Here is a 57,671-nt window from a genome sequence, read left to right as displayed (position 1 = left end):
CTAAATACGGTTAAACTGCCTGAAGCATTACACGATCTTGTTGAACAGCCGTGTCCAGAGATGGCGGATTTGGCTAAAGATAGTGAGTATATTGTGTTAGATCTTGAAACGACGGGCTTAGACAGTGAACAAGATCTGATTTTATCGATGGGGTGGGTTGATGTGGTTAAGGGGCGAATTGATTTGGCATCTGCCAAACACATCTATCTTAACAACGACTCTCAGATCAACGCAGAAACCGCGGTTATTAATCACATTACGCCGCAAATGTTGGAAGAGGGCGCGTCAATTCATGATGCCATGCTGACCTTTTTTGAAGCCGCAAAAGGTAAAATCATTGTTGCGCATGCTTGTGTTGTAGAAGAGAAGTTCATTAGTCAATATCTACTTCGATGTTACGGATTGAGAACGGTGCCTTTGCTTTGGTTAGATACATTGTGTATTGAAAAATCTATGGAGAAAGCGATCAGTAATCATGAAGAGGTAGATTTAACTTTGGCAGGCACACGTGACAGGTATGGTCTTCCTGAGTATAACAGCCACAATGCGTTAGCTGATGCAGTTTCAACAGCGGAGCTATTTTTGGCTCAACAGAAACGAGTGGTCCCGAATGATGAAGTGACACTATCATTTTTATATAGGATCAGTCACTAGGGAAGCCATTTGTTCCCTTATTTGAATCATTGTTGACTGAACTGATTTGAAAGCATAAAAGCCAGCGATTATGCTGGCTTTTGTTTGGGTCTTAGAAAATTAGGCAGTTATCATCTTAGACTTTTCATATAGGGAACAGCTTAAAAGCTGTAAGTAATACCTACACGGCTACGTAGTTGACGGCTTGAGTCACACACCGTATCACTTGTACATTGAACGTTGCCTAATTCTACGTATGGGCGCCAGCTCCAATCTGCTTCTTTGTAGCCGATCTTCATGTTGTAGTCCCACTCGTACTCGCCGTTGTTACCCATTTTCCATTCGTCATTAAAGAAATCTTCTTTGTAGTTTGCTTCAAAGCCAAACTGCCAAGCGTTCCAGTTGTAATCGATATTACCCGTAATTTTACCGGCATTTAATGAGTCGTGTTGCTTACCATCAAGGCCTGTTGAAGTTTTACCTGATGCATAATTGCGGAACTCATGGCGGTAACGAAGTTTCGTTGTTACACCTGAATCAAATTTGTATTGAACACGTACTTGCGGTTTGTAAGTTACCGCTTCATCACCGAAAGTAATCGGCATTGAAGTTGTTACACGCCAGTTGTTATCGAATTTGAAGTGGTAGCCGTATTCAAATTCGTTATCACCACGTTGAAGTTCGCTTAGGTTACCCTTGTGCTTCATTTCTACGCCGTAGTAATGATTACCTGTGCTACCACCAATTTTCACTCGACCAGCCCATTCTTCCGAATCGTGCTTGTACTCTTCACGAAAATCTAGTGATGCCGCAGACACGCTGCCTGCAAAAAGAGTTGCTAATACTGCAAGCGTTACTTTATTCGTTTTTATCATTTTATTGTTTCCACTGTATCTAAATAAAAAATGGTTAATAAAGGACCAACGTTGAGCCCTTTGTTGTATTGGGATTAAAGTTTTGGGTAAAGTCGTTCTACGTCGCGCTGAGCCCATATTTCCGCTAAGTTCTTTTTCATTGTGAACTTGCTAAAGTCTGTCTCAGTTGCCAGTTTCACCATTCAGGGTTTTCCCTAGCAACGCCGGCTTTTAGGTAAAGCGGAGTTATACGCTCAATGCGATGACGTTTGTTTTCGTGTGTAGGGTTTCTCTTTCTTTTGAATTAAAATACTACAAATATGCTAGCGATTAGAATGGTGAGGTTCTGTGAATTAGATCGTGTTGTCATGATAAAACCACTATTTACAAAGGGTTACAAAGTTAGGGTTTAAATTAAACCTTTGTTTTTTAATGGTTATTTTTCAGGTTATGTTGATTTTCTGAGTTTTTGTCTATCAATAAATGTGCGCTACAGCAAAAAATTGAATCTTTAGTTGTCATTTTTATTTGTAATACATTATTATTTACTAACTTTATGTAGTAACACATATCGTCAGAACGTTAAATAGATGCACATGCATCTGTATGGTTTTAGGTAGTGATTCTGTCGGTTAGTTTTAAGTGACTACCGACGTGAATGGATGAACTTATGGTTCATAGCTGCATTGGGATGATGGTTTTAAGGCTAAGGCTTTGTTTAAAAGCGAAGATAGTTTAAAAGCGAAGATAGTCTAAAAGTTAACATACCTAAAAGTACGATGTATTTGCCGTGAGGGGATAAAAAGCCTCAATCAAAAAAGTTTGAAGTGTAGTAGGCAAGGCAGTTACACAGCCTGCTATAGAGATCGGAGTTAGAACGATTGGATATAGTCGCTCTAAACTGATGAAAAAGAAGAAATCGTTGAAGTGCTTGTAAGAGCATTTTGATTATTGCTCCCAACTATTCTAATTATAACTTCTGCTTTCCTTTAGAAAGGTAGGAGATGGTAGTGAAGATCTACCTTTGCGCTCATGTTGATACAGGCAACATGAGCGTTTTTTTTGCCTAAAATTTGTATTGATCGTTTGATCTACAGATACAGACTATCGATAAGAAGGGCACCCACTGATTCATTCAGTAACCGTGAATGATGTATAGAGCGATTAAGTTTTGAGGTTTATGACCGCACGTTCAAGAGATGCGGTCTGTTCTACAACCGATGTTGCGGAGGCGGCATTCTTTGAAGCGACCGTTACGTTAGCGAGTGTAAGGTGTTTAATCGAACTTACGTTGTCAATGATTTCTGATGTAACATCGCTTTGTTCTTGCATTGCATTGGCCACTTCTAAACTGTTGTTTAGAATCGTTTCCATATCCTTGATTACTGATGTGAGTCTTGAGTGCGCTTTTTCACAAGAGTTGACACTGCTATCGCCTTTTTCACAACAGTTTTGAATTGTATTAACCACCGTTTGGGTTTGGTCTTGAACCCCTTGAATAATATTGGAGATCTCTTCAGTAGAAAGCTGTGTTCTCCCTGCTAAGGTTCTCACTTCATCAGCCACTACTGCAAAACCGCGCCCTTGTTCTCCAGCACGAGCTGCTTCGATTGCTGCATTGAGAGCGAGGAGGTTAGTTTGCTCTGCAATGTCTTTAATGACTTCTAATACGGTATTGATTTTTTCTGAATGAACAGAGAGGCGATTTACTTCTTCGCTGGCGCTTACTAGGTCAGTCGAAAGAGTATTGATGGTGTCTCTGGTAAATGCGACGTCATTCAAGCCTTCATTAGCCGTTGCGAAACTGGTTTGTGCATTGGATGATGCGTTGTCACTATTTATCGCAACACTTTGGATATTACTGCCCATCTGGTTTATCGCGGTCGCAATGTTTTCTGTTTGTAGCTGTTGTTTGTTTAAGGCGCTTTCAACGAGCCTTCCGTCGTGTTGTAGCTGATTTGAAATATTACCTAGTTGTTGGATAGATCCTTGTACTTGCCCAACAAGCTGACGAATATCTGACAGTACAATATTAAAAGCTTTCGCAATATCAGCAATTTCATCTGAACCGCTCTCTTCTGCCTTTACGGTAAAGTCGCGTTGTTGGGAGACCACAAGCATCACCGAGTTCAATGATGCAATTTTTTTCGCTACACGTGATGAAATACCAAATGAAAGTGCGAGAAGCATTACTGCTACGGTTATTAGGGAGCTAATAATGAAAGTGGTAATGGTTTGTTGAATCGACTCTACTTGTTCTTCCAGGCGGCGTTCAACAGCCGTGAATATCGAAATGATGTCTTCAAACAATGTTTTCATTTCTGATTTTAGCCCCGCCACTTGTGTTGGGTCTCGATCAATGGCGTTTATCATCAAAGAAAAATCTTTATTGTATTGTTTAACTTCCATTTTCAGTTTGTCTAACTCTGAAACGACAATGTCTGATTCATCAAGTAGAACAGAAAAACTTCCCATCAATTTCTGAAAGTTTGAGTATTCCTTGGTGAATACTGGCTGAAGTGATTGATCGTGGCTGATCAAAAATTCTAATTCTGTTCGATTAAGTTGCAGCATAGAGACTTCAAGCGACTTAACTTTGATCAGCGTTTTCTCTAACTTAATCAGTTTGAGGTTTGCCATTTCAGTGAATGATACAACAATCATCAGTGACAATATGGACAAACAAGTAAGGCTAAATAGGGAGGTTTTAATTTTCATGGACGGGCACCAAAGCAATATGACTCAATAACGTATTTGAAATCGCGTTTCTCTCGTCTACGAGCTGCATAATGAGATCTGACTCGCAAGGTAAACGTTTGCTTACAATATTTTAACAAAAGGCTATTCGCAAGTTAAATATTATTTATTTTCAATATCTATTGATGATGCTTTTATTACTAGTGGTGACTTTTAGTGATGAGTGAAATGAACAGTCGCGTGTTTGAAGGTACAACTTGTATTGGTCAGCGACGAAAATAATGCGTTTAAGAGGGTTTCGAAAGCAATAGGCGCTCACGCGTAGTGACATGAATGCCCATTGCTGTGGGTATCGTTGCGATAGCGCTAACTTTGTGTAGGCATCCATACCTGTTTAGATGTGATTTTGTGGCCTTTAAAGGTCAATTCTTCAACCTTATCTCCGTTTTGATTCCAACGAGTTAATGTCCCATTTGCAATTTCACCATCATCAAATTTGGCTTGACTTGCCTTGTTACCATTTGGATAGTAATCCGTTACTAGCCCGTCTTGTTGTCCGTTACTGTATTTCGCAGTAAGGCTTTGTTCGCCATTTGGATACCATCGAGAGACATCACCCGATAATTTGTTATCGATATAATTGAGCTCTGCTTTTTTCTGCCCATTCGGGTACCAGGCCTCAGCTTTGCCCTGTAATTCACCCTTTTCGTAATTCACTTTAGAAGCGATCTGGCCATTTGGATACCAGTTGGTTTCTAACCCAAGCTCTAAGCCATCAGCAAACTGAGCTTGAGTGGCTATTTGGCCGTTATCGAATTTCTCTTCAAATTGCCCAGTAAATGGCTTTGAGTGGTTAACTTGATAAGCAGCGCCTTTTCGCATCTGAAGATAATCAACAGCATCTTCTCGGGTGGCTGCGTAACTCATAGAAGACATCGTACTAAGAGCAATCAATATTGGGATGTATTTCTTCATAATGACACCTTTTTTATTGGACGGGGGAAAGTGTAATCAGTGTGTTAAAAGCATTTCACTTCCATGGATGACTGTCAGCAGCTATTACTGGTTTTCAAGTTTTCATTATTGACTGTCTATTGAAGGGAACTTTTTCATACGTATTTGGACGTAGGTATTGTATTATTTGTAATACAAATGTGTTGGATTTAATGATTTTTAAAAATTATATTGAGTGTTTTTTCTTCGTTAGATTTGTTATTTTTCTTGTAACGATTGAATTCTTTTAATGACTGATTTTCATTTTTGTGTGATTTTATTCACATTTAATTGGGGTTTTATAGAGTTTTAGCCTGTCATATGGGGGGAGAGTGCCAGACTTTGCACTATGTTGATGAATTTCGCTCTTGTTCGATGCAACTTTGAACTCGATCACTTGTATGATTATTTGATGGTAATAGTCTAAGATCGCTGTCACGCATTTAAGTTATTGTAGTACAAATGTGGCTATCATCTATCTATAGTGCACCTAACAGAAAAACATAAATAAAAGGTCTAAAGATGGAACTCAATACCCTGATAGTAGGCATCTACTTCCTATTCTTAATTGCGATAGGGTGGATGTTCAGAACATTTACAAGTACAACTAGCGATTACTTCCGTGGGGGAGGTAACATGCTGTGGTGGATGGTAGGTGCAACAGCATTTATGACCCAGTTCAGTGCGTGGACATTTACTGGTGCGGCAGGTAAAGCCTTTACTGATGGTTTTGCAGTAGCGATTATCTTCATTGCTAACGCCTTCGGTTACCTAATGAACTACCTTTACTTCGCTCCGAAGTTCCGCCAACTGCGTGTGGTTACGGTAATTGAAGCAATTCGTATGCGATTTGGTAAAGTGAACGAGCAAGTGTTTACTTGGTCGGGCATGCCAAACAGTGTTATCTCTGCTGGTATCTGGTTGAACGGTCTTGCGATCATCGCATCTGGCATCTTTGGCTTTGATATGACAACGACAATCATCCTAACTGGTCTGGTTGTACTGGTGATGTCAGTAACGGGTGGCTCATGGGCAGTAATCGCATCTGATTTCATGCAGATGGTTATTATCATGGCGGTAACGGTGACGTGTGCCGTGGTTGCGATTTACCACGGTGGCGGCGTTACGCAGATCATTAGTGATTTCCCAACAGATTCATTCATCACAGGTGACAACCTTAACTACCTAAGCATCTTTAGTATCTGGGCAGTCTTCATCTTCTTGAAGCAATTCAGCATTACCAACAACATGTTGAACTCTTACCGTTACCTTGCGGCTAAAGACTCTAACAATGCACGTAAAGCCGCACTGCTTGCTTGTATCCTTATGACGCTTGGTCCAATCATTTGGTTTATGCCATCTTGGTTTATGGCGGGTCAAGGTGTTGATTTAGCGGCTGCTTACCCAGAAGCAGGCAGCAAATCTGCTGATTTCGCTTACCTATACTTCGTTCAAGAGTACATGCCTGCCGGTATGGTTGGTCTTCTGATCGCCGCTATGTTTGCTGCGACCATGTCTTCAATGGATTCTGGTCTAAACCGTAACTCAGGTATCTTTGTTAAGAACTTCTACGAGCCGATTCTTCGTCCTCAAGCGACAGAGAAAGAGCTGATGGTTGTTTCTAAGCTAACGTCTACGTTCTTCGGTATCGCTATCATCTTGGTTGCACTGTTCATCAACTCTCTTAAAGGATTGAGCCTTTTCGATACGATGATGTATGTGGGCGCACTGATCGGCTTCCCTATGACAATTCCTGCATTCTGTGGCTTCTTTATCCGTAAAACACCGGATTGGGCTGGTTGGGGTACGCTAGTTGTTGGTGGTGTGGTTTCTTACTTCGTAGGTTTTGTTATCACAGCGGATATGGTTCAAAACTGGTTCGGTCTGAACGAGCTAACTGGCCGTGAGTGGGCTGACCTTAAAGTGGCTATCGGCCTTATTGGCCACATCGTATTTACTGCTGGCTTCTTCGTTCTATCAACACTGTTCTACAAGCCTCTTGCTGAGCACCGTGAGAAAGACGTAGACAAGTTCTTCAACAACCTAGCGACACCATTAGTTGCTGAAAGTAACGAGCAGAAGAAACTGGATAATAAGCAACGTCGTATGTTGGGTTCACTTATCGCAGTGGCGGGTGTGGGCGTAATGACAATGTTCGTACTGCCGAACCCTATGTGGGGACGCATGGTGTTTGTTCTGTGTGGTGCGATTGTATTCTCTGTTGGTTTGCTTCTGGTGAAAGCGGTTGATGACAAAGTCGAGCAACAAAACGACGAAGTTACCTCTGCTGAAAGCTAACGCCTATAAGATTCTAAAAAATAGATACTCAAACATAGAGTGTTAATACATCGGCCACCTACTTGGGTGGCCGTTAATTTGATAATCCAAGATTCAATGTGAGATGTACGATGAAAAAAAAATTAATTTCGGTAAGTATTATTAGCGCGTTCACGTTAGCTTTCGCAACGGGCTGTACAAGCCAAGATACAGCGGCACCAGTGATCGACGTGGCTGAACAAGCAGCGCCTGCTATTAGCGAAATCGATCGTAGTTACTTATTGAGTAGTGACCGCTTAAACGAGGTTGATGGGAATACGTTGGCCGTTGCTTCAGACGAACAAGTGGCTGCGCTTAAAGCACAATTTGAAAATTTAAAAGATGGCGACGAAGTCGTTATCCCTAGTGGTAAATACGCGAATTTAGGTCAAGTGACTATTACCGCGAACGATATCACTATTAGAGCTGAGCAAGCGGGTTCGGCTTGGATTACTGGCCTTATTCAGTTTGAACTTAAAGGTGATGACGTCACACTAGATGGTTTAGTGTTTACTGAAGGTGGTCCAAACGAACGATTTGGTGCTGTGCGTATGATGGGTAATGGCAACACGCTTAAGAACTCAACGTTCTACTACTTCAACCACGATTACACATACGAACCAGACGATCGCCGCTCTGAATATCCAAAATACCTTTGGGTTTCGTTATGGGGCAAAGATGGCAAGGTAATCAATAACCGTTTCGAAGGTAAACAAAAACGCGGGACGCTGATTGGTGTACAAAAAGATGACACATCAGATAATCACCTGATCGCGAATAACATCTTCATGGATCAGAAACCGAACCAATTTAATGAGTTCGACATCAAAGAAGCGATTCGTTATAACGGCAACAGCTGGGAAGCCATCCGCATCGGTGATTCTAAGGCTTCACAATGGGATTCGAGCTCTAAGTTTGTTAACAACCTAATGATTGATATGGATGGCGAGCGTGAACTTATTTCTATTAAGTCGGGTGACAACACGATTTCAGGCAACACGATTTTTCAAAGTACTGCTCTAATTTCACTTCGTCACGGTAAAGGAAATAAAGTTGAAAACAACATGATCCTTGGTAACGGAAAGCGTCTAACTGGCGGTGTTCGTATTTATGATGAAGACCATGTTATCCGCAACAACTACATTGCTAACACGCGTGGTCGTGATGGTCTAATTGAAGGTAATGCTGACTTACGCGGCGGTATTGTTATCAATACTGGCATCATCGATGTTGCAAATGGCGAACAGTTAGATCAGTCGGTCAAAGGAAAAGAGCTTAACAAGCAATGGACACCTAAAAATATCACGATCGAGAATAACTCTCTTGTGGATACAGAGTGGGGCATTGTGTATGGCAACCAAAGCCATCGTGTAAGCCTGTTCAATAACGCAGAAGTGGAAAACATCTATGCAGGTGTTGATGTCGCGTTTAGCAACAACGTGGTTGATAATTCATTATCACCTGACTTTGTAAGTGTACGCGCAACAAACGACTTCCCATTAGTTGATGCTACATACACTGATGAAACGTACGTAGGTCAAGTGACGGATTCTGAGCAGATCTCAAGCTACTCAGTCGAGTTGCCGGCAGTGACTATTACTAACGGCATGAATGCTTACCAAGGCGAAGGTGCCGATGTGTCGAAACTTTCCGTTGTGACGGCTGAAACGGCGGGTCCGGACTACGTGCTTGAGAATACAACGAAGTAGCTTATTGCTTAACGTTTTAATGCTTAACGGTCTGGGCTATCAAATAAATTCAAGATAGCTGTATTAGCCGTTAACATCTAAAAAGCCTCAACGGGTAATATCTGTTGAGGCTTTATCGATCTTAGGTCGTGACCATCTCAATCTTACGTCGTGACTACTGTGATTTATACTTATGCAGCAGATCCCAAGGGATGTGACACAAATGATGATCTTCTGGGAATTGACTTAGGTGGTTTTGGTGGATGTCGTCACTGGCGACATAATGTATTAAAGGCAGTATCTCTAGAGCGATTCGGTCTGCATCATCACGCGACGCAATATAGCGCTTGGCTTCGGCAAGATGTCCATCGTTGAGACTGTAAATGCCAGTACGATACTTTTCTCCTACATCGATGCCTTGTTTGTTCACGCTGTATGGGTCAATAATCTCAAACAGGTGCTTCATCAGAATCGTTACCGACGTGATACTCGGGTCAAAATCGATTTGTACGCATTCAGCGTAACCATCATAGGTATTTGGGGTATTATCATTTTGCGTTATTCGAGAAGTGCCATTGGCACGGCCAGCTTCGGTGCTGATGACTCCAGGAACGTACTTAATAAACTCTTGTACACCCCATAAGCAGCCACCCGCTAAATAAATTTGTTCCATACTTACCTTTTACTTCTCTGTATTTGTTGTTCGTTCGATACGTGAATCAATGTGGTGATACACGTTCTTGAAAAAGCGCACACATAAAAACAAGTGTTTAGGTATTGTAAACCAGTGCGACTGAACAAACATAAGTCTAATAGGATTTGTGATTATATAAGTCAGTATTGCATTGTCATCAACTCGAATTTCATTATCAAGTGAGCGTTAGCTTAACCATGTTTGATCAAATAAAAGATTTCATCAATCCCAGTAAGAATCCAGATCTCACTCAGGCTCAGGAGTATCAGCGTAAACATCTACCGACGCTGTGGCTTTTGGGCAAAACGGGGGCTGGAAAATCATCGTTCATTCAAGCCGTGACTGGCAATTCTTCCGTTGAGGTGGGTAACGGTTTTGCTCCTTGCACGATGACTGCAATGTCATATGAATTTCCTCAAGACAAGCCAGTAATGCGGTTTCTTGATACTCGTGGTTTGGGAGAGGCCGATTATGATCCTAAAGACGATTTAGAAGAGATTGGTCAAGCGGGCAATGCGCTAGTCGTAGTGATGAAAGCCGATGAACCCGAACAATCATCTGTGCTGTCTGCCCTGAAACAGGTTAAAAAGCAGAAGAAGATTGAGCATTTACTTCTCGTTCATACTGCTGTGCTGTCCTCTAAAGAGACCGATCGCACAAGGCAAATTCGATTCAACACCAATCAAGTTGAAAAGGTTTGGGGCAAGGACTGTTCTTCGGTGGCCGTCGATTTTGAAACTGATGACGGCTCTACTTATAACAGCAGTCCCATCTATAACTATGACACCCTGATAGAACAGTTGACGACAATACTCCCTGTGATAGGGATGATGGTGATAGACAAAGAACACTCGACTCAAGAAGAAGCGAATTTTGATCAAGTCGAAAACGAAGTGCTTTGGTATGCAGGAAGCGCTGCCGCGAGTGACCTGATTCCAGGTGTTGGTTTGGTGTCTGTGCCTGCGATTCAAGCGAAAATGCTTCATAGCTTGGCCAATCAATATGGGGTCGAATGGAATAAGAGAGTCTTTAGTGAATTGATAGGAACTCTGGGAAGCAGCTTCGCTTTGCAATACGGAATGAAACTGGGCACTCGACAGTTGATAAAGCTGATTCCAGTTTATGGTCAAACTGTGGGCGCGGTTGCTGCAGCGGCAATGAGTTTCGGCACTTCTTATGGTTTAGGTCGCGCGGCGTGTTTTTACTTCTATCATAAGAACAAAGGTGAAGAAGTCTCTGAACAAGAGATGCAGAAGATCTACAAAGAATCCCTGAAAAAAGGAAAGGCGGCGTCGGGCTATGAAGAAAATTAGAAACCTATTTCGATTACTGGCGGTGCTATCGAGTGGCCGCTGGGGCATTACCCTGATTTCGGCTATCTTCCCAAGCATTATCATGATGGGTTTTGGTCTCTTCTTGGCGATTAAATATGGTTACCTACTGGAAATGTCCATTGCGATTGCGGTGAGTACTTTACTATTCTCTGTTCCTCTATACATTTCTAGTCGCTCTTCGCACAAATCGACCTATAGCGATTCTTCTTTGAATAAAGAGAGCGATGATGAACCTCAAGTAGAATCATTGCTTAAGAAGACTGACATCGACGATGCGCTTGTTAAAGCTTCTATTGATTGGTCTCAAAAAGAGCTGTCGATCTGGAATGAATCGAAACTTCACGTGCGGCAACAATTAATGATCGACATAGAGTGGGGCAATCTAGACCAAACCGGTTTAGAAGTTCTTGAGTTTGTCGCCACGAAGTTTGACAAGAAATCACTCGACTTCTCTATTCCAGAAGGACTGAAGCTGTTCGAAGAGGTGAGCCGACGCTATAAGTTGGTGGTGCGAGAACATATACCAGGTATTGAATATCTCAAGGTTTCCTATATCAAAGCGGGCTACGAAGCCTATGACAAATATGGCGAGCTAGGACATAAGATCATTAAAGCTGCCATTTGGGGTAATCATCTTAAAAACCTGTATTTGAACCCCCTGAAAGTCATTTCGGATTTAGGCCGTGAACAGGCGACTTCTTCAATGACAAGAGGTGTGGTTGAGGACATGCAATATGCTGCCAAGCAAGCCTTGTTAGATGAGGTGGCCGCTGTGGCGATTGATCTCTATAGTGGACGTTTTAGCATTGAAGATGAAGCACTAAGAGCGTCGGATGTTTCTGAAATAGATGAACAGCGCTTTGCACCAGAATTAGAGCCAGTAAGAATTGTTCTAGTAGGGCAAACAAGCTCTGGGAAATCCTCACTGATTAATGCGCTTAAGCAAGAGTTGGTAGCTGAAGTGGATGTACTGCCATCAACCGACACTTCAACCGTATACAACGCGTTTGTCGATGACAATGATGTTAGAGTTGTTGATCTTCAAGGGCTGGATGGCAATGCCAAAACCGAAGCTCTGATGCTTAAAGAGATGACCCAAGCCGATGTTGTACTTTGGGTTCTTAAAGCCAATCAATCGGCTCGTGAACTGGATAAGCAATTGAAGGGCAAGTTTGATGCTTTCTATGACGATCCTAAAAACATCTCACGTAAGAAGCCAATCGTTGTATCGGTTGTGAATCAGGTCGATCGATTAAAGCCTGTTGATGAGTGGCAGCCGCCTTATGATTTGGGTAATCCAACATCGCCCAAAGCGAAGAGCATTGCTCAAGCACTCGAATACAACCATATATTGCTGCAGTCTGATATCGTGTTACCGCTCGCTATTGCGCCAGAAAAGACGATTTTTGGGTTAGAAGCACTCAAGCAGATGGTAATCGAAGGCATAGCTGATGCTAATAATGTGCAAAGAAACCGCCAACGTTTGGAGGCAATGAAACGGGGAACGTCGGTTAAAGGCCAACTGAACAAAGTAGTGAACGCTGGTAAGAAGGTCACACCAAGTGTTTTGAAAGCGGCGACACCAAAGCTCGCTGAAATGGCCATTAAGCAAGCTGTTAAGAAAAAGTAGTCCTCGATAGTTTCTATAATGTTGTTCTGGTGAGGTTTAGTTCTCATCAGAACTTAGTGTTCTAGATCTTCGTTCTATATTAGCGAAGCATTAAATTTAAAAAATAGCTGCTATTATTAAATATCTCGTTGAACTAGTTTAATAGTCTATGAACCTCTGGTATTCGAAGTTTACATAACACGCTATCAGATTTAATTGTCATTCTAAATATTGATCACATTTATACTTATCCAAGCTTTATTTATAAAACCATTGCACTATATTTAAATTTCGTTTCATCTTGATTTCAACGTAGGGATATATTGTGAACTTGTATCTGAAATGGCAATCAACAACATGGCTGACCTTGTTAGCTTGGTATACTTTAGACCACCAGCTCTCTTTTTACCTTTCTTCAGAGTAGTACCCTCTAGGCGTCACGCGCCAGCAGAGCCCTTGAGTTTTGCCAATCCTGTTAATTTTTTCTTTAAGAAATGTCGTAGTTTATGCGTCAGCTATTTTTGCTTTTGTGCATACAACTCTTTATCTCTAGTTAATTATTAATTGGAACCTAATCAATACGTATTGATTAAATAATCTATTTATAGCTATTAATTATTATTGTAATTATCACGAGAATGGTTGTGCGTGAAATTAAATTAATAGTGATGACTCGTGACATCTAAAAATAATGAATTTGGCTTTCTTCTTATAAGTTGAATTTGTTGAATGGGACTATTATGGAAAACTTCAAACATCTACCAGAACCGTTTCGTATTCGCGTTGTAGAGCCAGTAAAAAGAACAACTCGCGCCTATCGTGAACAAGCCATTGTCGAAGCGGGCATGAACCCATTTCTACTTGACAGTGACGATGTATTTATCGATTTGCTGACCGACAGTGGCACCGGTTCTATAACACAACGTATGCAAGCGGCGATGTTAATGGGCGATGAAGCCTACAGTGGCAGCCGCAGTTACTATGCGTTGGCGAATGCAGTAAAGGATATCTTCGGCTATGAGCTGACTATTCCTACACACCAAGGACGCGGTGCAGAGCAGATCTATATTCCTGTTCTTATTAAGAAGCGTGAAATGGAAAAAGGCCTCGACCGTAGCAAAATGGTCGCCTTGTCTAACTACTTTTTCGATACCACGCAAGGTCATACTCAAGTGAATTGTTGTGTCGCGAGGAACGTTTATACCAAAGAAGCATTTGATACTTCAGTGAACGCGGATTTCAAAGGCAACTTCGATGTTGTTAAATTGGAAGAGGCGATCTTAGAGGCGGGCGCTGCCAATGTTCCTTATATCGTGAGCACGATTACATGCAATTCGGCTGGTGGACAACCAGTATCTATTGCCAACCTGAAAGCTGTGTATGAAATAGCTCAGAAGTACGGCATTCCTGTGATTATGGATTCTGCACGTTACGCTGAAAATGCTTATTTCATTCAGCAACGTGAAGTCGGTTATCAAGATTGGACTATCGAACAAATCACTCGTGAGTCATACAAATACGCGGATGGCTTAGCCATGTCAGCTAAGAAAGACGCGATGGTACAGATGGGCGGGTTGTTGTGCTTTAAAGACGACTCTTTCATGGATGTGTACACAGAGTGTCGAACCTTGTGTGTCGTGCAAGAGGGCTTCCCAACTTATGGTGGCTTAGAGGGTGGTGCGATGGAGCGCCTTGCGGTCGGCCTTTATGACGGCATGCGTCAAGATTGGTTGGAGTATCGCATCGGTCAGGTTCAATACTTGGTCGATGGCTTAGAAGCTATAGGCATAGTCTGCCAACAAGCGGGTGGTCATGCTGCATTTGTCGACGCAGGTAAATTGCTTCCACACATTCCGGCTGGTCAGTTCCCCGCACATGCTTTGGCGTGTGAACTGTACAAAGTAGCAGGCATTAGAGCTGTTGAGATTGGTTCTTTATTGCAAGGCCGTGATCCGACTACGGGAGAACAACATCCGTGTCCTGCTGAGTTATTGCGTCTGACAATTCCTAGAGCGACCTACACGCAAACTCATATGGACTTCATCATCGAAGCGTTTGAAAAAGTGAAAGAGAATGCAGGGCAAGTTAAGGGGCTTGATTTTACTTATGAGCCACCAGTGTTAAGGCACTTTACTGCCCGCCTAAAAGAGGTTGAAACAAGTACTAAACAATCTATAAAAAATAGTAAGCTAGAGCTCGAAGAAGCTTAGAAAAACGAGCGAATAGTCACCAATACAAAGGCTCCCGTGGGAGCCTTTTCTTGTTGTTGAGTTACTCTTAACAAATCAACCTAAATCGCTAAGTTTATGGTTACTTTAATACTGAGTTAAGCGTATCAAAAAGCCACTTGTTCAATGGCGCGTCTTTTTGTGAACGACGACAACTCATGACATAGCTGACGTCGATAATGAGCTTTTCCGGTAAATCAATACTTCTACAGCCTTCGGGTACGGTGCCGTTTAGAGTCATACCAAAATAGTCGGACTTCAATACAATATCGTGGATCATTGCTGGGTGATCAGCTTCCACTTTTGGAATAACATGAAATCCGATATTTCGAAGGCGATCGAGAATAGGGTATTTATTGTCATTCCAACCCGGCGTTTTAAATAGAATGATTGGATAGTTGGCGAGTGATTCAAAGCTTTGTGCTTTATGGTCTTCTCTCACAAAGAATACGACTTGTCCTTTTCCGATCTCCATTTGTGAAATGGACTGAGGGAGGCTGTCATCAAAGTAGTGAACAGCAATAGCTTTTTCACCGTCAATGATTCTGTTTTTGACATTGGTTCCCCACCTTACGAATGAGTAATGCGCATTGGGTGCTTCTTTAGCAAGCGTTAGGTAAAGTTTGGATCCGTAGCGCTCCCAAAAGAGCGTGTTAGCGTAGATGGTGATATCACCTCTATAAGACTCAGGGCAGAAGGCTTGGTGTTTTATCGCTTCGACACTGCTTAGTATTTGCTCAAAATTTTCGATGTTATTTTCAATAAAAGTCGTGGGTTCAAACCCGTTTTTGGTTTGAATGAACAGTGGATCGTCGAGCTGCAACTTTAACTTTGAGAGGTTCTTGCTGATCGCCCCAGAGGTTTTTCCTAGCGAATCCGCAACCAGTCCAACATTGCGAAGTTCATACATACGCTTGATGACGAGGATATTTTGAATATCTAGATTGATGTCCACAGGTTCTCCAAATGATTCCTTTATAAGCAGCAATCTCTGTGCGTTAGGCGTACAGAAATCATGTGACTCTAATATCATAGTAGTAGTGAAAAACTGATAAGACAGCACAGCGTCAAAACTTCGCTAATCCCTTGATTTTCCATTTGGTAAATCTTGCTTTTCCTCGAATGGCTCATGTTCGATTGTTAAAGTTACTTCAACAAAAAACAGATACCAAACGAACAAAGAACTAAAAATACAGCGAGGTGATGTATGAACAAGTTAATCACACTTGGATTGATGGCTTTATCAATGAACACGGCTTTTGCGGCTGACGGTACTTATGCGAGTACTCTCGATATGACGAGAATCGAAGGTAATCAAGTAAAGGTTGAGCGTGTGGAATCTGAGCCAGTACTTGAAGGAAGAAATGACGCCAATAATGGCGGAATAAAATTCCACAAGAGTGTTGATCAAGACCAAACGATCCAGCTTACAGGTCGTCGAGATTAACGTTAGAACTGTGCCTATTATTTTCATGAGAAATGCTGTGCTCTTGAGTGCAGCATTTTTTGTGTCGGGATTTTGAGTATTTTATAAACTCTAGTGGTCAGCCTTGGCATGTTGTGTCACGTGTGGCATTTTGTTTTTCTCTAACTTCACACCGTTACTCGTGCTAGTTAAGGCTAAGCGTTACAAACGAACGATTCGAAAAGGACTAGGAATGACTCAAAAAGAAACAGGAATGATTCGTCATATTTTACTGATTAAGTTTAAAGAAAACGCAGAGGCTTCAGAGGTTCAAAAACTAAAGATGCTGTTTGAAGCGATGCCAAACAAGGTTGACGGGGTAACTTCAGTAGAGTGGGGGTTAAATGATAGCCCAGAGAATAAGAACCAAGGTTATACCCATTCAGTTTTAATGACGTTTACGGATGAAAAGGGGCGTCAGAACTATCTTCCACACCCAGAACATGATGCGCTGAAAGATGTATTTCGTCCGTTGTTAGACGACATCATCGTGTTTGATTACTCCCTATAATTAGTCCTCTCTGTATGCTCTCTAAAGCCTAAAGCCTAAAGCCTAAAGCGATAAAAGCGTATATACCTGAAGTTTATTTACACAAGGTATATACGCTGAGTCATCTCGAATAACGAAGCGTTAGGGCTTGTGTGGCCGAGCCCTAAACGAGAAGGCCCTAATCAAGAAAGTACCAACTACTCTGTAGGAGAGATAGTCAGCGGGGCGAACGAAGCTACTGCATTTCCGCCGGCACCAGGGTGATCAACATAAGAGGTGTTTTGCATTAAGGTGTAGTACACGTCCACAAAGTCATCATCATTCACTAATACACCATCAGGAATCACATCGATAATCTTGCCTGTGATCTGAGGGATGATCGCATAACCCTGAACTTCTGGATCAGGAATCATCTTCAGTATCTCTTCTGCGGCTTGAACCAAGAGCTTTGCTAGCGCTTTATAGTCTGTTCCATCATCGTGCTCCATTAAGATCATATCTGCAGCGCCCCAGCGGTAGCGAGGCCAGAAAATGACCGTTTGATTTGGGTAGTACGTCTGTTTGTCGTAGTCCAGATAAGGCATTTCTACTAGATCTATTTGTGGCTCTAAGCGGCTTGAATCGACCCCTGTCACAATGGCGTAGATTTCAGCTTTGCCAGAGATCCATGGTTCTTGGTCTACAGCCAAACGAATCTTTTTTAACTGAGTGGTATTCAACGGCTCAGGTTCTGACATAGCCATGGAGCGCGTAGCCTTACCAATAAATGTTTGTGTCTTAGTGCTACGGCTTTCACTGTTGCTGCTTGTGTTTTTGGAGCCTGAATTAATTTGTGTTGTTGTACCCAGCTTCTGCATTTCAGCCTGCATTGCCATTAAGCCTGCTTTGAGCTCTTCGGCACCGTTGCTATCAACGACAAACACTGGGACGTCTGGCATTTGGTACACATCTAGTTCATGAACCTGTCCGTACACGTCATACGCTTCAATGTATTGCCAATTCGAATCATCACCTGATGGTTCAAACGCAAATAATGGGCTTTCGCCGTTCTTCCAGGCTTCAATCATCGCTTCATCGGCCATGCGAATTTCTAACACAGAGTCGCTGAAGTTGTTGATCCCTTTCATCTTGCGATAACCAAGGTCCGCTTTCTGCACCCTGCTTGAAAATGCAGAGTAGGGCTGAGTAGAGCTCAATTTATCGACAGGCGTGGACAAGTTCTTTTCTGAAATTTGAGCCTTTAGGGAAAGCTCAAGATCGGAATAACGCTCGCTGATTTGTAACGCCAAAGATTGCTTTTGTGCTGAGGCGTTCTCCGAAAGAGAGCGTGAGTTTACTGTGTCGATATTGTTTGCATAGGACTGGAAGCCAACCACTGTCGTTGCAAGCACCATACTGATAGAAATAGATGGTCTCATAAATAATCCTTATTTTAATTTTTATCATTAATAGAGCATTTACCCTATAAGGATTAACCTATCAGTAACGTGAATGTGTTCAAAAGTTAGTCAGTTATTTTTGTTTCGTTGTGCAGCACAGGATCTCAATTTAAACTGTTTTTATAAAACAATACCTAAGCAACCTAGATATTTATAAATTAATAAACGTATCAGTAAATAATTTACAATATTATTAACTACTACGGTGTTTCACGAAAAAACCTACTCAAAGTGAGTAGGCTTTTATTTCGCGGTTAACCGTTAGTTCTTCGTTTTATAACCTGTTTAGAGGCTCGTTCTAACTCAATCTAAACGTAACGTTAGGCCAGAATAGTTCGAATATCCGCGCAGTAACACATGGTAGGTGATACCCGGCTGAGCGCTCACACTACACTGCTCGTTGTTTCCAGCACGATAAGGTCGACAATCGTAGCTTGAGGTTGTCGGCTTACTGCCTGATTTCACATAAAGGTCGGCATCACCTGAACCACCAGACATTGAAACCGTTGCGCTTGATGCAGAATCAACGGTGAACGTGTAGAAGCTCTCTGAAGATTGATTCCCGCTTAGGTTCGCAATCGGTGTGCCTTTCGTTAATACATTGCCAGTTGGTGGCGTTGAACCACAGCTCCCGTTAACGCCTACCGTGTTAAAGGCATCTTCAACATCGGCAACCACATAGCCCATGTCTGCTGCGGCTTTCGCAACACCACAAGCACCAGCGTCAAAGGTACTGTTTGCCGTCCAATACAATTGGTTTGCGACTGTGAAGATCTCGAAACCCTTACGCACATCCCAGCCAGACTTATTCGCTAAAAGGTAAAAGGCACGGTTGTAAACACCGCTAGATAAGTGAACGTTCAAACCATCGTAGTATTGAGAGGCATGATCAATCGATCGACCATCTTTTGAAGGTTGATCAAAGTAACGCAAGCCACCTTCCGATTTGAAGATATCGCTACCGACCACCCAATCCACGTTCCCACGCAGATAGTATTCAGCCGCTTCGCCCGCAATATCGGAGAACGCTTCGTTAATGCCACCTGACATGTTTTGGTACACCAAGCCGGAGTTTTGCTCGGTGAAGCCGTGGCTAACCTCGTGAGCACTTACGTTGATATCGACCAGTGGATAAAAGGTGTTTTTGCCATCCCCAAATGTCATGGATGAGCCATTCCAAAAGGCATTTTCATAATCTGTGTCGTAATGAACACGCATCGTCAGCTGAAAAGTTAACGGCGAGGTGTTCATCCACTCTTTGTACATATCAAACACGACATTCCCAAAGTAGTGCGCATCGTTAAGAGGCGAGTAAGCCCCGTTGATGTATTTATGATCGGTGTAGTTGGTTCCGTCGGCACAGTTGTAGCTGTAGGCTGCGCTGCCAGACGTTCCGTTCCTCAAATCGACTGTCTTAACTGATTCATTTTCTAACTTACAAGTTGTGCCTGTTTTGTCGATGGGAAAGCTAGGGAAGTCACTGCCATATTCATATCGAGTGGTTTTGAGGTTGCCACCTGGGCCAGTACCTAATGCTTTAGCGTGGTTTAGCCCATTCCATTTTTGGAGCACATCGCCAGTCGTGGCATCAATAAAGTAGAAAGGGCGCTCTGGCATAGAAGACGCGATAAAGAAATCGACCAGATACACCACTTGAGCGACTTGGTTCTCATCCAGTCTCACCATCAGTTTCGCGTTTTTATTTTCAATCGACTTTTTGCCGACGGTAAACGTGCGGTGAGCGGACAGTGCGGCTTCTATCGCTTGCTCTTGATTCAGCTTTGGTGCGATGCTGGATAGGTCTCCACTGATCCCTTGTGCCATGGAACCGAACACTTGAGTGGGTTGGTTCTTGGAAAGGGTGGCGACAACTGAGGTATCAAAGACGGGTAAACCTCGGTGAGTTTGTTGATAGCGGACTTTCGTTTTCCCATTGGGCAATACCACCCGTTTTACTTCAGAAAAACCTAATTCTAGTGGGGCAACACTCTTCGACTGAGCGGCGAGACTTTGTTGTAGTAATGCATCATTATCGACTCTGACCATTTCTGCAGCGTGTGCAGTAAAGCCAAAAGATGTACCTAGAATAGCTGCTATTTTCCAGCTTAGTTGACGTTGTTGGTTCATTTTTCGTTCCTGATTTTAATATAAACTCCTTCTTCCCAACGGCTTTATAGGAAGTCTATATGCAACACGCTAATGCCATGCATTGCGAATCAAGATTGGAAGAGCATTTGGATTTATGACAAGTTTATCGAGGAGATTGAATTTTATGGTATGTAATTCAAAGTTTACAAAAGTTCTTATTGATCAAATTGTTTTTTATAAAATATAAGTTTGTTATTTATCGTAAATATATGAGATTAGTGGCCTTATTTGAACTCAGTATTTTCTATTTCACGCCTCAAATATCCTTATGCAACAAGCTAGTTATCCAAATTTAAATAAATAACAAAATTGACAACAAAGGTTGTTTTAGGTTTTTTTGTTATGTTTTCTATCAATATGAAGGTTTTTAATACGTATTGCTAGATATGTTATTTAGTTTTTTGTAAATAACCTATTATTGGGCAGGATAATGTTGGATTTTAGTGGTTGATCATAATTAAATTTATATAACCTCTTGTTATTTATAAGGAGGGTCGTGTAAGGTTTACATGATAATTAACTGAATGAATTCTTATTCTAAAAGAAAATTTTCTGGTTGGTGACTATCTTGAGGGGAAAATTTGTCAACCTAAAATATTCACTTACCGTATTGAGTTTTTAATTTACGATTGATTATCATTTTGCAAAGTTTGGCATTCATATAGTTATGTTTAATGAAAATTAAAAGGGTTACAATGAGAAAGGTAATTTACGTCTGTGTACTGTTCTTCTCGTCAATTATTTATGCTAGTGAGCAGCCCCTTACCGAAGAAAAGTACAATAATATTATTAAGCTCATCGAGATGACCGGCTCAATTGACCTTGGATTACAGATGTCTCAAACGATGACTAGTCAGTTGGTTGTAATCGTATCAAAAAATAACCCTGATATACCCAAAGAGAAATTTGAAATAATTGAAAGAACTGTTAATTCTGTGGTTGAAGAGCAACTAAGAGGTAAAAATGGATTCTTCAAATGATGACTCCCATTTATCACAAGTATTACACCAATCAAGAAATCGAAGAGCTTATTGCTTTCTATGAGACATCACTGGGGAAAAAGAGCATAAAAATAATGCCTAACATTGTCCAAGAGAGCTTTAGCATAGGCCAAGCTTGGGGCAAGCGAGTAGCGCCTATTGCAATTAAAGAAGTGAAGAAGAAATTTGAAAAAGAAGGTTTTACTTTATTGCTGTAATCAAGGTGTCAATTAAATTGATGCATGCTGTTTGGTATTTTTAGAACAGAGTATGGGGTGTTTGATAACGTTAATTGTTTGCGCCATTTGGGTAAGATGTTCTGTTAATTGAGAAAGGATAATTAGAGATGATGGAATCCAATGTTTTTGAACGAAAGAATACCGGTGAAAAAGAAATAAGCTCAAGGTTATATAACCTTACCATCGGAGCCGTTCTTTGTTGGGGTTTTTGGGTAAATTGGCTAATGGTATCGAGTATACCTGTCGAATCTATCACTGCGTTTAACCCTTGGATATTTTTTATAGGTTACTTCACAAGTTGCTTCTTCGGAATCTATCTGTTTAGCAAGTCATCAAACCCACTGGTTAGTTTTGTTGGTTACAACTTCGTAGTTGTCCCTTTTGGACTTATTATAAATATGGTCGTATCTAACTATTCTCCATCTCTGGTTCTCGATGCTATTAAGGTGACAGGCTTAGTGACAGGCATCATGATGTTGCTAGGTACAATATTCCCTGCTTTTTTCCAGAGAATTTCTGGAGTGCTAGCGATTTCATTAATAGCAGTTATTGTCGTTGAACTCTTCCAGGTATTTGTGCTTGGTATCCATCAAGAGTGGTTGGATTGGGCGGTCGTCATCATATTCTGCGGGTACATAGGTTATGATTGGGGGCGTGCAAATCGAATACCAAAAACCTTAGATAATGCGGTTGATAGTGCAGCAGCACTCTATATGGACATCATCAATCTCTTCTTAAGAATTGTTCGTATTATGGGGCGAAAATAGCTCCCAAGTAATGTGTTATACAGCGTGGTTTATTGTAAGTAACATTCAAACGAGGTATCGGCATTACGTTTTCCCCCTTAACAAGGCGCTGACGGATCCCCTCATAATTTCCCCAGTGAGCTTGTTCAACGTTTTTATCAGAAGTGGCCCCCGATTTTTCGGACATGACTTTAAGTTACAGATCTGTTTTGAAAATTCCCAGAATAACTTGAACGGATTATGATTAGAAACGTAGAAACCACTTTCCTGAATTTAATTGCAACAATAAATGACATACAAACATAGAGGTAGCGCACAAAATCGAAAAAGGGGATATCGCGATTACGTAATCATTGATCTAGCCGAGAGTGAGATAGTGATAAGAGTTCGATAATTCGTTGTCGGATCCAAATTAGAACTGTAAATCTAATTTCTAAGTAGTTGTTATCTCAGGAAGAGTTTTTGTGCTATGCGCCCCTATATTAAATACATTATCCCCATTTTAATTCCTTTCATTATCCTCGTAATGCCGCTATCTGCGTTTCCATTTGAAGGCCTCACGATTATTCAACAACGCGTTATCGCGATCTTTTTATTAGCGGCATTGTGCTGGGTGTTCGAGCCCATCCCGATCTACGCGACGTCTGTTGTTATCATCGTTCTGCAATTGTTGATGTTGTCGGATAAAGGGCTGATCTTTTTAAGGTTTGATCATGGGCAGGAACATTTTGGTGAGTTGTTAAAATACAGCGATATCATGGCGACATTCGCCAGCCCAATCATCATGCTGTTTTTGGGGGGTTTCTTCTTAGCGATGGCCGCCACTAAGTATCGATTAGACGTAAACTTAGCCCGTGTATTATTGAAGCCATTTGGACAAGACCCAAAGTTTGTGATGCTCGGCTTAATGCTGATCACTGGTATCTTTTCGATGTTTATGTCTAACACGGCAACAACGGCAATGATGCTCTCTATTTTAACGCCGGTGCTGGCTGTGTTTGGCCCGAAAGACCCCGGTCGTATAGCGTTTGCGCTTTGTATCCCTGTTGCCGCTAACATCGGTGGCATTGGTACCCCAATCGGTACCCCGCCGAACGCTATCGCACTTAAATATTTAGTTGGTGATAACCTCATTACGTTCGGCGAATGGATGGCATTTGGTGTGCCGTTTGTCGTTATTATGATGGCGTTAGCGTGGTTTTTAATCGGCTTTATGTACAAAGCTGACCAAAAGAAAATCGAGCTAAGCATCAAAGGCAAATTCCTTAAAACGCCCAAAGCCATTGCGGTATACGTCACTTTTGCGCTGACCATCATTCTTTGGTTAATGGGCTCAAGCCATGGCATGAACTCTTATACCGTCGCTCTGATTCCTGTCGCTGTGTTCTCACTTACAGGGATCATCAATAAAGAAGACCTGAAAAAGATTTCTTGGGACGTATTGTGGCTTGTATCAGGTGGTATTGCGCTTGGTTTAGCTCTCGATAAAACTGGCTTAGCAAGGCTCGTGGTACACAGCATTCCGTTTGATGCTTACTCACCATATGTGGTGTTGTTCGGAGCAGCGTTCTTGTGTTTGGTAATGGCAAACTTTATGTCTCATACCGCAACGGCTAACTTGTTAATGCCAATTATGGCGGCATTAGGGTCGTCTATGGCCTCACTCACGCCACTAGGTGGTGAGTTAACGTTAATTCTGGTTGTGACTTTTGCCGCTTCATTAGGTATGTCGCTGCCAATCAGTACGCCACCGAATGCGTTGGCTCATGCCACTGGTCATGTGCAAAGTAATCAAATGGCCAGAATCGGTATTATTTTGGGTGTGGTTGGTGTGCTACTGAGTTTTGTTATGGTGTGGGTGCTACATTCAATTGGTCACATAGGATAACGATACGTGTATCAACAAAAGCTAGAAGCACTTATCGATCGTTATTTTAATCAGACAGAACGTCGGGTGACGTGCCGTGCCGGTAACACCATTATTGAACAATCAGCGTTAAACACTCGTTTATATTATGTGTTTAGTGGAGAACTGGAAGGGTTTTATACCGATGCGAATACACCGCAAGTGCGAGTATTTAGCGCAGGTCGTGGGGCTTTTATAGGTGTTCATAGCTTCTTTTCAGGTAATTGGACAGCATCTTCAACGGTTGTTGCTAAAACCGATGTTGAGTTAGCGTGGATCGATAAAGACACGCCGGCAGAAGATGAACGTAAATTTGGCCCTCTTACCGCACAGTTCACACCTGTGATTGTCAATGAGTTGTCGCGTCGTCAACGCCGCGCAACACAAGAAGCGATAGCGAAACAAAAAGCGCTAGAGAAGTTACATACTGCAGAGCAAATGACGACCTTGGGTCAATTGGCTGCAGGGATTGCCCATGAGCTTAACAACGCTATTGGTGTAGTAAATAGTAAATCTGGTCGACTTGAAACGGTCATCATGGAGCTACTTGAAGAAGTGCATCCAGAAGCCAGTCAATTTTTCGATTTTGGGTTAATGCATGGTCAGAAAACGTCGTCGTCAGAAGCGCGAACACGTGGGCGACAATTTGAAAGAAAATATGGCTTAGACAAAAACATTGCTCGCTCTCTTGCGAAGGCGATTCCAATTGACGCTTCATCTGCAACAGACATTATTTCAAAACATTGGCTGAAAAACCCAGAAGAAGCGATTCGTTTTTGGCAGATGGGCTGTGATTTACATGATTTACGTTTGGCATCTAGACACACCGTTGGCATCGTAAAATCGGTTAAACAACTTGGCAGAGTTGATATTGACACCGAAGAAGCGGTGGATATTAACGACTCCATTAACCATGCCTTATCGTTGTTACAAAGTGAGTTACGTAGAGTATCTGTGCGATTGAGCCCTGCGGATTTACCGTCTTTTAAAGGCTCGAAAACAGAGCTCGTTCAGATTTGGGTCAACATTGTAAAGAATGCTTGTGATGCAATGTCGAATTCAGACGATGCTGCAATAGAAATTCAAACCAGATTAAGTAAGAAAAGAATATTAGTTACGATCACGAATAACGGCCCTGAGATAGACGAGGTGACTCGTAGAAAGATATTTCAGCCCAACTTCACCACTAAAAAAGGTGGTTTATCGTTTGGATTGGGCTTGGGTTTATCAATAGTTAAGCGGATTGTGGCGGGTTATGGCGGAAGTATCATTGTGAAAAGTGATGCTTCTAAAACTGTATTTAGAATCAAGTTACCAGTAGAGGGTGAACATGGAGAAGCTTAATTTAATCTGTGTCGATGACCAGAGAGAAGTACTGAGCGCAGTGGTACAAGATTTAGAGCCGCTGGCGAGTTGGCTGAATATTGAAGATTGTGAATCAGCGCAAGAAGTGCTTGATCTCATTGATGAACTTGACGCAGAAGGCGAACACATTACCGTCATCGTGTCTGATCATGTGATGCCGGGAAAAACGGGTGTGGAGTTACTCACTGACGTGTTCCATGACAGCCGCTTTCCGAATACAAAGAAAATTCTTCTTACGGGGCAGGCCACTCACACCGATACCATCAATGCGATTAATGCAGCAGGCATCGACCGTTACTTTGAAAAGCCTTGGCAAGCAAGCACATTAGTTGAGTGCATTCGTACTCTTGTCACTGAGTACATATTTGATCAAGGGCTTGATTACACGGACTATCAGAATGAGCTCGACCAGCAGGTTGTGTTGAGACGCTTACGCTAGTTTCTGATGTTAGCGACTTACGCTAATCATTTATGTCAGTCGCTTGAAATTGTATGCACCGAAGGACGCTTTCTGAAGGGTTTTGTCTTTGAAAGATCTAATCTTTCGGTGCCTATATTGCTCCTCTCATTTTAGTCTTAAATGAGACCTCAACCTGCTTGGTTCTACGACTGATGCTGGTGTAATTTGGACAACTTAATGGAACATTGGTAAGTCTAAATTTCGAGTCGATAAATCCTTGCAGCGCTCTCAGTGGCATAGAAAAAACTCTCTTCGCCATGAACGCAATCGTGATAGCTAAATCACTGAACCGACGTGGCCTCCCGTGCTTATTATGTTTGCTTTGCGCCCACCCGCTTCTTCAGTTGATGGTTCTATGACTTCGGGTTCTTAGATTTAGGTTAATTCTCAACTTCTAGCGAATTATGTATTGCTCTATAATGGTCGCGCATTACATGAGAAGAAGATATTGATGGACAATAATAGAGAAATAATTGCATACCTTCGTCAGAGTATTCCAGCATTTGAATGCGTTAAAGGCTGCCATGATTGCTGTGGGCCTGTAACGACTTCATCTGAAGAAATGTCGCGACTACCAGTCAAATCTGACGCAGAGCATGAAGCTGCCTTAAATGAATATAATTGTGTGCATTTAGGGCCTAATGGTTGCGAAGTGTATGAAGAAAGGCCACTAATATGTCGATTGTTTGGCACAACACCTCGTATGGCATGTCCAAATGGGTGTCGTCCAGTAGAAATGGTCGATTTAAAAATTGAACGTCAGGTGCATTATTTCATCAGGAACACTCGCCAAGTTTTAGTGTAGTTGGCTCAATAGCCAACAGATCGAACTACAATCACATCAGCACCAAAGATAGCTCACTTATTCGTATTTTCAGTTTCGCAATCGCTCTTTTGAAATCTCGAATAATCATGTCTGTTTCGATGGTCACGCTTGCGATATCAAGTTACAGGGAAATATTCTTCCTTTGGTATCGGGTCTGTTATTAAGCTTTCATACACGAAAGGCGCGATGCAAAAACGCAATATTTACCTTCCTAAAGGGGCAATGAACCAAGATGAATGGAAGCGTGTATTAGCATGTCGTGCATAGTTCCACTTCTTTAGTTCGTGTTGTGCGCCAGTTTGTATTTCAGGTTCTGTTGGTGTGCTACTATCCCTTTTTTTGCACCGAGCTAATTTATGACTAACGACCATTTCCAGGGTAAATACGAAGTAGAGCTTAAGTATCGTCTCGATTCTAAATCAGAGTTTTTGAAGACATTGAGTCTTATTCCCCATGAAATGATGCTCCAAGATAACTTTGAGTGCGATTGGTATTTCGATAGCCCAGACAGAAGCTTACAAGCTCAAAACAAGAGTTTGTGCATTCGTACTATGGAACCGTCGGGCATCAAACTATGGATTGTAAAAGGCCCAGAGTCTGACCGATGCGAAGCGACAAACATCACCGATGCGTCGAATGCTAAGAGTATGCTTGATAACTTGGGTTACGAAGTGATTCTTGAAGCGCAGAAAACTCGCAGTATTTACTTTGTTGGAGAGTTCCACATCACGGTCGATTCTCTTGCGGGTATTGGTGAGTTTGCCGAATTTGCGATCATGACGGACGATGAATCTAAGTTGTCTGTTTATAAAAGTGAGCTTGAGTTGTTAGCCAGTAAGTTCGGGCTGACTCAATCAGCACTGCAAACTCAATCTTACAAACAGATGTTCGAAGAAATGAACGAATAGCGCAGCGCTTAAGCGTCAGGGAGAGTTATGGACACCATTATCAAACAAGCAATCGAATTGCGAAAAGAAAAATGTATCAAGAGTCTCGTGACTTATTGGCAACGCTACTCACTGATGAAAACTATGCAGCGAAAGCACATTTGCAGATTGCGTGGTCTTACGACAACCAAGGCAAGAGCAACAGGCGATATCGCTGTTACTTGAGCTTTTAGTTTCCACGACGAATAGCGAAGCAATCAAAGAGTGCCAACGAGCGCTCTCTTTGTATGCTCAAGACCTAGATAAAACCTGGTAAACGGCCGAGTCTAAAGCTCGTTAACTCACATGACAAAAAACCTAAGCATCAATGTGATACTTAGGCTTAAAGGCATAGCTTATTTAGTTAAAAAGTCGTTACGCTGAAAGCTCTTTACGTACAATCTCTGCGCCGGCACTTAGCGCATTAAGCTTCGCTGAGGCAATTTCACGAGGTAGGGGAGCCATACCGCAGTTAGTGCAAGGGTAGAGCTTGTCTGCATCAACGTACTTAAGTGTTTCTCGTAGAGTGCTCGCTACTTCTTCTGGTGTTTCAATGGAATCGGTAGCCACATCAATCGCACCGACCATTACTTTCTTGCCTCGAACCAGCTCAAGTAGCTCAAGAGGCACATGAGAGTTGTGACACTCTAAAGAGATAATATCGATATTCGATTGCTGCAGCTTAGGAAATACCTCTTCGTATTGGCGCCACTCTGTGCCTAATGTCTTTTTCCAATCCGTATTTGCTTTAATGCCGTAGCCATAACAAATATGTACTGCTGTTTCGCACTTAAGCCCTTCAATAGCTCTTTCTAAACAAGCGATGCCCCAATCATTCACTTCATCAAAAAATACGTTAAACGCAGGTTCATCGAACTGAATAATATCAACGCCTGCAGCTTCTAGCTCTTTCGCTTCTTCGTTGAGGATCTTCGCAAATTCCCACGCGAGCTTTTCACGGCTTTTGTAATGCGCATCGTAAAGCGTATCTATCATCGTCATCGGCCCCGGCAGAGCCCATTTAATTGGTTGGTCCGTTTGCTGACGTAAAAATTTAGCATCCTCGACAAAAACGGACTTCTGACGAGAAACTGGGCCAACTACTGTAGGCACACTCGCATCATAACGGTTGCGGATTTTAACGGTTTCACGCTTTTCAAAATCAACGCCATTCAAGTGTTCGATGAAGGTCGTTACAAAGTGCTGACGTGTTTGTTCGCCGTCACTCACAATATCAATGCCTGCTTGCTGCTGCTCGTGCAGGGAGACACGCAGCGCATCTTGTTTGCCGTCTGTGAGTTCGTCGCCTTGAAGTTTCCATGGCGACCAAAGCGTCTCTGGTTGTGCAAGCCAAGACGGTTTCGGCAAACTGCCCGCTGTTGAAGTCGGTAATAGTGTTTTCATATTTAATACTGCCTAATTCAGGTGGGACTAAAGTGCGTAATTTGCAGACCAGTTCTCTAGAACTGATTGGTATGGCTTAATGAAATTTTCTTCAGCGAACTTACCTTGCTCTATTGCGAGTTTGCTGCGCTCTTCTCGGTCATACACGATTTGAGTTAGCGAGTGGTCCAAGTTTTTCAAGTTTGGTTGGTAACAGTTGCCCGCAACCGCGTTCGCGTTGTAAATCTCAGGACGGTAGATTTTCTGGAACGTACCCATAGTGCTGATGGTGCTGATAAGTTCTAGGTTCGAGTAATCGTTAAGTAGATCACCAAAGAAATAGAAAGCCAGAGGAGCAACATTATTTGGTGGCATGAAATAACGAACTTGTAAGCCCATCTTCTTGAAATATTGCTCAGTTAAAGAAGACTCATTCGGTTGGTATTCAAAACCTAATACTGGGTGTTGGTTTTCAGTGCGGTAATAGGTTTTATTATCTGATACGCTTAAGCATATAACAGGTGGTTTATTAAAGTTCTTTTTGTAAGCGTCAGAGTTAACGAAATATTTAAAAAGCTTGCCGTGTAAATCCCCAAAATCTTCTGGAATGCTGAATTTATCTTGGCCTTTATTATGATCCAATAGACGTACGCTAAAGTCATAATCTCGAACATACGAAGAGAAGTTATTTCCCACAATACCTTCTATTCTCTCGCCAGTTTTTTGATCAAGAATGTTTGTTTTCAGCACTTCAATTGAAGGAAACGCTTCGCCACTACTCTCAATATCCATATCAACAGAAACGATTTCAAGCTCTACAGAGTAGCGGTCGCCCTTTGGGTTGTCCCAATGTGCTAAGGCGTTGAAACTGTTGTCAATCATCTGTAGCGCGTTGCGTAAGTTAGATTGGCGGTTATCGCCTCTCGCTAAGTTCGCAAAGTTGGTGGTGATGCGCGTGCTATCTGCTGGTTGGTAATTTTCGTCGAGGCTAATGCTTTTAATCGTAAAATTAAATTCTTTATTCATGCTGATTTAGTATCCCAATTTTTTTCTGATTCTCTCGGTCTTTAGTATTAAAACGGCTTTTATTTTTTGCTTGTGACCGGATTAAGAATCGAAGGCTATGCTGTCTTAAATTAATGCTTATTAGAATTAATTTCATATAAAGTTAATCGCTTAAGGTTTTTATACGTTGTTCAATGGGTGATTAATAATGGTATTACTTCACATTCAACATGAGGAATATTCATGATCTATTATGTTTGAAAATTTGAGCTGGTGTCAGTTATATTAATTAGCATGATGGATATATAACCACATTAAAAGTATGTTATTTGAGACGATTAATTTAATTAAGAGATGGACGAAATGAGTGAGTTGCTGTTGTTGATTTTATACTGTGCACTATTAGGCAGTGGTGTTGGGTTTCTAGCTGGTTTGTTAGGGATTGGCGGAGGGCTGATCATTGTTCCGGTGTTAAGCAGCATTTTACTTTATTTAGAAGTTCTACCGTCCGATCAAGTTGTTGTCGCTGCGATTGCGACTTCCTTGGCCTCGATTCTATTTACTTCTACTTCTTCTGCGCTTGCTCACCACAAGAATGGAAACGTGCCTTGGGATTTGGCACCTTGGATCATGCTCGGTGTTGCTCTAGGAGCACTGGTTAGTGGATTTATGGCGGCGTTATTGCCGGAAAAAGTTGTTCGTATCGTGTTTGCAGTGAGTGTGGTTCTTATCGCGATTAAGATGTTCTTAAGCAGCAAAAGCGACGCGCCTAAAGAACGAAAACTACCGAATAAAGGTGTGTTAACGGTGCTGACAACCATTACTGGCGGCTTGTCTGCAATGATAGGGATTGGTGGCGGTGCGTTACTCGTTCCATTGCTTACGTTCTTTTCGGTCGATATGAAAAAGGCGATCGGTTGTGCGTCTGCTTGTGGCATTGTGATCGCGTTATTTGGTTCAATCGGCTACATCAGTTCAGGCAGCAGCCAGTTTGCTCTAACTGATGGATTTGCTGGCTTTGTTTATCTGCCTGCGTTGCTGGGTATAATATGCACTTCTTGGTTTACGGCTCCGTTAGGTGCAAAAGCAACCAACCATTTACCGGTTCCAACGATTAAGAAAATCTTTTCAGTATTGTTGGTGGTTATCGCGGCAAGCATGGTTTCTCGTTAATAAAAGATCGCTCAAGTATGAATATATGGAGCAAAAACGAATAAGTTGATCAACTACCAATAATTAGAAAAGGGCAGTTTCATAACTGCTCTTTTTTATCTCTCGGTCTATGCTTATACAGCTATGTACATGAGTATATTGATAAAACTGTTTAGTTATGAACGATTCACTGCTATAGCTAAATGTATCTTGTTTGATTCAACGGAATGCTATCAATGAGTGGTTTATGGATCCTTTAACGCAGGGCGTATTAGGCGCTTCTTTGTCACAGTCGGCAAGCAGAAAACAGAACTTGGTTGTCGCTGGGGTATTAGGTCTACTCTCTGGATTGGCTCCAGATTTAGATGCACTGATTAAATCTCAAAGTGACCCTTTGTTGGCTTTGGAATTTCATCGACAATTTACCCACTCACTTTTTTTCATCCCCATTGGCAGTTTGATCTGTGCTTTGGCTCTGCATCATCTCATTGCAAAAAGGCGCGGGCTTTCTTTCAAACAAAGCTGGCTGTTTTGTGCTCTGGGTTATGGCACTCATGCACTGTTAGACGCTTGTACCACTTATGGCACGCAGTTACTTTGGCCTTTGACCAACGCGCGTTTTGCTTGGAATACCATATCAATAATCGATCCTGTTTATACGCTTCCCATCTTAATTTTACTTGTGTTTGCAACGTTGAAACGAGCGCCTTGGCTAGCGCGTGTCGCATTTACTTGGGCTTTGGTTTACCCAACATTAGGGATGATTCAGCGAGATAGGGCAGAGGCGATTGGGTGGCAATTAGCGGAAGAAAGACAACACACGCCGATTCGATTAGAGGCAAAACCGAGCTTTGCTAACATTCTGGTTTGGAAAGTAGTGTACGAAACAGAGGCTCATTATCATGTAGACGCAGTGCGGGTTGGTACATCGGTAAGCACGTATCCCGGAGAGTCGATCGCTAAGCTGAACGTTGGCAGGGATTTACCTTGGCTTGACCTTGATTCTCAACAAGCCAAAGACATTGAGCGCTTCCGCTGGTTTTCTAATGGCTACATTGCGCAGGACCCAGCAGATGAGCTGCGTATTATCGACGTCCGATATTCAATTGTACCGAATCAAATGAAAGCACTATGGAGCATCAAGCTATCAAAAACTGTTGATGTTAACACCCATGTAAAATACGAAACGCACAGAGATAACACTCCAGAATCGAGACAGATCTTTTTCGGTATGCTCACTGGCGATAAATGACCTAGTTCTAAACAGTAAAAAGGCTGAGTCAGATAATCTGCTCAGCCTTTGTTTTTCTGCTGTCTAATAGAAAACTATAGGTAACGACTTCTCAAATGATCTTTGAAGTATTGCGCATTTAAAGTCTCACCGGTTGCACCTTTCACTAAATCATCGGTGGTCAGCAAGCTGCCTTTGCTCCAAATATTTGATTCTAACCAAGTGAAGATAGGTGAAAGATCACCACTTTCAATCACAGAGTTCACATCAACAGTTTTCTTCATTGAAGCCATGAACTGAGCCGCGTACATCGCACCTAGTGTATAAGATGGAAAATAGCCGAATGCGCCGTCTGTCCAGTGGATGTCTTGCATACAGCCATCAGTGAAGTTGCCTTGAGTGCTTAAACCAAGGTAAGACTGCATCTTAGTGTTCCAAAGTTCAGGGACATCGGTGTGTTTGATCTTACCGTTGATCAAATCACGCTCAATCTCGTAACGTAAAATGACGTGTGCTGGGTAGGTCAGCTCATCGGCATCAACACGGATGAAGTCTTTCTTCACGCGAGTATAGATCTTCTGGAAGTTATCTTTTTCAAATTCAGAGCCTGAGAACTGTTGACCAGCCATGTATGCTAAATGTCCAATGAACGGGTCGCTGCGACCAACTTGCATCTCGAAGAACAAAGACTGAGATTCATGGATACCCATCGAGCGAGCTTCACCCGCAGGTTGACCTGCTAGGTGTTTTGGTAAGCCTTGTTCGTAACGTGCGTGTCCTGTTTCATGTACGATCCCCATTAAGCTTTGAACGAACTCAGCTTCGTCGTAGCGCGTTGTGATACGCACGTCAGAAGGCACACCGCCACAGAATGGGTGAACACTTTCATCTAATCGGCCGTGTTCGAAATCGAACTGAAGCAGCTTCATAACTTCTAAGCCCAGTGCTTTCTGTTTCTCGGTCGAATAGATACCAGATGGCGCGTTAAGTTGCTCGCTTGATTGCTTTTCGATTACTTCGTCTATCAAACTTGGTAGCCAGGTTTTAACGTCTGCAAATAAGATATCCAGTGAAGCAGAGCTAGTGCCCGGTTCATAGATATCAAGCATGGCATCATATGGTGTTAGGTTAGCGGCATCTGCGCGGATTTGTGCTTCTTCACGAGATAACTCAACCACTTCACGCCAGTTCTTTTCGAATCCAACCCAGTCGTTGTTACCACGTTGGCTACGCCATGCATGTTCACACTTTGAACCTGCGAGAGATTTTGCTTCAACCAGTTTTTCTGGAAGTAGGTTAGCTTGTTGCCATTGGCGTTTTATTTCACGCAGAGATGATTGTTGTTCGTTATTCAAAGTTTCGTTTTCAGCGGCTGAAATCCAATCACCAAGCTGTGGCTGAGTCATTAGGCCGTGAATATGAACAGATAGCTCGGCCATCGCTTCACTACGAGCTTGGTTTCCCCCAGATGGCATCATGGAAGCTTGGTCCCAACTACAAATAGAGGCGAGATGTTGAAAGCGTGAACACTTTTGAGAGTGTTCGACTAGTTTTTTGAATGCGCTCATTTGACTACTCTTAATTTGGTTTCTTTAAATGATTTTAATGGCAGGGCCAAGGCATGAACTCTTTTCTAGTGTACTTGGATTATGGCTCTGCTTTTAATAATGTTGTATTTCACAGTAGAAGATATAGTTTTAAAAGTATGAAGCAGTACGATGCCATCAATTTACTATTTTTTAACAAATTAGACTGTACCATTGTGCACAAAATCAGTGAGTTGTATAGACAATGGCAATTGTTACTTGCGAATTATCCAGATACACGGTATTGATGATAACTCGCTGAACAAGAATGATAATGATATGGATATTTTGAACTTTGAGGCATTTCTGATTGCCATCACTATTTTAACGCTAACACCGGGTTTAGACACGGCATTAGTGATTCGTAATACTAGCCGCTCAGGCTTAGCCGATGGCTGTATGACGAGCTTTGGTATTTGTAGCGGCCTTTATGTGCATGCGTTTTTCTCTGCTGTGGGGATCTCTGCGATTCTTGCTCAATCAGCTGAACTTTTTCAAGCTGTTAAAATGGTAGGCGCGGTTTACCTAATTTGGCTTGGTTTAAGCAGTTTACGAGCTTTGATGAAAAACGGCGGTGGAATGAATGTTGGTGAGCAAGCTCAACAGGCATACAGTACAAAACGCTCGTTGCGAGAAGGTTTCTTGTCTAATGTTTTGAACCCGAAAACGGCGGTATTTTATTTGGCTTTTCTGCCTCAGTTTGTAAACCCAGAAGGTTCGCCTTTACTACAATCTATGTTGATGGCTTCCGTGCACTTTATGATTGCGATGGTATGGCAATGTAGCTTGGCTGGCGCACTTAACTCGGCTAAGAACTTGTTAAAGAATGCAAGCTTCATGAAATGGATGGAAGGGGTCACTGGTATGGTACTGGTAGGACTGGGTGTTAAGCTTTTGATGGAAGACCCTACCTAAGCTAATTTAGTTTCAATGAAAACCCGCATATCAATGCGGGTTTTTTGATCGTCCAATTTAAATTATGTTCTAACGGCTTCGCAATCATTTGAGGAAGCTAAAGGTTTGAAGAATAGCTTGGTTTCTTCTATGACGACGTTACGTAGCAAGATAAGTCCGATTAGGTTCGGAATTGCCATTAGGCCATTCACGATATCAGCCATTATCCAGATCATATCGAGCTTCAAGAATGCACCAGAAGCAACCAATGCGATGAAGATGATTTTGTAAGGTAACACTGCTTTGGTACCTAGTAAGAAAACAACGCAACGCTCACCGTAGTAGTTCCAACCTAGGATGGTTGTAAACGCGAAGAAGATCAGGCCAATCGAAACCAACATTGGACCTAAAGTATCGGCATTCAAACCCACAGCGAATGCATGAGTGGTCATTGCAGCACCAGATAGGTCTGTTTGCCAAGCACCCGTTAAAATAAGTGCTAACCCCGTCATCGTACAGATGATGATGGTATCAAAGAAGGTACCTGTCATCGAGATAAGGCCTTGCTTCACGCACGAGTCCGTTTTTGCCGCTGCTGCAGCCATAGGCGCACTACCTAGGCCTGACTCATTCGAGAACACACCACGAGCAATGCCAGATTGTATAGCAAGCATGATACTTGCTCCAAAGAAACCGCCCGTTGCTGCTGTGTTGGTAAATGCAGAGGTGATAACAAGGGTAATAGCATTCAGTAGTTGATCGGCGTTTGAAATCAGAACGCTTAAACACGCAACGATGTACATGATAGCCATAGTAGGTACTACTTTTCCTGCCACCTTAGCGATAGATTGAATGCCACCAAGGGTTACCACTGCCACCAATATCGTAAGAACGACAGCAGACATTTCACGCGAAGCACCAAAGGAAATTTCAGTCGCGTCTAAGATAGCGTTAACTTGTGGGAAGGTACCAATACCGAAGCAGGCAACACCCAAAGCGAAAACAGCGAACATCACCGCTAAGACTCTTGAGCCGACACCGTATTGCAAGTAGTACATTGGGCCGCCAACCATTTCGCCATTACTATCGGTTCTACGGTATTTAACAGCAAGTAGACATTCTGCGTATTTGGTCGCCATACCAAATACAGCAGCAAGCCACATCCAGAATAGGGCACCAGGGCCACCAATCTTGATTGCGGTCGCTACACCAACGATATTACCCGTACCAATAGTTGCTGAAAGCGCTGTACACAAAGCGGCGAAGCTAGATACGTCACCTGTACCAGATTTGTCTTTGCTAAATACCATTTTTAGCGCGGTTGGGAGGTGTCTAAACTGGAGTAGGCCTAAGCGAAAAGTAAAATAGATACCTGTACCCACTAGCAGAATAAGCAGTGGTGGTCCCCAAACGAATTGGTTGATGGTTTGTAGTGTAGCTTGTAGGTGGTTCATAGATTCCCCTTAATAAATTAAAAATTTAAGGAGAAGAGGGAAGGCAGTGCAGATCACAGGGATCGATAGCACCACTTAATACATACTGATTTCTAGATAGAATTCTTCTGGTAATTAAGGCTGTTGCTTTCCACTCCTCTGTCCTTTTGCCTGAGAGTTTCACTTAGCGAATCACTTATAGATAAGTAATGGGCACTAAGCTTGCTCCTTCGGCGACCGTTTTCTACAACAAAGTAGTACGATTCTCTCCAGAGGTTCCTCCAACAACAGTCCTCACTTTTCTGGATTTCTCCAGCACAAAGCGCCTGAAAGATTTACTTCTTCGGCGGGTTAATCTAACTAAATGTTAAAATTTAGTTAAAAACCACTCTCCTGCAGTCTTCATCGGAACAATTACCTAAATAATTAGGTAATCTGTAGGCGTATCCTAGATCATATAAAATGTGATGTCAGCTACAAAATGTCTGTTTGCACAAATGTTGTTCAACTAAATGATCAAACAACGAGACTCTGACGTAACTTGCTTATTTAAATGGTATAAAATAGAAAAACAAGGAGGAGTTATGACTCGACTAATAGCGATTGTTTTTTTATTGGCTTTGGCATTCGTGCTGTTTCGTTTCCGGACAAACGAAAAAGTACAAAAAGGGGTAGTTATCGTTATTGTTAGCAGCTTTCTTTTATATACCGCCAGTTTGATGATTTCGGAGCTAGCTCGTTAGACGCTGTTGCGTTCAAATGATAGCGAACGAGTGGATATGGAACCTAAGTGATGTATCGACAACTTAGGTGATAGGATCAGTATTGGTAATTAGTACCAGTGACCGCGTAACGTTAAACATATTTTTGGGAGTACCCGCTAGTGAACCAGCAATCTGGACAAAGCGAACAAGATGAAGTGGTTGTTATTGAAGAACGAGATAAGCGCAGTCAGCTTTACATAGGTATTGCCGCTGTTATTGGTCTGGCTTTAGGTGGCTTGATCGGTTCTACAATCACGGCGTCAAAGTGGGAGTCCACTTATCAAGTACTCGAAACACGTTACCAAGAACTGAATGAAAGTAAAAAGCAATTAATGACATCAGTAGAAACTAAGGTGGCAAAAGTTGACACGGAAATCGATGCGAAAGTAGAAACTGCGCTAAAGCAACAATCAGCAGAGCATCAAAAAGAACTCCAAGATTTAGCGAAACAGTCTGCAGTTTTGGAGAAGGCGAACTACTCGCTAGAACAACAGATAAACGAACAGAAACAAGCGTTAGAGAAAACTCAACAAGACAATCAGAAACTCAATCGTCAGGCTGATATGCAGTCCACCTTGTTTGAACGCTCACGTGAACTTTTTCGCAAAGAACTACAGATATCTCAAGAACTTGAAAAACTCGAGAAAGAAAGAGATGACATCGAACAGAAACTTGGTTCTTTGAAACAAGCATGTGATGTTTTCTTAGACGGCACGTCATGGGATGCGAAATCTGACGCTTGTGAGAAACAAGATAATGCTAATTCTCGATTGAGTGATATCAGACAAATGATTGAAGTTCATACGATGGACCTCAAACAAATCAAAACACTAACCGAAGAGATGGGCTTATAAGCTTAGTGCTTAATCTCATCAGCAATTAACTTGTTTGACTGCTAGTATTCAAACGCCCACATCATGTTAAAGATGTGGGCGTTTTTGCGTTACTTAACGCGACAATCTGTGAATTGCCCCCTAAAATTTATTATCATATGCAATTAGTTGATTTTTTGGTGACTTTGCATACATATTTAGGTAACCAGAAAGCAGCATAATAGTCGCGCTCAAGGATAAGACCGCGGTTTACTATTACTTCGTGACTCAATAGATGTCTAAGGAAGGATGAAATAATGCATGAATACGAATGCGAAAACTGCCCAATAGTTTATTGCTTTGATGATTGCCATTCGCCACTTAAAGAGGCGAAAATCATAGATATTGAAGCGCTAGCGAAAAGAGTTGATGAAGATACATCACAAAGCGCAAGAGTGAATAAAGTACCTCAGGAGCTCGATCATCAGCAATAGTTTATATGTGACGGCTATTACTAAACAGCACACAAGTAAACTATTCATTTGAGTCAAACATAAAAAATCCCCACCAACAAAGTTGGCAGGGATTCCAGATTAGTATCATTATTGTTCTTGCTTTCTCAAGCAAAAGGGTAACTTCCTAGAAGTGACTGTTTTAGAACAATATCATTTTGCTACAAACTACTTCTCGTAAGTTTTGATTTCGCCTGATTTAACGCGAGCAACAAATGATTGCAGTTCTTTCTTCACAACTGGCATCAAGAAGTATAGGCCAAGGATGTTAAAGATAGACATCGCAAAGATAGCCGCATCAGAGAAGTCGATTACCGCGCCGAATTGAATCGTGGCACCAATAACAACAAACACACAAAACATCACTTTAAAAATTAGTTCTGTTGTTTTGCCTTCACCAAATAGGTAAGTCCACGCCTTAAGACCATAGTATGACCAAGAAATCATCGTCGAAAATGCAAACATGATAACAGCGAGTGCTAGTGTGTATTTAAACACTTCTGCAGTTTCAGTAAATGATGCAGCAGTCAGTGTTACACCTGTTAAACCTGTTCCATCGTATGGGCCAGTGTTCAAGCCGGCGATAGTGATAACCAATGCTGTCATTGTACAAATGATTACCGTATCAACGAATGGTTCTAATAATGATACAAGACCTTCTGTGATTGGCTCTTTCGTTTTTACTGCTGAGTGAGCGATTGCCGCTGAACCTACACCCGCTTCGTTTGAGAACGTAGCACGTTTCAGACCTTGGATTAACGCACCTATAAATCCGCCTACAACACCTTCACCAGTAAATGCACCTGAGAAGATAGCGCTAAATGCATTACCAACTTGATCAAGATTAGAACCGATAACAATGAGCGCCATACCAATGTAAAGAGCAGCCATCCAAGGAACAACTTTTTCCGTTACCGATGCAATCGAAGGCATACCACCAACAATCACAGAAAAAACTAAAGCGGCTAGTACAAGGCCAGTAATGACACCGTATTCGCTCGGTACATCAAATGCGTAAGTTAACATGGCATGTGCTTGGTTAGCTTGGAACATGTTACCGCCACCAAGTGCACCCAAAATACACATTAACGCAAAACCAATAGCAAGGGCTTTACCTAATCCACCTAATCCTCTTTCGCTTAGACCTTGGCTTAGGTAGTACATTGGACCACCTGAAACAACACCAGAAGGTAGGATAGTTCGGTATTTTACACCTAAGGTACACTCACAAAACTTAGAAGCCATACCTAGCAGGCCACACAAGATCATCCAGAATGTCGCACCCGGACCACCAATCGCAAGCGCAGCACCAACGCCGGCAATATTACCAAGCCCTACGGTTCCAGAAAGCGCTGTTGTTAACGCTTGAAAGTGGGATACTTCCCCGTCTTCTTTGGTGTTAGGGTCGGTATATTTACCTTTAATAATGTCTATGGCCATACCAACGCGTTTAAATTGAACAAAGCCAAAATATACAGTGAAGATAATAGCGGCGAGTAAGAGCCAGCCAACAATGACTGGGAAGTTTGCTTCTCCAACCGGTACACTTTTAAATATTAATCCAACAAACCACCCCGTGTAGTCGTTGAAAAAGCCATCAACACTTTGACTTAAATTGCTAATTGACTGCTTAAATGATCCAGCTTCTTCTGCAAAAGCGCTGGTACTAAATAATAAGATTAACCCCAAGAATAGTTCACGTATATTTTTCATGGTTTTCCCTGTCTTTATTTTATAAATTTCGATTGTCATACTGAATTTATTTTTTATTTTCAATTTGTCGTTAGTTCAATAACTTATCTATTTCTTTAGACAGCAACAAAAAGGGATGTAGCTAAGTCAAAATAAGAAATAGATATGAACATTGGTCACACTTTATATGAACATCCTTTCAATAGAGTTTATGTTATCAATACCTCTGGCGTTGGTTATACCAAAGTCTTATTGATAATCTTATACACAAACGCAATGGCGTTAAAGAATTTTTTACAATAATTTTACATTTGGTCATGTTTTGTAATTATTTGCTGATCTATGACCACTTTCTAGTCAACAGGACTGACTTTTAAAGCTATTGGCAGAGCATCTTAGTGGGCTAGATACGTAAACTCTGATTAACCTGCCGCTGAGTGGACCTCGTAAGGTTTTGATAATTGGTGGTCATGTTTATGACCCAAATATGAAGCTCACAGCAATTTGGATGTTTAAAAGAGACAAAAAGTTGATAAGTTAGTGGCTTGAGACTTTCGAGCTTTCATCATGGGTGATGAAAGATGAAAGATGAAAGAAAATGAAGGGGAGGCTGAAACTGACTTATGAAAATGTTGCTATTGATTTTATCGCGTATGTTGATTTTGTTGTGTATAGCTCGCCGGACTACTTATTTAAATACTATCCCGATAGGAAGACAAAAAGCTCTTTATAAGAGCTTTTGTGTCACTGCTTTCTGATGATCAATAAACGTGTTGTTTAAACATTCCCATTAATCAAATCATCGATTTTCTGGACTTGTAACTGCATTGATTGACACATCTACGTGATGGGCGCCTCTGAACGACTTAGGCTTTTACTCGATTTATGAAAAAGCTTAAGTGCCAATAACGATCCCCATAGTAGAACCTGTCCCCATAACAGCGTCCATTGAGGTGCTATTTCTTGCCAAGATGCACCCATCTGATTAAGCGCTAAGAAACCTTGGATTGCAGGTGTGCTCGGGAATAACTGTGATAGTAGTACGAACCACTCAGGCATCATCTCAACTGGCCAAATAAAGCCTGAAGAGAAAATGAGTGGCATTGAGCTAATTAACACTACGACCGTGACTAATTCTCTTCTTGGAACCAACTCACCGATAAGAATCCCGACTAAACAACTGGCCAATAAGAAGGGCAGTAGTAAGGTCAAAATTTGTGTCATTGAGGCGAGCAAATTTATCCCATACATCGAAAAGCTTGCACCGAAGTAATACATCGATAACAAGTAATAGATGCCGATTAATGTACAACAACGAGCAAGTATCAGTTTCGCCGAAGAGATCTTACTCCAATAGCCAAACGTTGATTGCGCGTTTTGGGTTGCACCAACTAAACCTGAAGCCATGGCTAAGGTTTGTTGCAGGATCAACACAAAAACAGCAGGAACCACGTAATCAATGTATCCCATGCGACTATTGAAGGTTGGTTTTAGGTTTAAGCTAAATGCACTGTAGCCTTTGGCAGCGGATTCTAAAGGCACACCTTCGACTAACAAGTGACTAACCTTAACTTGCGCAGCTAACGTGCCTCCTGCCTTAGCTAGGCCTTCAACAATTGTCCCGTAGACCAAGAAGTAAGATGCGTCACCAGCATAAGAAAGCGTCGGGCTTTTACCGAGCAGCAAGTCTTTATAGAAGTCTTCTGGAATGACGAGAAATCCGCCAATCTCCTGATTAAGTACGGCTTGTTTAGCATCGGCGATAGAGGAATCTCGACGTACCAATTCGATCTGAGAGGTGGCATCTACCATACGTTCTAATTGGTAGCTGCTATGGCTCTTATCCAGATTCACAACGGACGCTTTAAGCTGTTGAGGTACTTGGTTTGCGTAAGGCAATGGATATAAGAATGAATAAAATACCACGCCGCCGAATACGGTGAGCAATACAACAGGGTTGCGAAGTACCGCTAACAGTTCTTGTTTCAGCAGTTGAGTAAAGCTCATTGTTTTACTCCTCGTTGCTCAGCTTGTTTTGACGATATATATCGTGGTGATTGCGCCAAGTGTTTCTTAATCAACAACATCACCACGAAAGCAGGGACTGCGTACCACAACATTGAGGAGAGGCTGATTAAAGATTGTGCCGCGCTCACGCCATAACTAGACTGTGCCGTTTGTACTTCTATGTAATGGCTGACTGGCAGTAAGCTTCTCCAAATTTGAGCTGCCGTGTTCATGTCTGTCACTGGAAAGGTAATGCCCATGAACGCGAAACTCGGTGCAGTAAAGGCACCTGCGAAACTCATCGCCCTTGCAGGATCAAGTGTTAAGAAGAAAAACAAACAACCCATGATGATACAACTGATCACTGTCAGTATTTGGGCAATGGTCAATGCTACAAAGCTGCCATTAAATGGCCAGTCTAAGAGAGCATAGAACCAAAAGCTAAACGCGATACCAAACATTAAAAATAAGACAGCATAAGGTATTAATGTTGAGGTTAGCGACTTCATAGGTGCGTTGGATAACCAAGCTTGAAGGCCACGTGCTCTAACGTTCGCCGTTAAAACTAATATCGTGCCGACCACAACCATGATCTGCCACAGTGCAGGAATAACTGCAGACACCAAGAACTGAGCATAACTGCTGTTCTTGTTAAACAGTGGCGTGATCTGGCTTTGCACTGTTACTGCTTGGCCTAATGCTGATTGGACTGTGGTATCACCGAGTGACAGTTGTTTAACCACTTCAAGTTGAGCGTTAAACGTACCTTGAGCTTGTAGCAGAGCCGAGTTCACTAATTTGCCGATCAAGATAAATTGGCTGTTGTAGAACACGGATACCTGCGGGTTTAAACCTAGGTAAATATCTCGGTCAAAGTGTTTAGGTATTACAACATAGCCGTAGATATCACGTTCGATCATCGCTTTTGCCGCTTCACTCGCTGAGCTGTATTTCTGAGTGACTTGCAGTGTTGGTGAAGCATCAACGAGGCGCGTGAACTGCTGTGAAATTTGGCTGTGTTCAAGATCAACAACAGCCACCGGTAAATCACGAGCGATACCTTGTGCAAATATAAGCCAAATGCTTGCAGCAAGAAGTAAAGGAATCCAAGTTAGGTAAGACAACAACCATTTATCTTTACGAACAATAGCCCATTGCCTTAGTAATGGGCTCGTCACTTTGTGATGCTCAGTTGATTGCGAGCCTGTAGATCGGAAGTTAGCAGACATAGGTCACCTAAAGCTCAACCACAAGGCTCATACCCATTCGTAGTGTCTCGCCGGTATCGACAGGTTGCGCTTCTACTTCAAAAGTTCGTAAGTCGAAACCTTGTGCTGCGTCTGTTGAACGCCAAGTCGCGAAATCACCCATTACGGCGATGTGTGTGACTTGGAAAGTTAGTGACTTATCCAAAGCCGGTAGGTATGCCTCAAACTGGCTGCCTTTCTCGAAATGCTTAAGCATATCTTCACGCACATTGAGTACTGCCCATGCATCGTTGGTGTCGATAACAGTCACAACAGGGAAACCTTGTGGTGCTAGCTCACCGCTGCTCAATAGAACTTGAGATACTTCACCATTAAACCAACTGTGGATCTGTGTGTCTTTTGCGTACGCTTCAACTTCTGCTACTGCACCCGCCGCCATTAATGCTTTTTGAGCAGCAGCCACCTTAGTCTCGTCACGAACACCTTCTTGCGCTAATTTGTACATTTGGAATGCGGCACTTTCAGTGTATTTTGCGGCTTGCCATTGTGTTTTGGCTTCATCACGTTTTTGTTCTGCGACAACGCCATCGTTGTAAAGGCTGTTTACACGTTGGTACGTTTTGTCCATCAGATCAGCTGCAGCCTTGGCTTTCAGCCATTGATCTTTGGCTGCTTGGATCTGTTGAGTACGCGCGCCATTCTCTGCTTCTTGTGCTAATGCACCAGCGGCTTTCTGACCGGCTTTTGCTTGCTCTAGCTTCGCGTCAATCTCAGGGCTAAGAAGAGAAAAGATCAATTCGCCTTTTTCAACTGAGTCACCTTTACGCACGAATATTTCATCAATTCTGCCAGGTACTTTCGATGAGATACTGTATTGCTGCGCATCGATTTGGCCTTGAAGCTTAACAGGCTGAGGTTGATAAGCTTGATAAAAACTGTATCCGACCCAGCCAATGACGCCGATACTAACTAAAGATAGAAGAAGGGGCTTAATAGGTTTCATGAATTATCCTTTTGACTGGCTATCGGTGTCTGTTCTTGAATCGAAATCAGACGAAACAGAAGACGTTAAGTAACTTGAGTAAGCATTCATTTCGCTGGTTAGCGCCAACAGCTTATTAAGAGAGATGAGATATTTGAATCTCGCAGCAGATTGCTGTGTTTTAATGCTGGCAAGGTATAACTCAGCATCAACCACTTCTAATGAGTTAGAAAGCCCTTGAGTGAATGCCTTTTTACGGAGCGATAGGTTTTCTTGCGCTAACGACAAGCTAGAGTTGAGGCCTTGAACCTCTTCAATTGCTTGGTTTGCTTCCAGATAGGTTTTTTGTACTAACACGGTTAAGTCTTGTTTAGCTTGTGATTTAAGGAATTGAACCTGAGAAACAGCACTGTGAGCTGCTGCGACTTTATCTGAACGGCCAGAGGTATCAATCAGCGGTACATTGACACCAATGCCAACTAACCAATCAGGTTTCATTTCACTCGCGAGAGAATCGTCTTCATAAAGGCTGTAATCACCGTAAAGATAAACTTCTGGGTAGTATTTACCTTTTTCTGCTTTGATTAAGCTGCTTGCTTGTTTCTCTTTTGCATCAAGGATCTTAAGGCCAGGGTAGGTCATGAGTGTTTGATCAATGAACACATCCATATGAGGGAGGTTCTTATTGATAAACAGTTGCTCTGAAGGTTCAACACTTTGGCTTTGGCCAAGTATTTGAGTTAACGCTAATTGAGCAATTTTAAGATCGTTTTGAGCTTTAGTCCGCTCGACAACCGCTTTGTCTAGTGAAGCATCCGCCTGCAAGCGTTCTACTCGTGCGATTTGTCCTTGTTGTTCAAGTTTGATGGCGAAATCACGATGCTGAGTTAAGCCAGCTTCAACGGCTTGACGCGTTTTGACGACGTCTTCCGCTAAGATCACCGAGAAGTAGTATTTGCTTAAGTCTTCGTAACGAGCCTGCTTTTCCATCAACAGTTGGCTTTGAGCCTCTTCGCTTTTACCTTCTGCGGCATTTTGCGCAGCGGTAATTCGCCCACCAGTAAAAATAGGCCAAACCGCACGAATGGAAGAACTAAAGATGTCTTGCTCGGTAATAGTAGAGGTGATGCCACCGAGAGCTGAAGTTAACCCAGGAAGCGCGGCTCCAATGCCAGACAAACCTGCTGGTACGCCACTCAAGCTATCGGCAAACTGTTCGCCATTGATGGTTACGTCACTATCGAGGTGCGTGTAGTTAGCCCCTAAGGTGATAGAAGGCAAGTTGAGGCTACTCGTTGAGTTTTGAAGGTGCTGATAACGCTCAACATTGGCTTGTTGAGCGGCAAGAGAGTTGTTGTTCTCTTGGAGTATTTGCCACGCTTCAGTAAAAGAGAGTGGGGCTGCGTAGCTTGGCGAACTGATAGTACCGATAAGAATACTGGCAATTGCAAGGCATCGGAATTTCGGTTTAGTCATCTGAACTCATTTACCAATTTAGAGTATTAACTCTAATATTAACAGGGCGATCATCATTTGTCTTGAACAGATTGTCGCTATATATACACGTTCTTTTTATAAACAGATTCTTTCTATAAACCGAAAACGCCGACTAAATCACGAGCTCTTAGAAATTAGAAGCGAATCATTATAGAGAGACAGCTACCGCTATAGAGAGACAAATATACACAGATAGTTTCACATTAGCACATCAGCAAAAATTAATACCATTCGTTAACTTGGTGTGGATAAGGTTAAGTGTATGGTCCCAGAGACAAATAATACGAAAAGAGCACGGCAAAGCGTGCTCTTTACATTCAGTATAGAGGTATTTGTTACAAAATGAAGCGGTCTATTTAAAGCTTGGACAATGGTGGTCGGCACGCCACACTAGTTGTCTTGAACCTTGCATAGTTTGCAGTAAATCTCTGCCTGACATTTGCGGGAAAGCTAACAACACTTTTAAGTCGAGTGGGGATGTCTCGTCTTTCTCATAGGCTCTTACATGAGTAAAAGTAGATTGTAAGTTATTAAACAGCATCGCCTTAGTCAGGCAAATTCCAAAATTATCGCGTTTCATTGTCTGGTTTCCTTTTCAACAATGTTTATACGTTATGTTTTTTATCCTATGTCTGTTGGACAGTGCTACTGGGCGACACACCCTGCTTACCAGTGCTTAATCGTGGTCAACTGATTTTTATCAGCTCCCTGTGTTGTCATGCCAGTCAGCTGTATGCTTAAGTCTCTATATGTTTAGATATCTATAGATGATCCAGTTCGTTCAGCATACGTCGAGGCGAGCAAGCAACTTATTATTATTTGCACGTCCAGTGAGTAAATAATTGTTGCTCTTTTGTTAACCGAATTTCGATTGAGATAGCAGTCTTTAAAAGGCGACGGATAGCTTGGCAACAATAAATTTCTTCATATGCAACTATTATAATTGTATTTGTTTTGAACAACCTAAAAAACACCTAAAACCTTAGTGATCTAGCTCAATATTTATTCGTTTATTTGCCTTTTTAAGCTAATCAGTTCTAAAAATGAGCAGTTTTTTGAGCGGTATAACGTAAAGTAATATCAATTAATAATCGGGTCAATTATTTAGTTGAGTAACAGTCACAAATTCGTATAGGTGAAAAGGTCATTTGATTAACTTGGTGTTAACATTAATCGTTAGCATTAGGGACGATTTTATATGAAATGGAGTAGTATCAGCTTCAGAAAAAGGTTGCTGATTATCATGACGGTCACTGGCCTCGTTGAACTGTTGATACTTTCAGCTGCGGGTTTTTCGTATATCAAACAATCTCAAGAACAAGAGATGGGTTTGAAAGCACTCGGTGTTGCTGAATTTCTGTCTGAATCGCCACTTGTCGCCAGTATTCTCCAAGATAAACAGTCTTTAGCTCCTGATGGCGCTCCTTATTCTCTGTCTCAAGAAACCCAAGTTAAATTTCGAAACCTTACCCAACTTATTGGCGCGGCCTTTATTGTTGTAGGCGACGAAAAAGGCATTCGCTTGGTTCATCCTTATGACGACAGGCTCGGTAAACCAATGCGCGGTGGCGACAATCAAAGGGCGCTCGCACTAGGTGAATCTTATGTCTCGACGGCTAAAGGTTCGCTTGGTTTTTCTGTTCGTGGTAAGTCGGCGGTTAAGGATCAGCAAGGCGCGGTCATAGGTGTGGTTTCAGTTGGTTATCTATTGGATTCTTTGCAAGATCGAATTGAACCTTACTTGGCCTTTTTGATTGTAATGGCGTTGCTGGTGGTTGCAGTTAATGCTGTGATCTCAAGCTACGTATCTCGTCGTTTTCAACGTTCTATTTTGGGGTTTGAACCTGAAGAAATTGGTCGATTGTACGTTGAACTTGATGTGACCATGAGTACAGTGAAAGAGGGCATCTTAAGTATCGATAAGAACGGTATTTTACGTTCAATAAACAAAAGTGCCTGCGATATTTTGTCTATAGATAGGGACTCAGCACTCAATCAACAGCGCCTTTCTGATGTGTTGGCGGGCAGTGACTTAGAACACCTGTTATCAACCGGCGACACGGACCATGATGTCGAGCTGTACCTCAATAATAAGCGAATTATTGCAAACCGAAGTCCGATTGTTGTTGCTGGTGAAGTGGTTGGAGCGGTTTCTAGTTTCCGTTTAAGGGATGAAATTAATGACTTAACAGACCAATTGTCTCAAACCAAAGAGTACGCCGACCTATTGCGTTCTCAAACACACGAACATCAGAACAAGCTCAACACGATCAGTGGCTTGATTCAGATGGGAGAGTTGGAATCGGTTCAGCAATTGATTGGTCAAGAAACGGCGCACTATCAAAGCCTCATCGAGTTCTTAAGAGAAACGGTGAAGGATCCGCTGATTGCCGGCATGTTGTTAGGTAAAACTGAGCGAGCGCGTGAGATTGGCCTGGAGTTGAAAGTTGAAGAAGGCTCAAGATTAGAAGCGCTACCAAGTCGACTAAACGCCGATGACGTTGTCACTATTCTCGGTAACCTCATTGATAACGCTTTTGATGCCACCATGATGGCGATTAAACAAGAAGGGCAAATAACACCAGTTCGCCGAGTAATCGTTGTATCGATCAGTGATTTTGGTAATGAAATCATTGTTGAAGTAGAAGATAAAGGATGTGGTTTGCCAAAGCATTTGGCGACTGATGCACTAACCGAAAAAGGTGTATCAAGCAAAGCCAAGCAGAACCGAGGTGTCGGTTTGTATCTTATTAAGCAGCTTGCTGACCGCTATCAAGGGCTGCTAGAAATGATTGATAATCCCGATTTTGGGTCACGCATGACGGTGTATTTGCCGAAAGAAGAACAATAATAATTGAGTATGAAGCGATCGAGTGAAGAGCAACGTGACAGGAATACAATGGTTAAAGGAAGAACATAAATGAAGGCAATCACGAGAGTCATGGTCATTGAAGATGATATTGCGATTGCAGAGTTGCACCATCGTTATTTAGAACAGATGGGGGGCTTTGATGTGATCGGTATAGCGACCACACAACCTGAAGCGTTAATGCAATTGGATATTTTAAAGCCCGATCTAGTGCTTCTGGATGTGTATTTACCTGATGGGTGCGGGCTCGATATTCTAAATTACGTGCGTGGCAGCAACCAAGGTTGTGATGTGATCTTAATTACAGCCGCTCGTGACGTCGATACATTGCAACAAGCAATGCGCGGCGGAGTGGTTGACTATCTGCTTAAGCCAGTGATGTTTCCTCGCTTAGAAGCCGCGCTGAAAAAGTACCAATCACAACAGCAAGAGTTTGAAAGTGTATCGGATCTTAACCAAGGTTTGGTGGATAAGATGTTGCAAGCTAATGCCAAAGCGGACTCAGGAAAAGTATCAACCCTACCCAAGGGTATTGATGGTGTTACATTGGATAAGATTAGAGCAATTTTCCAACAAACTGATTCTGTTAACATCACTGCTGACGAGGCCGGTGAACGGATTGGAGCGAGTCGAACCACTGCTCGACGATATTTGGAATTTCTAATCACGACTGGCGAGTTAGTGGCTGACTTAAATTACGGGTCAGTAGGCCGCCCAGAACGCTGCTACAACAAAGCTAGAAGATAGATTTAGCGACAACAAGTCACAAAGACAAACGCGATGCTGTCAAATAAATATAAAGCCAGTTGAATAGGCTGGTTTTGCCTTTCTCTCCATTTCCTATTATTCACTCCACCGACCAGATACCGTTCTTTCTTGACTACAATGTTTGAGAATGCCGATTTACGGCTATCTCAGGCTTTGTGAGCCCGGGTGTTGAATAGAATTCGTTCGAAATGAGTCAATATTTAATCGATTGCCTTCACAGTGGTTGATGTAAATCAAATACTCATAGACAATACTGACCCGAATAGAGGTGATAGCATTCACCCTCGTTTACCAAACGCATTCTCAAGTGTAATAGGCTCTCGCTATTGATGTAATAGTTAAGACCTATTATCAATTTTCGTATGTCGCTGATACCTTTGGCGAATACTAAAAACCTTGTTTTTATAGGAAAGATGATGGTAATACCTGAAAACAGCAGCATCGTTATTTTTGGTGCGTCGGGAGATCTGACTTACCGTAAGTTAATTCCTGCTTTGTACCACCTGTATGCTAGCAATCAACTACCAGAATCCTTTGCGATTCTTGGAGTGAGCCGTACTGAGTACAGCGATGAGTCTTACCGTGAGAAGCTGAAGAAGTCTCTTCAGGAAATGGAAAAAACTGAGCCAGAGACGCTGAATGCATTTATTGAACATCTGCATTACCAAGCGATCAACACTTCAGATGTAGACGACTACGCTCGTTTAGCACAACGTCTAGACAAGCTTGAGCAAGACTACCAATTCGAAAACCATAACACATTGTTCTACTTGGCAACCCCACCAAGCCTGTACGGTGTGATTCCAGCAAACCTTGCTGCGCATGGCCTGAACGATGAAAAGAACGGCTGGCGTCGCCTGATCATCGAGAAACCATTTGGTTACGACTTAGCATCAGCTCAAGCATTGGATGAAGAGATCCATCATCACTTCCAAGAACACCAGATCTACCGTATCGACCATTACCTTGGTAAAGAGACGGTACAAAACCTTCTAGTGCTTCGTTTCTCAAACGCGATGTTTGAACCACTGTGGAACCGTAACTTTATTGAATACGTTGAAATCACAGGTGCTGAGTTCCTTGGCGTTGAAGAGCGTGGCGGATACTACGACGGTTCTGGCGCAGTTCGTGACATGTTCCAAAACCACCTGCTACAAGTGCTAGCAATGGTTGGTATGGAGCCACCAGCTCAAATTAATGCTGATTCTATTCGTGACGAAGTGGTTAAAGTTCTTCAGTGTCTCAAACCGCTAGAAGAAGACGACCTGCGTAAAGATTTAGTGCTAGGTCAATACACAGCGTCAGACGTTCGCGGCCAGCAGTTGCTTGGTTACCGTGAAGAGCCGGGTGTTGCGGATGACTCTCGTACTGAGACGTACATTGGTCTTAAAGCACACATCAACAACTGGCGTTGGAATGGTGTTCCTTTCTACGTACGTACTGGTAAACGCTTGCCGACACGTGTGACTGAAATCGTGATTCACTTTAAGAACACACCACACCCAGTATTTGGTCAAGATGCACCAGAGAATAAGCTGATTATCCGTATTCAACCGGATGAAGGTATTCAAATGAGCTTTGGTTTGAAAGAGCCAGGTGCAGGCTTCAAAGCTAAAGAAGTGAAAATGAACTTCTCTTACTCTGACTTGCCTGAAACTCAGATGCTAACAGCTTATGAGCGTCTTCTTCTTGATGCACTGAACGGTGATGCGACTCTGTTCGCACGTACCGATGCAGTAGAAGCATGTTGGAAGTACGTTCAACCAATCTTAGACTTCAAGCAAGACCCTCAAGCACTGTTTGGCTATGCTTGTGGTACTTGGGGCCCACAAGAAGCCGATGAGCTTCTGCAACGTGATGGCCGCGCATGGCGCTTCCCATGCAAGAACTTAACAGACACGGATTACTGCGAACTATGATCAATCACAAGATCTTTGCAACGCCTGAACTGGTCGTTGAAAACCTAGCAAACGAAATGAAAGCTTACAGCGAGCTGGGTAAACCTGTTCACATTTCACTGTCGGGTGGCAGCACGCCAAAAATGCTTTTCAAGCTTTTAGCTGAAGCACCGTACGCAGAAGGCATTCAATGGAATAACCTTCATTTTTGGTGGGGCGACGAACGTTGCGTGGCACCAGATGACGCTGAAAGCAACTTCGGCGAAGCGAATGCGCTGCTTTTCTCAAACGTGAACGTTCCGGCAGAGAACATCCACCGCATCCGTGGTGAAGATGAGCCTAAAGCAGAAGCTGAGCGTTTCGCAAAAGAGATGGCAGACGTGATTCCAACTGAAAACGGCACGCCTGTATTCGATTGGATTCTGCTAGGTGTTGGCGCAGACGGCCACACAGCTTCATTATTCCCGGGTGTAACTGACTACCAAGATGAGAACCTATCTGTATTAGCTTCTCACCCAGAGTCGGGTCAGATCCGTATTTCTAAAACAGCGAAAGTTTTAGAAGCAGCAAAACGAATCAGCTACCTAGTGCTTGGCGCAGGTAAAGTCGAGATCGTTAAAGAAATTCATACAACTCCTGCTTCAGAACTGCCTTACCCGGCAGCGAAAATCCAGTCTAAAACTGGCGAAACAGAGTGGTTCCTAGATTCAAATGCAGCAAGTGCTATCGCATAAGTGCGAATAGCCGCAAGGAGATATAAATAATGAAAGGTGATATCGGTGTAATTGGCCTAGCAGTAATGGGTCAGAACCTTATCCTAAACATGAACGACCACGGCTTCAAAGTTGTGGCTCACAACCGTACTGCTGCGAAAGTAGACGAGTTCCTAGAAGGCCCAGCTAAAGGTACTAACATTGTTGGTGCATACTCTCTAGAAGAGCTAGTTGAGAAGCTAGAAGCGCCACGTAAAGTGATGCTTATGGTTCGTGCTGGTGACGTTGTAGACACGTTCATCGACAAGCTTGTACCACTTCTAGACAAAGGCGACATCATCATTGATGGTGGTAACACTAACTTCCCAGACACTAACCGTCGTGTTGCTGCTCTTCGCGAGAAAGGCATCCACTTCATCGGTACGGGTGTTTCTGGTGGTGAAGAAGGCGCTCGTTTCGGTCCTTCTATCATGCCAGGCGGTTCTCCTGAAGCTTGGGAAGCGGTTAAGCCTATCTTCCAAGGTATCTCTGCGAAAACTGACGCAGGTGAGCCTTGCTGTGATTGGGTTGGTAACGACGGTGCTGGTCACTTCGTTAAGATGGTTCACAATGGCATCGAATACGGTGACATGCAGCTTATCACTGAAGCATACCAGTTCATGAAAGATGGCCTAGGTATGAACCACGACGAAATGCAGGCTGTATTTGCTGACTGGAACAAAACTGAGCTAGATAGCTACCTAGTAGAAATCACTGCTGACATCCTTGGCTACAAAGATGAAGACGGTGAAGCACTAGTTGAGAAGATCCTAGACACTGCTGGCCAAAAAGGTACGGGCAAATGGACAGGCATCAATGCACTAGACATGGGTATCCCACTGACTCTAATCACTGAGTCTGTATTCTCTCGTTGCCTATCTGCACTTAAAGATCAACGTGTTGAAGCTGAGAAACTGTTCGGCAAGACAGTTGCTCCAGTTGAAGGCGATAAGCAAGAGTGGGTTGATGCAATCCGTCAGGCTCTACTGGCTTCTAAGATCATCTCTTACGCTCAAGGTTTCATGCTAATGCGTGAAGCGTCGAACGAAAACGGCTGGGATTTAAACTACGGTAACGTTGCACTTATGTGGCGTGGCGGTTGTATCATCCGTTCTGCATTCCTAGGCAACATTCGTGATGCTTATGAAGCGAACCCAGAGATCGCATTCCTAGGTTCAGATGCATACTTCAAAGGCATCCTAGACAACTGCATGGGCGCTTGGCGTAAAGTTGCAGCTAAGTCTATGGAATCAGGCATCCCAATGCCATGTATGACTTCTGCACTAACGTTCCTAGACGGCTACACAACAGCTCGTCTTCCAGCGAACCTTCTACAAGCTCAACGTGACTACTTCGGTGCTCACACTTACGAGCGTACTGACCGTCCACGTGGTGAATTCTTCCACACAAACTGGACTGGTACAGGCGGCGACACTGCTTCTACAACTTACGACGTATAATCGTTAGTTAGAATCAGTAGAGAACAAATTTGTTCTTTCAGCTGCAAACTAGAAAACAAAAGGATGCCTCAGTGGCATCCTTTTTTGTTGGTTTGCGTATTTTTAGATGGTCACTTCAAACACACAACTAATTATCGCTTAGGCGGTCATGATATGTGGTTGTACATCGTCGTTGTATTGATCTCGAATGGACATAAAGCTGTCTAGGTTTTGTTTAGGCGCTTCAACCCACTCTGGGTCAAACATTCAACCAGTGTTTGCTTCTATATAGGCCATCACCTCATTCAGTGACCAAGCGTGTTTATAGGCTCTTTTACTCATTAACGCATCGAATACGTCTGCCAGTTAATAGCGTATGCGCTATTGCTTAACTAAAGTGCTGTTAATGATGATCTGGACGTTAAATAACCATTTTAAAATTAAATGAAAAGATAAATAGGATAACGCACATGCTTTATGCCATCATAAAGACATAAACAAGGGCAATGGAAATAATGCCCAAATGATTGAGCTAGAAGCGGTCAGTGATGACGGTGTTCTAGAGTATATTCAAGGCCGTGAGCTGCCTTGAAAAAGGTAATGTTATGACTGAAGAAGAAAGAATCGAACTGCAACAAAACAACCCTCTACATGGCTTAAAGCTTGAAACCATGATTACTGAGTTAGTCGATCACTATGGTTGGGAAATTTTGGATGCAGCAATGCGCATGAACTGCTTTAATACTAAACCAACGGTAGCAAGTGCGGTTAAATACCTGAAGAAGACAGAATGGGCTCGTGAGAAGGTTGAAAACTTCTACCTTTACCGTTTTAAGCGTATGCCTAAAGCTTCAGATATTGAGTATCAGATGCCACCACGCTCACGCACGTTCCGTCACGGGTTAGAACCTCGTGAACCAATGGAGTTGACGGTTGAGTCTATCCACGCTTCTCAAGCTAAAGCTGCATCTGCATTTAAAGAACGCCGAGGCGGTAACGGTCGTAACTTTCGCCGTTAGCAAGAGCCGTCTTTAAAAAATGGCATTGTTAGCCGCCGTTAGATAAAGCGTATAATTAGACAAGCGAAAAACACAAAAGGAGCCTAAGCGCTCCTTTTTTATACGTATAACTATTAAATCCGTCTAAAGCTTATTGTTCTTGAGCCTTAAGCTTCGCGGTGCTTTCTTTGATTCTTCCAAAGGTCAACGACATAGACAATGGCGCTGATCAGTAAGAATAGCGCTGACACAGAAAACAGAGCGGGCATCTTTAGGATCCACGCGAATGTGGCAGCAAGAAAAGCGACAAAGCAAATGAGTCGACTTGATGACATGACATGACCGAGTTTAATGTTCATAACGCCTCCTAATGAAGTCTCACTTTCGACAGGAGAATTATCCCATGTCTATTGGAATAAAGGCTAAAAAACAGTCTAAATTGTTATCAAATTTACTAATTGACAAACTCGCCTCACACATTTTAGCTTGGCTATTTTATAGGGCGTAAAATAACCAATTGAGGGGATTTGTCACTTCTTCATGCTTAACGGTTTACGTTGTGTTTTGCTAACGAAAGGCGTGATTACTGTACGAAGTAGTTTGAATAAAAGCTAGTTGATATAAAACCTAGTTAGCATAGAAGAAGTAAGCGGTGATCAAAAAGCTAGCGATGATCACAGTAGTACGGACATACTGTTGTGGGATACGACGAGAGATTTTAGCTGAATAGTAACCACCGACCAATGTCCCAAATAATACAGCTATGCCTGATGGCCAATCAATCGAACCATTCACGATAAAGAACACGATTGCCGCGAGTGACGCGCATGCCGACACCAACAGTTTGATGCCATTCATCACATTGATATTGGTATATCCAGCCAGTGCCAAGTAACTCAATGTCACAATGCCTAATCCTGCATTAAAATAACCACCATAAACACACACGATAAGTAACATCAAAGCAGAAAATAATGCTCCAGCGCTGTTGGCGTGTTTGTGTTTAGCTGTGAGTTTCTTAAGCCATTGATTTAGTGTTCCACCGAAAGTAAAAAGAAGTGCTGCAAAAAGCAGTAACCAAGGAACGGATTGAGTAAACAATGCTTCTGGTGTGTGTAGCAATAAAAACGCACCGATACCCCCACCAACTACACACAAAGTGATGACGATCTTGAGCTGCTTAGTACCTGATTTAATCTCGTGTCTAAGTGCATATGCACCACTGATGTAGCCCGCACATGAGGCAAAAGTGTTGGTCGCATTAGCGGCTATCGGAGGGACACCAGCGAATAACAGAGCTGGAAATGTGATGAAACTGCCGCCACCAGCGATGGAGTTAAGTACACCACCGCTAACACCTGCTGTAAATAAGATGAGCAAATCCAAAAGCAAAGACCAATCGAGTTGCATTATAATTTCGTTCCTTCTGGTTATTTTGTAACGGAATTGTGACTAGACTATCACTAAGTATTTATTTTGTTTATTAAATATATGATCTTTCATAGAAGACGTTTCGTTTGATGAGAATGTAAATTGAACTAATTGTCACAGTCTATAATCATAAATCTGTGACTTTTTATTTTTGAACAAGGGAATGACAATGGAAAAACGAGTTAAAAACGCGAATTTAGGACAAGATCAAAGACCTATCCCCCAGGAAGCTTTTGATTGGTATGACGAATATGCTCATGGGGTAATCGACAGAAGAGAATTTATGCGTAGGCTTGGTGGCCTTGCTGTACTTGGTTTTACTATGTCCACATTAACCAGTGCTTTGATTCCTAATTACGCACTCGCCGAGCAAGTTTCATTTAACGATCCTTCTATAACGGCGAGCTACGCTCAGTTTTCGTCTCCCAAGGGGCATGGAGAGTGCCAAGGTTATTTGGTTGTACCTAAAGATCTTCAAGGTACGGCTCCCGTTGTTCTTGTGGTGCATGAGAACAGAGGTCTAAACCCGTACATCAAAGATGTTGCGAGGCGCTTAGCTGCGCAAGGTTTCATTGCGTTTGCACCTGACGCTTTATTCCCTATCGGTGGTTACCCAGGAAACGATGATGAAGGGAGAAGCATGCAGAAAGGAATGGACAAGTCTAAGCTTGAAGAGGACTTCATAGCAGCTGCGCTGTTCTTGAAAGATCATGAACTCAGCAATGGGAAACTTGGTGCGGTTGGCTTCTGTTATGGTGGTTATGTGGTAAACATGCTTGCTGCTACGATACCTGAAAAGCTCAATGCTGGAGTGCCTTTCTATGGTACACCTGCGGCTGATGAAATTCGCGAAAGAGTGAAAGGCCCGCTGATGCTTCAGTTTGCTGAGTTAGACAAGAGAGTAAACAGTACATGGCCGGATTATGAGAAACGTCTAAAACTGAATGAAGTTGATTACACCGCTTACGTTTACGAAGGTGTGAACCATGGCTTTCATAACGATTCGACAGGGCGTTATGCCGAACAAGAGGCCGAACTGGCTTGGAGTCGTAGCTTAACATTCTTTAAGGAGCATCTAAGCGTTTAGAAGCATGTGAGCTTGATGAATTGAAGCGACATACAAATGATATAGATAACTCACGAGTTGTTGGTTAGAAGGTCGTGCATCAAAAAAGCCCTAACAGGACAAATGTCTTGAACTGACCCCCAATAGTTGGACACCAATTATTGGGGGTCTTTTTATGTCCAAATATAGCCGAGAGCTAAAATGTATCATTGCTAGGCAATACTTAGATGGCACGTCATCTCTCTACTTAGCAAAA

49 protein-coding genes, 4 pseudogenes and 1 riboswitch (1 of these 54 running past the window's edge) are annotated in these 57,671 nt (G+C 42.5%); of the genes and pseudogenes, 32 read left to right on the top strand and 21 right to left on the bottom strand.

Annotated elements, in window-relative coordinates:
• Window positions 1-654 carry the 3' portion of a 3'-5' exonuclease gene (locus L8S15_RS19400; protein WP_010438390.1) on the top strand. It extends 63 nt beyond the left edge of the window, so 654 of the gene's 717 nt are visible here — the last part of the coding sequence; its start codon lies beyond the left edge, outside the window; the stop codon is at window positions 652-654.
• A gap of 140 nt (window positions 655-794) precedes the next feature.
• Here the strand turns inward: L8S15_RS19400 and L8S15_RS19395 are convergent, their stop codons facing one another.
• From L8S15_RS19395 to L8S15_RS19385, 3 genes are all read right to left on the bottom strand, one after another.
• Window positions 795-1,508 (bottom strand): oligogalacturonate-specific porin KdgM family protein, encoded by a 714-nt coding sequence (locus tag L8S15_RS19395; protein WP_280574744.1) that lies wholly within the window; start codon window positions 1,506-1,508, stop codon window positions 795-797.
• A gap of 1,143 nt (window positions 1,509-2,651) precedes the next feature.
• Entirely contained in the window at window positions 2,652-4,205 is a 1,554-nt protein-coding gene (locus L8S15_RS19390; protein WP_029189236.1) for a methyl-accepting chemotaxis protein, read from the bottom strand.
• Window positions 4,206-4,550: 345 nt separating this feature from the next.
• Complete coding sequence (locus tag L8S15_RS19385) at window positions 4,551-5,159, bottom strand: toxin-antitoxin system YwqK family antitoxin (protein WP_280574741.1); 609 nt, start codon at window positions 5,157-5,159, stop codon at window positions 4,551-4,553.
• A gap of 540 nt (window positions 5,160-5,699) precedes the next feature.
• Here L8S15_RS19385 and L8S15_RS19380 point away from each other — a divergent pair.
• A complete protein-coding gene (locus L8S15_RS19380) occupies window positions 5,700-7,475 on the top strand; it encodes a transporter (RefSeq protein ID WP_016768627.1) in 1,776 nt (591 codons plus the stop codon).
• A 110-nt stretch (window positions 7,476-7,585) separates the two neighbouring features.
• Window positions 7,586-9,202, top strand: a complete 1,617-nt coding sequence (locus L8S15_RS19375; protein ID WP_016768628.1) for a polysaccharide lyase 6 family protein — start codon at window positions 7,586-7,588, stop codon at window positions 9,200-9,202.
• A 154-nt stretch (window positions 9,203-9,356) separates the two neighbouring features.
• Here the strand turns inward: L8S15_RS19375 and L8S15_RS19370 are convergent, their stop codons facing one another.
• Window positions 9,357-9,854 (bottom strand): peptide-methionine (S)-S-oxide reductase, encoded by a 498-nt coding sequence (locus L8S15_RS19370; RefSeq protein ID WP_016768629.1) that lies wholly within the window; start codon window positions 9,852-9,854, stop codon window positions 9,357-9,359.
• A 218-nt stretch (window positions 9,855-10,072) separates the two neighbouring features.
• Between L8S15_RS19370 and L8S15_RS19365 the strand changes: the two genes are divergently transcribed.
• The 3 genes from L8S15_RS19365 to tnaA all read left to right on the top strand — a co-directional run bounded on the left by L8S15_RS19365 (window position 10,073) and on the right by tnaA (window position 15,028).
• Window positions 10,073-11,188, top strand: a complete 1,116-nt coding sequence (locus L8S15_RS19365; RefSeq protein WP_016787916.1) for a GTPase — start codon at window positions 10,073-10,075, stop codon at window positions 11,186-11,188.
• The gene (locus L8S15_RS19360; RefSeq protein ID WP_280574738.1) at window positions 11,175-12,839 is read left to right on the top strand and encodes a GTPase; all 1,665 of its coding nucleotides are present in this window, start codon (window positions 11,175-11,177) and stop codon (window positions 12,837-12,839) included. The genes L8S15_RS19365 and L8S15_RS19360 overlap by 14 nt, the downstream gene beginning before the upstream one ends.
• A gap of 719 nt (window positions 12,840-13,558) precedes the next feature.
• The gene (tnaA, locus tag L8S15_RS19355; RefSeq protein WP_016768228.1) at window positions 13,559-15,028 is read left to right on the top strand and encodes a tryptophanase; all 1,470 of its coding nucleotides are present in this window, start codon (window positions 13,559-13,561) and stop codon (window positions 15,026-15,028) included.
• A 100-nt stretch (window positions 15,029-15,128) separates the two neighbouring features.
• On the opposite strand, the gene L8S15_RS19350 is transcribed toward tnaA, so the two are convergent.
• Window positions 15,129-16,001 (bottom strand): LysR family transcriptional regulator, encoded by an 873-nt coding sequence (locus L8S15_RS19350; RefSeq protein ID WP_016768227.1) that lies wholly within the window; start codon window positions 15,999-16,001, stop codon window positions 15,129-15,131.
• Between the two features lie 252 nt (window positions 16,002-16,253).
• Between L8S15_RS19350 and L8S15_RS19345 the strand changes: the two genes are divergently transcribed.
• Both L8S15_RS19345 and L8S15_RS19340 read left to right on the top strand, forming a co-directional pair.
• Window positions 16,254-16,493, top strand: coding sequence for a hypothetical protein (locus L8S15_RS19345; RefSeq protein WP_010438426.1), 240 nt, complete (start codon window positions 16,254-16,256; stop codon window positions 16,491-16,493).
• A gap of 211 nt (window positions 16,494-16,704) precedes the next feature.
• Window positions 16,705-17,022: a Dabb family protein gene (locus tag L8S15_RS19340; protein ID WP_016767095.1), complete on the top strand. Its 318-nt coding sequence runs from the start codon at window positions 16,705-16,707 to the stop codon at window positions 17,020-17,022.
• A 176-nt stretch (window positions 17,023-17,198) separates the two neighbouring features.
• On the opposite strand, the gene L8S15_RS19335 is transcribed toward L8S15_RS19340, so the two are convergent.
• Window positions 17,199-18,419 (bottom strand): DUF3103 domain-containing protein, encoded by a 1,221-nt coding sequence (locus L8S15_RS19335; protein ID WP_016767094.1) that lies wholly within the window; start codon window positions 18,417-18,419, stop codon window positions 17,199-17,201.
• A gap of 324 nt (window positions 18,420-18,743) precedes the next feature.
• Complete coding sequence (locus L8S15_RS19330) at window positions 18,744-20,567, bottom strand: M4 family metallopeptidase (protein ID WP_010438431.1); 1,824 nt, start codon at window positions 20,565-20,567, stop codon at window positions 18,744-18,746.
• A gap of 716 nt (window positions 20,568-21,283) precedes the next feature.
• Between L8S15_RS19330 and L8S15_RS19325 the strand changes: the two genes are divergently transcribed.
• The 6 genes from L8S15_RS19325 to L8S15_RS19300 all read left to right on the top strand — a co-directional run bounded on the left by L8S15_RS19325 (window position 21,284) and on the right by L8S15_RS19300 (window position 26,263).
• Entirely contained in the window at window positions 21,284-21,568 is a 285-nt protein-coding gene (locus L8S15_RS19325) for a hypothetical protein (protein WP_280574731.1), read from the top strand.
• Window positions 21,565-21,786 carry a DUF2059 domain-containing protein gene (locus L8S15_RS19320; RefSeq protein WP_280574729.1) on the top strand — a complete coding sequence of 74 codons (222 nt, stop codon included), beginning with the start codon at window positions 21,565-21,567 and terminating at the stop codon, window positions 21,784-21,786. Before L8S15_RS19325 ends, L8S15_RS19320 begins: the two co-directional genes overlap by 4 nt.
• Before the next feature lie 128 nt (window positions 21,787-21,914).
• Complete coding sequence (locus L8S15_RS19315; RefSeq protein ID WP_010438436.1) at window positions 21,915-22,574, top strand: Bax inhibitor-1 family protein; 660 nt, start codon at window positions 21,915-21,917, stop codon at window positions 22,572-22,574.
• A 448-nt stretch (window positions 22,575-23,022) separates the two neighbouring features.
• Window positions 23,023-24,441, top strand: a complete 1,419-nt coding sequence (locus L8S15_RS19310) for an SLC13 family permease (RefSeq protein WP_016768662.1) — start codon at window positions 23,023-23,025, stop codon at window positions 24,439-24,441.
• A gap of 6 nt (window positions 24,442-24,447) precedes the next feature.
• On the top strand, window positions 24,448-25,803 hold the full coding sequence (locus tag L8S15_RS19305; RefSeq protein ID WP_016797490.1) for an ATP-binding protein: 1,356 nt from the start codon (window positions 24,448-24,450) through the stop codon (window positions 25,801-25,803).
• Window positions 25,790-26,263, top strand: coding sequence for a response regulator (locus L8S15_RS19300; protein WP_010438444.1), 474 nt, complete (start codon window positions 25,790-25,792; stop codon window positions 26,261-26,263). The genes L8S15_RS19305 and L8S15_RS19300 overlap by 14 nt, the downstream gene beginning before the upstream one ends.
• A 118-nt stretch (window positions 26,264-26,381) precedes the next feature.
• Here the strand turns inward: L8S15_RS19300 and L8S15_RS19295 are convergent.
• Window positions 26,382-26,621, bottom strand: a pseudogene (locus L8S15_RS19295) (transposase); the annotation flags it as partial.
• Between the two features lie 114 nt (window positions 26,622-26,735).
• Here L8S15_RS19295 and L8S15_RS19290 point away from each other — a divergent pair.
• From L8S15_RS19290 to L8S15_RS21875, 4 genes and pseudogenes are all read left to right on the top strand, one after another.
• Window positions 26,736-27,089, top strand: a complete 354-nt coding sequence (locus tag L8S15_RS19290; protein ID WP_080573678.1) for a YkgJ family cysteine cluster protein — start codon at window positions 26,736-26,738, stop codon at window positions 27,087-27,089.
• A 67-nt stretch (window positions 27,090-27,156) separates the two neighbouring features.
• Window positions 27,157-27,377, top strand: a pseudogene (locus L8S15_RS19285) (hypothetical protein); the annotation flags it as partial.
• Window positions 27,378-27,466: 89 nt separating this feature from the next.
• Window positions 27,467-28,018 (top strand): class IV adenylate cyclase, encoded by a 552-nt coding sequence (gene cyaB / locus L8S15_RS19280; RefSeq protein WP_010438453.1) that lies wholly within the window; start codon window positions 27,467-27,469, stop codon window positions 28,016-28,018.
• A gap of 27 nt (window positions 28,019-28,045) precedes the next feature.
• A pseudogene (locus L8S15_RS21875) lies at window positions 28,046-28,313 on the top strand (hypothetical protein).
• Window positions 28,314-28,411: 98 nt separating this feature from the next.
• Here L8S15_RS21875 and L8S15_RS19270 read toward each other — a convergent pair.
• Window positions 28,412-29,440 carry a methionine synthase gene (locus L8S15_RS19270; protein WP_010438456.1) on the bottom strand — a complete coding sequence of 343 codons (1,029 nt, stop codon included), beginning with the start codon at window positions 29,438-29,440 and terminating at the stop codon, window positions 28,412-28,414.
• A gap of 27 nt (window positions 29,441-29,467) precedes the next feature.
• Window positions 29,468-30,445: a DUF1852 domain-containing protein gene (locus tag L8S15_RS19265; RefSeq protein ID WP_010438459.1), complete on the bottom strand. Its 978-nt coding sequence runs from the start codon at window positions 30,443-30,445 to the stop codon at window positions 29,468-29,470.
• Between the two features lie 342 nt (window positions 30,446-30,787).
• On the opposite strand from L8S15_RS19265, the gene L8S15_RS19260 reads away from it, so the two are divergent.
• Both L8S15_RS19260 and L8S15_RS19255 read left to right on the top strand, forming a co-directional pair.
• Entirely contained in the window at window positions 30,788-31,597 is an 810-nt protein-coding gene (locus L8S15_RS19260; protein WP_016791672.1) for a sulfite exporter TauE/SafE family protein, read from the top strand.
• Window positions 31,598-31,823: 226 nt separating this feature from the next.
• Window positions 31,824-32,828 (top strand): metal-dependent hydrolase, encoded by a 1,005-nt coding sequence (locus L8S15_RS19255; RefSeq protein WP_016791673.1) that lies wholly within the window; start codon window positions 31,824-31,826, stop codon window positions 32,826-32,828.
• A gap of 74 nt (window positions 32,829-32,902) precedes the next feature.
• On the opposite strand, the gene L8S15_RS19250 is transcribed toward L8S15_RS19255, so the two are convergent.
• Window positions 32,903-34,375, bottom strand: coding sequence for a carboxypeptidase M32 (locus tag L8S15_RS19250; protein ID WP_280574717.1), 1,473 nt, complete (start codon window positions 34,373-34,375; stop codon window positions 32,903-32,905).
• 297 nt (window positions 34,376-34,672) lie between these two features.
• Between L8S15_RS19250 and L8S15_RS19245 the strand changes: the two genes are divergently transcribed.
• Complete coding sequence (locus tag L8S15_RS19245) at window positions 34,673-35,308, top strand: LysE family translocator (protein ID WP_010438470.1); 636 nt, start codon at window positions 34,673-34,675, stop codon at window positions 35,306-35,308.
• Window positions 35,309-35,370: 62 nt separating this feature from the next.
• Here L8S15_RS19245 and L8S15_RS19240 read toward each other — a convergent pair whose 3' ends face one another.
• Complete coding sequence (locus L8S15_RS19240; RefSeq protein ID WP_010438473.1) at window positions 35,371-36,741, bottom strand: sodium:alanine symporter family protein; 1,371 nt, start codon at window positions 36,739-36,741, stop codon at window positions 35,371-35,373.
• Window positions 36,742-36,869: 128 nt separating this feature from the next.
• Window positions 36,870-37,003, bottom strand: a riboswitch (glycine riboswitch).
• 301 nt (window positions 37,004-37,304) lie between these two features.
• Here L8S15_RS19240 and L8S15_RS19235 point away from each other — a divergent pair.
• From L8S15_RS19235 to L8S15_RS19225, 3 genes are all read left to right on the top strand, one after another.
• Window positions 37,305-37,463, top strand: a complete 159-nt coding sequence (locus tag L8S15_RS19235; RefSeq protein ID WP_010438476.1) for a hypothetical protein — start codon at window positions 37,305-37,307, stop codon at window positions 37,461-37,463.
• Window positions 37,464-37,603: 140 nt separating this feature from the next.
• The gene (locus tag L8S15_RS19230; protein WP_010438479.1) at window positions 37,604-38,338 is read left to right on the top strand and encodes a chromosome segregation ATPase; all 735 of its coding nucleotides are present in this window, start codon (window positions 37,604-37,606) and stop codon (window positions 38,336-38,338) included.
• A 275-nt stretch (window positions 38,339-38,613) separates the two neighbouring features.
• Window positions 38,614-38,790: a hypothetical protein gene (locus L8S15_RS19225; RefSeq protein ID WP_170962435.1), complete on the top strand. Its 177-nt coding sequence runs from the start codon at window positions 38,614-38,616 to the stop codon at window positions 38,788-38,790.
• Window positions 38,791-38,976: 186 nt separating this feature from the next.
• On the opposite strand, the gene L8S15_RS19220 is transcribed toward L8S15_RS19225, so the two are convergent.
• The 6 genes from L8S15_RS19220 to L8S15_RS19195 all read right to left on the bottom strand — a co-directional run bounded on the left by L8S15_RS19220 (window position 38,977) and on the right by L8S15_RS19195 (window position 46,774).
• A complete protein-coding gene (locus tag L8S15_RS19220) occupies window positions 38,977-40,521 on the bottom strand; it encodes an alanine/glycine:cation symporter family protein (protein ID WP_010438482.1) in 1,545 nt (514 codons plus the stop codon).
• An 819-nt stretch (window positions 40,522-41,340) separates the two neighbouring features.
• Entirely contained in the window at window positions 41,341-42,507 is a 1,167-nt protein-coding gene (locus L8S15_RS19215; protein WP_136978034.1) for an ABC transporter permease, read from the bottom strand.
• Window positions 42,504-43,736, bottom strand: coding sequence for an ABC transporter permease (locus L8S15_RS19210; RefSeq protein WP_136978035.1), 1,233 nt, complete (start codon window positions 43,734-43,736; stop codon window positions 42,504-42,506). Before L8S15_RS19210 ends, L8S15_RS19215 begins: the two co-directional genes overlap by 4 nt.
• Before the next feature lie 7 nt (window positions 43,737-43,743).
• On the bottom strand, window positions 43,744-44,718 hold the full coding sequence (locus L8S15_RS19205) for an efflux RND transporter periplasmic adaptor subunit (RefSeq protein ID WP_280574708.1): 975 nt from the start codon (window positions 44,716-44,718) through the stop codon (window positions 43,744-43,746).
• A 3-nt stretch (window positions 44,719-44,721) separates the two neighbouring features.
• Entirely contained in the window at window positions 44,722-46,173 is a 1,452-nt protein-coding gene (locus L8S15_RS19200; RefSeq protein WP_016783920.1) for a TolC family protein, read from the bottom strand.
• Window positions 46,174-46,546: 373 nt separating this feature from the next.
• Window positions 46,547-46,774 (bottom strand): hypothetical protein, encoded by a 228-nt coding sequence (locus tag L8S15_RS19195; RefSeq protein ID WP_010438494.1) that lies wholly within the window; start codon window positions 46,772-46,774, stop codon window positions 46,547-46,549.
• A gap of 618 nt (window positions 46,775-47,392) precedes the next feature.
• On the opposite strand from L8S15_RS19195, the gene L8S15_RS19190 reads away from it, so the two are divergent.
• The 5 genes from L8S15_RS19190 (at window position 47,393) to gnd (ending at window position 53,941) form a co-directional block, all read left to right on the top strand.
• The gene (locus L8S15_RS19190) at window positions 47,393-49,045 is read left to right on the top strand and encodes a sensor histidine kinase (RefSeq protein ID WP_280574706.1); all 1,653 of its coding nucleotides are present in this window, start codon (window positions 47,393-47,395) and stop codon (window positions 49,043-49,045) included.
• Between the two features lie 69 nt (window positions 49,046-49,114).
• The gene (locus L8S15_RS19185) at window positions 49,115-49,810 is read left to right on the top strand and encodes a response regulator (protein WP_280574705.1); all 696 of its coding nucleotides are present in this window, start codon (window positions 49,115-49,117) and stop codon (window positions 49,808-49,810) included.
• A 437-nt stretch (window positions 49,811-50,247) separates the two neighbouring features.
• Window positions 50,248-51,750, top strand: coding sequence for a glucose-6-phosphate dehydrogenase (gene zwf, locus L8S15_RS19180; protein ID WP_010438503.1), 1,503 nt, complete (start codon window positions 50,248-50,250; stop codon window positions 51,748-51,750).
• Window positions 51,747-52,463, top strand: coding sequence for a 6-phosphogluconolactonase (gene pgl, locus L8S15_RS19175; RefSeq protein WP_016768676.1), 717 nt, complete (start codon window positions 51,747-51,749; stop codon window positions 52,461-52,463). The genes zwf and pgl overlap by 4 nt, the downstream gene beginning before the upstream one ends.
• A gap of 29 nt (window positions 52,464-52,492) precedes the next feature.
• A complete protein-coding gene (gene gnd, locus L8S15_RS19170; RefSeq protein ID WP_004733587.1) occupies window positions 52,493-53,941 on the top strand; it encodes a decarboxylating NADP(+)-dependent phosphogluconate dehydrogenase in 1,449 nt (482 codons plus the stop codon).
• Window positions 53,942-54,079: 138 nt separating this feature from the next.
• Here the strand turns inward: gnd and L8S15_RS19165 are convergent, their stop codons facing one another.
• Window positions 54,080-54,187 carry a hypothetical protein gene (locus L8S15_RS19165; RefSeq protein ID WP_016791272.1) on the bottom strand — a complete coding sequence of 36 codons (108 nt, stop codon included), beginning with the start codon at window positions 54,185-54,187 and terminating at the stop codon, window positions 54,080-54,082.
• 338 nt (window positions 54,188-54,525) lie between these two features.
• Between L8S15_RS19165 and L8S15_RS19160 the strand changes: the two genes are divergently transcribed.
• The gene (locus tag L8S15_RS19160) at window positions 54,526-54,939 is read left to right on the top strand and encodes a VF530 family DNA-binding protein (protein WP_010438513.1); all 414 of its coding nucleotides are present in this window, start codon (window positions 54,526-54,528) and stop codon (window positions 54,937-54,939) included.
• Between the two features lie 146 nt (window positions 54,940-55,085).
• On the opposite strand, the gene L8S15_RS19155 is transcribed toward L8S15_RS19160, so the two are convergent.
• Together L8S15_RS19155 and L8S15_RS19150 are read right to left on the bottom strand one after the other, a co-directional pair.
• Window positions 55,086-55,277: a hypothetical protein gene (locus L8S15_RS19155; RefSeq protein WP_010438515.1), complete on the bottom strand. Its 192-nt coding sequence runs from the start codon at window positions 55,275-55,277 to the stop codon at window positions 55,086-55,088.
• A 268-nt stretch (window positions 55,278-55,545) separates the two neighbouring features.
• Window positions 55,546-56,328, bottom strand: a complete 783-nt coding sequence (locus L8S15_RS19150; protein WP_016768678.1) for a sulfite exporter TauE/SafE family protein — start codon at window positions 56,326-56,328, stop codon at window positions 55,546-55,548.
• A gap of 190 nt (window positions 56,329-56,518) precedes the next feature.
• Here L8S15_RS19150 and L8S15_RS19145 point away from each other — a divergent pair, with 190 nt between their 5' ends.
• Together L8S15_RS19145 and L8S15_RS21870 are read left to right on the top strand one after the other, a co-directional pair.
• Window positions 56,519-57,436 carry a dienelactone hydrolase family protein gene (locus L8S15_RS19145; protein ID WP_010438518.1) on the top strand — a complete coding sequence of 306 codons (918 nt, stop codon included), beginning with the start codon at window positions 56,519-56,521 and terminating at the stop codon, window positions 57,434-57,436.
• 154 nt (window positions 57,437-57,590) lie between these two features.
• Window positions 57,591-57,671: pseudogene (locus tag L8S15_RS21870) on the top strand (helix-turn-helix domain-containing protein); the annotation flags it as partial.

Origin of the sequence: Vibrio sp. S/42/10 (assembly GCF_029890535.1) — a bacterium.
GTDB lineage: Bacteria > Pseudomonadota > Gammaproteobacteria > Enterobacterales > Vibrionaceae > Vibrio > Vibrio cyclitrophicus.
Note: the sequence above shows the minus strand (reverse complement) of the source record. Positions and strands in the feature narration are given on the sequence as shown.

Coding starts and splice junctions, on each gene's coding strand:
- L8S15_RS19395 (WP_280574744.1), bottom strand. CDS start 1,508: ATGATAAAAACGAATAAAGTAACGCTTGCAGTATTAGCAACTCTTTTT.
- L8S15_RS19390 (WP_029189236.1), bottom strand. CDS start 4,205: ATGAAAATTAAAACCTCCCTATTTAGCCTTACTTGTTTGTCCATATTG.
- L8S15_RS19385 (WP_280574741.1), bottom strand. CDS start 5,159: ATGAAGAAATACATCCCAATATTGATTGCTCTTAGTACGATGTCTTCT.
- L8S15_RS19380 (WP_016768627.1), top strand. CDS start 5,700: ATGGAACTCAATACCCTGATAGTAGGCATCTACTTCCTATTCTTAATT.
- L8S15_RS19375 (WP_016768628.1), top strand. CDS start 7,586: ATGAAAAAAAAATTAATTTCGGTAAGTATTATTAGCGCGTTCACGTTA.
- L8S15_RS19370 (WP_016768629.1), bottom strand. CDS start 9,854: ATGGAACAAATTTATTTAGCGGGTGGCTGCTTATGGGGTGTACAAGAG.
- L8S15_RS19365 (WP_016787916.1), top strand. CDS start 10,073: ATGTTTGATCAAATAAAAGATTTCATCAATCCCAGTAAGAATCCAGAT.
- L8S15_RS19360 (WP_280574738.1), top strand. CDS start 11,175: ATGAAGAAAATTAGAAACCTATTTCGATTACTGGCGGTGCTATCGAGT.
- tnaA (WP_016768228.1), top strand. CDS start 13,559: ATGGAAAACTTCAAACATCTACCAGAACCGTTTCGTATTCGCGTTGTA.
- L8S15_RS19345 (WP_010438426.1), top strand. CDS start 16,254: ATGAACAAGTTAATCACACTTGGATTGATGGCTTTATCAATGAACACG.
- L8S15_RS19340 (WP_016767095.1), top strand. CDS start 16,705: ATGACTCAAAAAGAAACAGGAATGATTCGTCATATTTTACTGATTAAG.
- L8S15_RS19335 (WP_016767094.1), bottom strand. CDS start 18,419: ATGAGACCATCTATTTCTATCAGTATGGTGCTTGCAACGACAGTGGTT.
- L8S15_RS19330 (WP_010438431.1), bottom strand. CDS start 20,567: ATGAACCAACAACGTCAACTAAGCTGGAAAATAGCAGCTATTCTAGGT.
- L8S15_RS19325 (WP_280574731.1), top strand. CDS start 21,284: ATGAGAAAGGTAATTTACGTCTGTGTACTGTTCTTCTCGTCAATTATT.
- L8S15_RS19320 (WP_280574729.1), top strand. CDS start 21,565: ATGATGACTCCCATTTATCACAAGTATTACACCAATCAAGAAATCGAA.
- L8S15_RS19315 (WP_010438436.1), top strand. CDS start 21,915: ATGATGGAATCCAATGTTTTTGAACGAAAGAATACCGGTGAAAAAGAA.
- L8S15_RS19310 (WP_016768662.1), top strand. CDS start 23,023: ATGCGCCCCTATATTAAATACATTATCCCCATTTTAATTCCTTTCATT.
- L8S15_RS19300 (WP_010438444.1), top strand. CDS start 25,790: ATGGAGAAGCTTAATTTAATCTGTGTCGATGACCAGAGAGAAGTACTG.
- L8S15_RS19290 (WP_080573678.1), top strand. CDS start 26,736: ATGGACAATAATAGAGAAATAATTGCATACCTTCGTCAGAGTATTCCA.
- cyaB (WP_010438453.1), top strand. CDS start 27,467: ATGACTAACGACCATTTCCAGGGTAAATACGAAGTAGAGCTTAAGTAT.
- L8S15_RS19270 (WP_010438456.1), bottom strand. CDS start 29,440: ATGAAAACACTATTACCGACTTCAACAGCGGGCAGTTTGCCGAAACCG.
- L8S15_RS19265 (WP_010438459.1), bottom strand. CDS start 30,445: ATGAATAAAGAATTTAATTTTACGATTAAAAGCATTAGCCTCGACGAA.
- L8S15_RS19260 (WP_016791672.1), top strand. CDS start 30,788: ATGAGTGAGTTGCTGTTGTTGATTTTATACTGTGCACTATTAGGCAGT.
- L8S15_RS19255 (WP_016791673.1), top strand. CDS start 31,824: ATGGATCCTTTAACGCAGGGCGTATTAGGCGCTTCTTTGTCACAGTCG.
- L8S15_RS19250 (WP_280574717.1), bottom strand. CDS start 34,375: ATGAGCGCATTCAAAAAACTAGTCGAACACTCTCAAAAGTGTTCACGC.
- L8S15_RS19245 (WP_010438470.1), top strand. CDS start 34,673: ATGGATATTTTGAACTTTGAGGCATTTCTGATTGCCATCACTATTTTA.
- L8S15_RS19240 (WP_010438473.1), bottom strand. CDS start 36,741: ATGAACCACCTACAAGCTACACTACAAACCATCAACCAATTCGTTTGG.
- L8S15_RS19235 (WP_010438476.1), top strand. CDS start 37,305: ATGACTCGACTAATAGCGATTGTTTTTTTATTGGCTTTGGCATTCGTG.
- L8S15_RS19225 (WP_170962435.1), top strand. CDS start 38,614: ATGCATGAATACGAATGCGAAAACTGCCCAATAGTTTATTGCTTTGAT.
- L8S15_RS19220 (WP_010438482.1), bottom strand. CDS start 40,521: ATGAAAAATATACGTGAACTATTCTTGGGGTTAATCTTATTATTTAGT.
- L8S15_RS19215 (WP_136978034.1), bottom strand. CDS start 42,507: ATGAGCTTTACTCAACTGCTGAAACAAGAACTGTTAGCGGTACTTCGC.
- L8S15_RS19210 (WP_136978035.1), bottom strand. CDS start 43,736: ATGTCTGCTAACTTCCGATCTACAGGCTCGCAATCAACTGAGCATCAC.
- L8S15_RS19205 (WP_280574708.1), bottom strand. CDS start 44,718: ATGAAACCTATTAAGCCCCTTCTTCTATCTTTAGTTAGTATCGGCGTC.
- L8S15_RS19200 (WP_016783920.1), bottom strand. CDS start 46,173: ATGACTAAACCGAAATTCCGATGCCTTGCAATTGCCAGTATTCTTATC.
- L8S15_RS19195 (WP_010438494.1), bottom strand. CDS start 46,774: ATGAAACGCGATAATTTTGGAATTTGCCTGACTAAGGCGATGCTGTTT.
- L8S15_RS19190 (WP_280574706.1), top strand. CDS start 47,393: ATGAAATGGAGTAGTATCAGCTTCAGAAAAAGGTTGCTGATTATCATG.
- L8S15_RS19185 (WP_280574705.1), top strand. CDS start 49,115: ATGAAGGCAATCACGAGAGTCATGGTCATTGAAGATGATATTGCGATT.
- zwf (WP_010438503.1), top strand. CDS start 50,248: ATGGTAATACCTGAAAACAGCAGCATCGTTATTTTTGGTGCGTCGGGA.
- pgl (WP_016768676.1), top strand. CDS start 51,747: ATGATCAATCACAAGATCTTTGCAACGCCTGAACTGGTCGTTGAAAAC.
- gnd (WP_004733587.1), top strand. CDS start 52,493: ATGAAAGGTGATATCGGTGTAATTGGCCTAGCAGTAATGGGTCAGAAC.
- L8S15_RS19165 (WP_016791272.1), bottom strand. CDS start 54,187: ATGTTTGACCCAGAGTGGGTTGAAGCGCCTAAACAAAACCTAGACAGC.
- L8S15_RS19160 (WP_010438513.1), top strand. CDS start 54,526: ATGACTGAAGAAGAAAGAATCGAACTGCAACAAAACAACCCTCTACAT.
- L8S15_RS19155 (WP_010438515.1), bottom strand. CDS start 55,277: ATGAACATTAAACTCGGTCATGTCATGTCATCAAGTCGACTCATTTGC.
- L8S15_RS19150 (WP_016768678.1), bottom strand. CDS start 56,328: ATGCAACTCGATTGGTCTTTGCTTTTGGATTTGCTCATCTTATTTACA.
- L8S15_RS19145 (WP_010438518.1), top strand. CDS start 56,519: ATGGAAAAACGAGTTAAAAACGCGAATTTAGGACAAGATCAAAGACCT.